The sequence below is a fragment of the Desulfothermus naphthae genome, from assembly GCF_054657475.1.
The window spans coordinates 780514-837327 of the sequence record NZ_BAAHYQ010000003.1 but is presented as its reverse complement, the minus strand read 5'-3'; the positions used below and the strand labels follow the sequence as shown (position 1 = coordinate 837327).

Below are 56814 nucleotides of genomic sequence, written 5' to 3'. Positions count from 1 at the left end.
GTCTGTTAATGGAAGGAGATATGCAGGAGAAAAAGGAGCAGCACTTCTTATAAAGAGACAGATTCAGGGAATAAAGGAATTAGTAAAAAACAAGATACCAGTAAAAGTAAATACGGTTTTTATACCAGGAATAAACTCAGCTCACATAATAGATGTGGCTTCTCTTTGTAAAGATCTTGGGGTGTATATAATGAACATTATGCCCTTAATTCCTGCAGGAAGATTTAAAAAACTAAAAGCTCCTTCTAAGGATGAATTAGATCATATCAGAGATGTCTGTGCCTCTTATATAAGACAATTTAGGCTTTGCAAGCAATGCAGGGCTGATGCCTGTGGAATACCAGGAGGAGAAGATGGAACTTTGGGATCAGCTTGCATTTGAATATGATCCAAAAAGTCCAGTAAGAAGGATATGGACAAAAAATAGGATATGGATAGATGCGATAAAAGATGCCATGCAAGGGTGCAAGAAAGTCTTAGATGTTGGATGTGGCGCAGGATTTCCTTCTGTTTTTCTTGCTAAATGGTTTGATATGTTTTGCTTAGATCGTTCTAAAAATATGATCCTTCTTGCATCAAAAAGGGCAATAGAAGAAGGTGTAAAGATAAAGCTATTTAGAGCAGACTCATGCAGCCTTCCATTTAAAGATGCTATATTTGATGGCGTTTATTGTAAGTTTGCTCTCTGGCCCATTAAAAGACCAGAAGAAGCTATAAAAGAGATGATTAGGGTTTTAAAGCCAAATGGAAAGATCGCAATTGTTGAAGTAGATAGAAAAGGGAAAAAGCAATCTATCTCTTTTAGATCAAAGATATTTTACTATATCTATCTTCGGATAAAGCAAAAGCTCTTTAAATATCCTGATACAAGTCCTATATGGAAAAGGCTTATGAAGGAGACAGAGAAAAATCCTCGTGTTAACTTGGATATGGTATCAAGTGTCTTAAAGAGAAATAATTGTAATATCTTAAAGATAGAGCCTAAACTAAAGGAGATGACCTATACTGCTATTGGAAGACTTATGGGATCTGATCATGAGGATTATTTTTTGTGTGTTGCAAAAAAGGAGTAAAGCATGGAAAAAGAAAAGCTTCTTTCATCTGTATGTACACCACTTAGCATGATTGTTCATGCAATGGCTTCTCAGCCAGCAAAAAACGCAGGAGCCCTTGTTGCAGTAAATGCAATATCTGATGCAATTCCTATTATTCATGGCCCTTTTGGGTGTGCTGCTTTAAGAAAGATAAACTCCTTTTCTGTTTATTCACTTTTTCCAAGAACTCCTTGCACAAACATGAAAGAGATTGATCTTGTATATGGAGCAGAAAAGAAGCTAAAAAGAGCAATCATAGAAGCATACAAAAGATATAAACCATCTCTTATAGTTGTTATCCCTACTTGTCCATCTGATATGATTGCAGATGACATAGCATCTGCTGCCCATGAAGCAAAAAAAGAAGTCAGATGCAAGGTAGTATATTCAACAGGAGAGCTTATTAAAGGAAGACCAATAGGATATCATGATGCTGTATATTCTATCTTAGATCAGCTTCTTCCTGAAGGATTTAAGACAGACAAGAAAAAAGACTCTGTTAATCTCATAACATTTCCTTTTCATTCATCTGAAAACAGGATGGATGAATTTCAAGACCTCCTTGAGGAAATAGGAATAAAGGTAAACAGGATCTTTTTTTACAGGACAAAAGTAGAAGACATATTTGAGCTTCCAAAGGCAGAGCTAAACATAGCTGATTCTTCTTCTCCGTGGCTTAAGCTTATGGAAAAAAGATTTGGCATCCCTTCTTATGTTGTATCCTCAATAGAATCTGAAAATAGCTCTTATGGAATAGAAGAAACAAGCAGAATCCTTTTAGATATAGCTTCTTTTTTTGGAAAAAAAGAAGAAGCAAAAAAGGCAGTACAAAGGAAAAAAGAAGATGCAATCTCCAGGTTGGAAAAGGAAATAAAAGATATAAGAGGAATGAAGATAGCAATTGTTGGAGGGCTTTTTTTTGGAATAGGATCAGTGCTTGTAAAGGAGCTTGGGCTTAAACCAGCCCTTTTGATCTATAGCACATATGGGCTTGAAAGTCATGGCATGTCAAAGGATGCAATAAAAAAGCTCATAGAAAGAGACAGGGAAGTTGCTGAAAGATGTGGAATAATTCCAGAGGTTCTTGTTAACAGCACATACAGGGAAGAGATAAAAAAGATAAAGGAGTTAAATTTAGAGTTTGTTGTAGGAGCTGGACCTGATATTGCATTTTACCACAAAGAAGGGATAAAGGCATTTGATTCACTTAAGCTTCATTCAGAGCTTAAGATAGGATTTGAAACACCTATCTTTCTTGCAAGGCTTATAAAGAGGGAGATGTCAAAAGAGGCGAGAAAAAGCCCTATTTTGGGCATGATAGAGCATGATCCATATAGGGCAGAGCTTCATCCTTCATGGATAAAGGCAGAAAAGGTATGGAGAATGGTTACAGAAGGAGCAGATGGAGGTTGTCTTTATGGATAATAGTATTTTGTTTGAGCCATTTCCTGATTCAGCTCTTGTTGGAGCTGTGTGTGCACTTACAGGAATAAAGGATTCTGTTGTAATTGTTCATGGAAAAAGCTGCTGTCATTCTGACAATCTTCTGTTTAATCTTCTCTTAGGCGCTCATGATGATGTAAGGGTTTTGGGAAGTGGCATAAGGTCTCAAGATGTGCTTACTGGTGGATACAGAAAATTATCCATTGCAATAAGGTCAGCATACAAGGAGTTTCACCCAAACCTTATAGCTGTTCTTGTAACAAGTTTTACAAGCATGATGGCTGATGATGTTGAAGGAATCATAGAGTCAGTAAAAGATGAAATTCCATCTGAAATATGCTTTTTTCAGTGTGCAGGACATATTGGAGACTTTGGTTTTGGATACAGAAATGTGCTGAATAAGATGGTTTCATACATGAAAGAGGGGGATAAAAAAGAAAACACAGTAAACATACTTGGTATAAAACAGTACGATCCTTGCTCTTTCTGGGACATAAAAGAGATAGAAAGAATCCTTTCTCACCATGGAATAAAAGTAAATTCATTTATTACAGGCTCATCTTTTGAAAGAATAAAAAGTGCTTCCTGTGCATCTCTTAATCTTGTCTTGTCAGATGATGCAATCAGATGTGCTGATCTTATGAATGAAAGATTTAGTATTCCATATATAAGGCTATCTTATCCTTTTGGAATAGAAGAAACAGAAGCTTTTTTAAAAAACACATTGAGCTTTTTTGGAAAAAATTTAGATCAGCGGTTTCTAAAAAAAGAAAAGGATATGATCAAAGAAAGGGTTCAGAAGGTATACAAATATCTTCAGGGGATATATGGATTGCCTATTGCGGTTTTTGGAAAAAGGGAAAGGGCTATTTCTTTTTCAAGATTCTTATCCAAAGAGCTTGGCCTTAATATAAAGCTTCTTTTTATAAAAGATAAAAAAGAAAAAGATATAGAAATTGATGCTGAAGAAGTGATCTTTTCAAAAGATCAGAAACTGTTAGAGGATGTTCTAAGAGAAAGGGAAAAAGAAGTTGCTGTTTGCTTTGGTTCTACACTTGAAAAAAGGATATGCAATGAGCTTGGAATCCCTCTTGTAAGATGTTTTTTCCCTGTCTTAGATGAAGTATCTATCCTGAATAAGCCATTTGCAGGATTTAGAGGCGTAATAAGTATTGTTGAAAAGGCAGTAAACTCAATAATAGGAGCATAAAGGTTATGATAAGGATAGCATTTTATGGAAAAGGAGGAATAGGAAAATCCACAATTGCATCAAACATATCAGCAGCTCTTTCTCAGGATGGCTTTAAGGTAATGATGATAGGCTGTGATCCCAAGTCTGACTGCACAAGAAATCTCAGGGGAGATAGAGAAATTCCTTCTGTATCAGCAATTTTAAAGCAAAAATATGAAAGCCAGCTCGATATAGATGAGTTTATATATGGAAAAGAGATAGATTCTGATGAGGTTGTATTTGAGGGATATAATGGGATTCTTTGTGTTGAGGCAGGAGGTCCTGAGCCAGGTGTTGGATGTGCAGGAAGAGGAATTGTTATTGCTATAGAGCTGTTAAAAAGATCTGGCGCATTTGAAAGATACAGACCAGATGTTGTCATATATGATGTGCTTGGAGATATTGTGTGCGGTGGTTTTGGAATGAACCTAAGGCAAGGAATGGCTGACAAAGTCGTTATTGTTACATCAGCAGACTATCTTTCCATATATGCAGCAAATAACATCTGCAGGGGAATTAAAAGATATGCAAAAATAGGAGGAACAAAGCTTTCTGGATTTATCTACAATGTAAGAGGTGGCTTAGATGACATAAGTTTTGTTGAGATGTTTGCAAAAAAGGTTGGCTCAAAGATAATAGGAGCTATTCCCTTGAGCAGCAAAATAGCAGAAAGTGAGGTCTATGGACAGACAGTAATTGAAAGATATCCTGACTCTGATATAGCAGAAAGATTTAGAAGACTTGCAAAAGACATTGTTCAGGATTCAGATCTCACAATTCCAAAGCCCCTTTCTTTAAAGGAGCTTTCTGATTTTGCAAAGGTGATAAGAGAAGAAACAAAAAAAGAACTTACAGGTGGAGGAATGTGATGGGAAAGCAGAGGATAAGTATTGCTATATATGGAAAAGGAGGGATAGGGAAGTCCACAATTGCATCAAATCTTTCAGCTGCATTTTCTTCCTTAGGATACAAGGTTCTTCAGATAGGTTGCGATCCAAAGGCAGATTCTACCAGAAACATAATGGGAAAAAGGATTCCCACTGTTTTGGGAACACTTAGAGAAAAGGGATATTCCAAAAAATACAGAGAAGAGGACTTTTTGTTTTACGGATTTTCAAATATTGCATGTGTTGAGGCAGGAGGTCCTGAGCCAGGTGTTGGATGTGCAGGAAGAGGGATTATAAGCATGGTGGAGGTGCTTAAGGAGCTTAAGATATTTGAAAAAGACTGGGATGTCATAATCTATGATGTGCTTGGAGATATTGTGTGCGGTGGTTTTTCTGTTCCAATAAGAGAAGGATTTGCACAGGCTATATACATTGTTACCTCTGGAGAGTTTATGCCTTTATATGCAGCAAATAATATCATGAAAGGGATAAAGAGATTTAGCCAGAGAGAGGGATCAAAACTTGGTGGAATCATACACAACAGTCGCGGAGGAAATGACAATCTGGATATAGTAAAAGAGTTTGTAAATCTTACAAAAACAAAGCTCATTCAAAGCATTCCAAGAAGTGATGAGATATTAAAAGCAGAGATTGAGATGAAGACAGTGATAGAAAAGTTTCCTGATTCAGAGATAGCAAAGACATTTATAGAGCTTGCAAAAAAGATCCTTGAAAACAAAGACCTTCATGTTCCAAGCCCTTTATCTGACAGGGAGATGGAAGAATTTGGGATAAAAATAACGGATATGATGAGATCAAATTAAGGAGAGTTTAAATGATTGATGATATAAAGTTAAAGGCAGAGCAGATAAGGTTCGGGTGTGCAAATCAGTATGGTATTGATTGCAAGATGTTTGGAGCATATTGCAGCCTATCTGAGATCAAAGGCAGTATTCCTCTATTGCATGGACCTATAGGTTGTGCCTTTTTCCCAAAACTTCTGCCAACAGATGCTATTCGACAAAAGGTGCTTGGAATTAAAACACAACCGCCTTTTCCCTGCACTGACTTAGATGAACATGACTTGATTTACGGTGGTATAGATAAGCTAAAAAAGGCATTGATTGATGTAGATAGATATTACCATCCTGATCTGATAGGCATTGTGCTTTCTTGTGTTGCTGGGATTATTGGAGAAGATTTAAAGGGAGCTGTAGAAGAAGTAAAAAATAAAGTATCAGCCAAAATAGTAATAACGCCTTCCACAGGATTTACAGATAGCGAACGGTCAGAAGATTTAGAATTGTATATTAAGGATACAATTGATCAATGGAAAAAATCTAAAAAGAAAAGGTTTTGGGGATATGAGAAATGTGGTAGATTAGAAACAATCTTTTCTCTGTTTGAGCAATTGGTTGAGCCTCCAAAAAAAGTATTAGATAGATCTGTCAACATAGACCTCTTTGGGAGGATCCATTTTTCAGAAGATTTTAGCCTTGAAATCAATGAGATAACAACTCTTCTCAATAAAATTGGAATAAGAGTGAATACCTTCTTTCCAGGTTGCACTGTTAAGGAATTTCAAAATTTACCACAAGCAAAATTGAATCTAATGAGAAGGAGTGAAAGAAGCGCTAAATTAATGAAAGAGCGCTATGGAACAGACTATATTTTTGACCCTTTTGGACATAAATATACAGGACTTGAGGGTGTTAAGAAGTTTTATTACGACATTGCTGAATATTTCGGCCTACGACAAAAAGCAGTTGAGGTTATTGAAGAAAAAGAAAGAGAATTAATGGAGTCAATTAAACTCATATCATCTGAGCTAAAAGGGAAAAAAGTAGCTATTGGCACTTCCCTTATAATGATTCCAACTACACCTCAATTTATTCAAACTTTGGAGTTGTTTGGGTTAGAAGTTAAAATAATCTTTATCCAAGTAAAGCGATATTCATGGAGTGAAATTCCCCAGGAGATGTTAAGAGAAGTGGTTGAGCAATTGAAACAACAATTAAAAGATATCCAATCAGATCCTGAGTTTTATGTGGATTGTGATATTGATACCCAGATCGAGAAGGTTAAAGAAAAAAGAGTGGATCTATTTCTTCCAAGCATGATCACAGATATGGGAGACTGCCTTGTTTTTGAAAGTCATGGAATCAAAACATTATGCTATGGCTGGTCAGGTTATGCTCCATATAAGATATCTTTTGATCAGATTCGGATCTTGGGCAATGCTATGGTTGAAAAATTAAATAAGCCCATAAAGAAGATGAACCTATTTTATTTAAATTATGACAGAGATAAAGATCGCTTTCCAGCTCTGAGATCTGATATTCCCAAAATAGAACTACATGAAGAAATTTTAAGAACACTATGGAGAGAACAATGAGCTTTATTGATCCAACACAAGGAGATAAGCTTTTAGGAGCATTTAGGGTATTTGCAAGACTCAGGGATGTCCCTATTATTATTCACTCACCCGTGGGTTGCCAGTGGGGTGTAAATTATATAGAGACCCTCTCTTCCATCAGCCCAGATGCTGCTATATCTGTTATAAAAGAACGAGATGTTATCTTTGGAGGAGAAGATAATTTAAGAAAAATATTAGATATTGTGCTTAGAAAAAGAAAAAGCAGCTATATTGTTGTTCTAATTGGAAGTGTGCCATCTTTGATTGGTGATGACTATCAAGGTGTCTTAAATAACTATAAAAACAAATGCAAGATTATCACAATTGAGTGTGCAGGATTTTTGGGAAAAATGGCTTTAGGTTATGAAGAGGCATTGGCATCACTATTGGAGTGGGTTGAGGATTCAAATAAGAAAAAGTTAAATCGATCAATTAATCTTATTGGTCTGGAGCCTGATGTTATTCACTATCAGGCAAATCTTAATGAACTTAAAAGAATTCTTGAGCTTATAGGTGTAAAAATAAACTCCTGTGTGCCTTGCTATAAGTTAACAGAGATAAAAAACATGGCAAATGCTGAGCTAAATGTTGTGCTCGGTTATGGGACTCTCTTGGCAGAAAAGATGAAAGAAAGATTTGATATCCCTTATATTAAAGTAAATTATCCAATTGGAATTATAGGGACACAGGATTTTATCCAACAGATATCTTCACATCTAAGTATAAATCAACACAACATAAAAGAAATTATAGAAAAAGAAATAGAAAACATAAAAAGGATTTGTGAACCCTATGAGTCTTTTTTACCAGCTTTGTATGAGATACCTGTAGCTGTTTCAGCAGATAGTTACAGGGCATATGCATTAAGTAAATTGCTTAGTGAAGAGATGGGAATGGATGTAAAAGTAATAAATATAACTTCTATTTCACGCTTTAATAATAACTTTGAAGCTATAAAGAGATATAGCAAAACAGTTCTTATTGAAGAATCAGGACATAAATTTGAAGAGATATTAAGAGATGAAAAAGTAAAGGTTGTATTTGGTGGAGATATGGAGATAGATATTTGTAAGAAACTAAATATTCCATTAATACATTTTTCTTTTCCTAATACTAAAAAGGCTGTGTTAACTGAAGTTCCTAATCTTGGATTTAAAGGAATGTTGAGTCTTGTTGAAAGTTTGCTTAATAATGTTTTGTTTGATTAAAGTCTTTTTGGTTTGAAGTTGTATTTTGTTTAGTCAGTTTTTGCTTTTCAAATTAAAAATAAATTGTTATATTATTTTCAATAAAAATGGTATAAAATTGATATGATTTTTGAATACGATTTTAATAAAAGCAAAACTAACAAGCAAAAGCACGGAATTGATTTCGAAGAGGCAAAGCAGCTCTGGAATGATCCTTATCTGTTACAGATTCCAGCAAGGACTGTTGGAGAAAAGAGGTTCTTATGTATTGGAAAGATAGGTGAAAAACATTGGTCAGCGATCATTACATATAGGAAAGATAAAATTAGAATTATCTCAGTTAGAAGATCTAGAAAGGAGGAGATAAGACTTTATGAAGAATATAAATACAGAAGAGTTGGATAAACTTTTTGATAATGGGAAAAGCATTATTGACTATCTTGATACCAGCAAGGCTGAACATCCAAATCTCAAATCCAGAAGAGTAAACATTGATTTTCCTTTATGGATGGTTCAGAAAATAGATGAGAAAGCGAGAATACTTGGGCTTTCAAGACAGGCATTAATAAAAATGTGGATTGCTGAGAAACTAAAGTCTGAAACTGCGTAGCTAAATAGAAAAAGAAGGAGTATTATAATGAAAGTATTTACAGCAATAATTGAAAAATGTCGTGATACAGGACTTTATGTTGGATATGTTCCAGGAGTCCCTGGTGCACATTCACAAGGAGAGACTCTGGATGAATTAAAACAAAACTTAAAAGAAGTAATAGAGATGCTATTGGAAGATGGAGAGATTGAATTAGAATCAGACTTTATTGGAATACAAAATATTGTGGTAGCCTAATGGGAAAGTATCCTGTTTTAAAACCTCATGAAGTAGTGTCCATTCTTAAAAGATTAGGATTCAAAGAAGTTAGACAAAGAGGAGCTCATAAACAATTTCGTCATCCAGATGGAAGATGTACTACTGTGCCTGTCCACCAAGGAAGAAATATTTCCCCTATTTTGTCAAAAAAAATAATTAAGGATATTGATTTAACACTGGAGGAGTTTTTGAAATATAAAAAATAACAAAAGGAAAAGAAATGAAAAAAATAAAAAGGCAGATTTGGGGAACAAGGCTTTCTTATGCATGCAGATACAGTATTGATTGTAAGATGTTTGGAGCATATTGCTTTATCTCTGAGATAAAAAATGCTATTCCCCTTCTTCATGGTCCAGTTGGTTGTGCATTTTTTCCAAAGCTTGTCCCACCAGATGCAATAAAAACCCAGCTTCTAAAAGATTTTGATCCATCTCCATTTCCATGCACAGACCTCAATGAAAAAGACATTATATATGGTGCAGAGGAAAAACTATACAACGCAATTATTGATGTGGATAAGTATTATAAGCCAGAGCTTATAGGAGTGATCATATCATGCCCTGCTGCAATAATAGGAGATGATGTTGTAAGTGCTGTAAAAAGGGCAAAGGAGAAGATAAGTGCAGACATAATCTATACTCCATCTTCAGCAGGATTTTCTGATGATGAAAGAACTGATGATTTTAATCGTCATGCAGAAGATCTTATAAGGGTATGGAAAGAAAAGAAAAAGCCTAAGTGGGGGATAGAGAAATGCGGAAGGCTTGATACCATGTTTTCTGTTATAAGCCAGCTTGTTGAAGAACCAAAGGAAAAGATAAAGAGATGTGTAAACATAGATACATACGGAAGATTTCACTGGTTTGAGGATCTTGAAGGAGAGATAAGGGAAATAAAGGCTATTTTGAAAGAGATAGGAATTTCTGTAAATGCAGCATTTCCTGGATGTTCTGTAAAGGAAATAAAAGGGCTTGCAAAGGCAGAGCTTAATTTTATGAGAAGAAGTGAAAGAAGCGCAATCTTTATGAAAGAAAGATTTGGCATTGATTACATATTTGATACATTTGGAAACAGATATGTGGGAATAGATGGAGCAAAAAGCTTTTATATAGACATTGGAGAAAGGTTTGGTCTTAAAGAAAAGGCAAAGAAGGTTGTTGGAGAAGTTGAAAGAAAGCTCTGGAATGATCTTAAAGAGACAAAAAAAGAGCTTAATGGAAAAAAGATAGCCTATGTATGCACCCCACTTTATACAACTCCTATCTTTATAAGGCTTCTTGAGGAGTTAGGCCTCAGAATAGAGCTTCTTCTTATAAATACGTTTTGGTGGAGAAGGTGGGGAATGGCAAAGAAAACAGCAAAAAAAGTTGTAAAAGAGTTTATTGAAAGCTTAAACATAAGCTCAAATCCTTCAATCTACACTGACCTGAACATTGATGAAGAACTTGATGCAATAAAGCGAAAAGAAATAGATCTTGTTATATGCGATGTCTTAATTTCAGACATATCAAGGACAATGCTTTATGAAAACAGTGGCATAAGATCTGTAAGTCCTCATTACATGGGCTATTCTTCATTCAGGATCTCTTTTTCTCAGGTAAAAAAGCTTGCAGAAATAATTCTTTCTGCTCTTAACTCTAAGCCTTATAAGAGGGACCTTATTTATTTTAAATACGATTATCACAAAGAAAGGTTTCCTACCCTTATATCAGATATCCCTGATGAACTCAGGTGGGAAAGGATAATGAAACATGTATGGAGAGGGAAAGAAAGATGAACTTTGTTGATCCAATGCAGGCAGACAAACTTCTTGGAGTATTCAGGGTTGTAAGTGGTCTGAAGGATGCAGTTGTAGTTGTTCATTCACCTGTTGGCTGTCATTGGGGAATAAATTATATCCAGAGGCTTTCATACAGAAAGACAAATTCTACTGTATCAGCACTCAGAGAAAGAAGTGTGATATTTGGAGGACATGAACATCTTAAAAAGAGCATAGAGATTATTTTTAAAAATAAAAAGAAAGACAAATATCTTATAATCCTTTGTGCAAGTGTTCCATCAATCATTGGTGATGACATAGAAGGCATAATTTTGGAGTCTTCTGTTTCAGATGTCTCATATCTTGTATTTGACTGTGGTGGATACAAAGGAAAGATGATGGAAGGATACGAAGAAGCCATTGAAGGGCTTTTTCCATGGATAGAGGAAAAGAAAAAAGAAAATGATTCTTTTTTAGTAAACATAATAGGCATTCAAAGAGACATCCCTATGGGAGAAGCAAATATAAAACAGATAAAGAGGATGCTTTCTCTTTTTGGAATAAAAGTGAATTCTATCTTTCCACCAGAAAGTATAAAAGAAATAAAGAATGCATCTTGTGCTGATCTAAATATAGTGTTTGGTTATGGAAAAGGGCTTGCAGAAAGAATGAAAGAAAGATTTGGTATTCCTTATCTTTTTTTTGAAGAATATCCCTATGGCATAAGCTTATGTGAAAGATTTTTAAAAAAGGTCGCACAGCACTTTGGTATTTCTGAAAAAAGAGCAGAAAAAATACTTCAAAGAGAAAAAAGAAGGATTCTTAATGCACTAAAACCGGCACACATGTATCTTCACACCTTATATGATCTTCCTGTTGCTGTTTCTGGAGACCCTGCTCAGGTCAAAGGAATCTCTAATTTTTTGAGCAAAGAGCTTGGCTTCAGAATAAAGCTTATAAATGTAAGTGCCCGTGCTGAATTTTCTGATCTTTCTGAAAAAGTCTTGTTTCAGGCTTCTATGCATGAGTTTGAAAATAATATGCATGATGTTAATCTTATATTTGGAAGCGACACAGAAAAGACAATATCAAAAAAGATGAATATCCCTTTAATCCAGTTTTCATATCCTATACTTTCTCGAATTTTTCTCAATGATACCCCATACTTGGGCTTTAAAGGCATATCAGTATTGGTTGAAGAAATAATAAACCAGCTGTTAAATATAAGTGAGAGGGAAGAAGTATGAGAAGAGGTTTATGTTGTTTGTATTTCATTTCACTAATTATCTTTTCTGCTTGTGCTCCTTCTGTTGTGTCCAAAGAGTTGAAAAAAAGTATAAATACAAAAATTACAATTTCTGATGTGGTCAAAAATTTTGAGAGATATAAAGAAAAAATGGTGCTTTGGGGAGGAAAGATTTTGAGGGTTGTTAACAAAAAAGAAGGAACTATATTAGAGATTTTACAGCTACCTTTGGATAGAAATAAAAGACCAAAAGATGTGGACATCTCTGGTGGCAGGTTTTTAGTTATACATTCAGGCTTTCTTGATGGTGCTATATATCGACCTGGAAGAGACATCACAGTAGTGGGCAGAATTTGTGATATAAGAAAATTACCCATAGGAGAAATTGAGTATAAATATCCTGTTATAAAACCTAAAAAGATTCATTTGTGGAAGATAAACCCTGAGGAGATAAAGGTTTATCACGAATATCCATCTTATCCTTGCTGGTATCCTTATTGGTGGTGTCCCTATTGTTCCTATTGTTGGTAAAGATCTCTCCAGATATTAAGCTCTACTTTAGAAAAACACCGATTATATACCTCTTTAATAAGCCCTAGGATGGAATACAATGATTTTTCTTTTTTGGATTATTGTTGGGCAGGAGGAAATGAAGCTTGAGCTTATTTTTGATGGAGTATCTCAATCTAGAGGAAGATGAAGAAGATCCCCTGATTTAAAACCATTTGCAGAAAGAAAAGACCATAAAAAAGAGGATTTTGCTCAAAAAGAGAAAAATAAATCAGAACGCAGCAAAGAATCTTCACAGATAGAGGTGAGTTTTCCCTCTAGTTCAAAAGAAGAAATATTTGATGTTGGAGAAGCTTTTAGTGTGGTTATAGATTGTGAGCTAAAAAACAATTTTCTCAAAATGGATCTTGCAAAAGAATTAGCAAAGGAGCTTTCTGGAAAATACTTTTTACTTGAAGACCTAAAAGCAGAAAATTTAGTGAGTTTGATTGATCATATAAAAACAGAGCACTTAAATTTAGTTTGAAATAAAAAGAATTTTCTTGCAAACCAAAGGCTGTAAGGTTAAAAATTAAAATCAAATCCCACACTCTTAGAATAGAAGGATATCACAACACCTGGCGGAAGATTAGAAGTAATTTAAGGAGATATTTTTATGCATGGCTATCTTCCATATGAGATAACAAAGAGTGTAGAGGCAGTTATATCAGACCCTGAACTTGCGAAAAAGGTGATAGAGGCGATAGAAAAAGGCCTTTATTCAATAGAAGAGAAGGCAAAAGAGCAAAAGGTTATTATTAAGACAGAGCTTAAAGATGAATTAACAAAGGAGCTTGTAACTAAAGATGAACTTAAGGCCACTGAAGAAAGACTAAGAGGAGAGATAAAAGCCACAGAAGAGAAGTTAAGGACAGAGATACACAAGTGGCGTGCAGACACCATAAAGTGGATGTTTATATTCTGGCTGGGTCAGATTGCTACTTTTACTGGAATATTGGTTAGTGTGTTAAAATTAATGTTGAAGTGAGATTGAGATATATACCAGGGGATAAAAATTACAAGTAATTTAAGGAGATATTTATATGCATGGCTATCTTCCATATGAGATAACAAAGAGTGTAGAGACGGTGAGAGTGTTCACCTAAAGATAGATAAAAATCTTTGCTGATATTGGGCAAAAATTTCAGGATCAGTTAATGCATGCCATAATTTCATTGATGCATGAACCATTTCTTCCTTTTTAGATACAACTTTCGTCCTACGTGTCATTCGTCCAAGATGATGTCTTGTATTGCTATTATCTCTTTCTATTGTTACTGTTCCTCTTTTTCCTATTATATGGCGCTCTCGCGGCAATACCTTCTTAAAAGCTTCCCAATCATCTGTATAAAAAACACAGTCCTTCAATTGTTCAAGTTTTTTGTATAACCGTCTGAAGGTTGAAGCATCACGATTGCCAATAACCCAGGCAATAGTTCGCCCTCTGCTACGATCCAACGCCTTGATAATCCATATTTTGTTTTTTTTGACTGGATAAAATGCCACATCTCATCAAATTCTATTTCTTTTATCTCATTAGATATAACTGGTTCTGGAAGTGATTCGGCTTCCTCTTTTATCCATCGGTAAGTCAATGAACGAGAAACTCCAAATAATTTAGCTAAAAAGCCAAATGATGCTTTACCAAGAGAATAAAGAATAACTGCAAGGGCTTTTTTTACTTTCAGAGATTCTTTTCTCCTTGCATCTCCTATCACAAAAGTTCGTGAACAGTTCTTGCAGAGATACCGCTGTTTTTTACGAACAAAACCATTTTTGACGACTTGCGTTGAATTACAATGCTTGCATACAACCATTTTCTCCCTCCCATTATTTTGGTTGGGATAACTTATATTATATTTCTATCTAAATGTAAACACTCTCCAGAATTAGAATCTTTTCAACTGGAGATATATAATGCCCTGGAACTTCCTTTAAAGCCTTTATCTAGCATTTTAAAAATTAATTGATAAATTTGTAGTGAAGAAAAAGATGATTGAATTCAATAATTACAATATATTACAAAAAAAAGTGACAAACTGGGGCTAAGATATTTATTGATACTAACATCCTTGTTTATTGTATGGATCAAGCAAATTCTGAAAAGAAAAACAGGTGTAGGAAATTATTAAAGACTTTATCTCCTACTATTGAAAATCCTTTGTTGTAATAGTCTGGCTTAAAGTAGTTTTCAAATGCAAAAGAAAACTATTTATTGTGATCAATTGGACAAAAAATAATGGATGTGTGTCAATATATGTTACAACTCAGCGTATTCTGGAAGAAGAAAGAAAACAAGATGGTTCAGTTGTCCCCAAGAGGATATTTATAGTATCCTGCAGAATTCTATGTAATTGACCCATAATACAAAAACAGAATAAAGAAAAATTAAGAACGAAAAAGAGAGAAGTTTTATAAAAACAATATGTTAAATATTATATAAAATTATACGGATAACTATAAATATTCTTGCTTCCGTAAATATAAATAGTATAAAATGAAATTGTGAATTCAAATAAAAAATATAAAATTTTAAATATCAGGAGAGTAACATTATGACTAATAGGTTAAAAATATTTGAAATTGCTATAGGAGGACTTTTACACGATATTGGAAAATTTATAATACTAATCCTTATGGATATTCATAAAGCGTCCACTCATTAACTCATCAGCCCATCTACTTAAAACAACATCTACCACAAAAATCCCAACATCCACATAGGGATTTTGTTTTTAACAGGCACATCAATATCATCACTTATTACAAAATCAGCATTTTTTCTTTTTTTATTTCTGCCACCCACTTCAATTTTAAAGTTATTTACTCTGAAATCGCATTCACTATCATTTTTACATGTATTTATTGTATATTTTTCTTTAAGGCACATAACAACAAATGCTTCTCTAAGGCTTCCTAAGTTTCCCTTGAAGCAACTATATATAGAAGGATCAGTAAGAAATATTTTAGCACCCTTTGTATATTTAAATTTTCCAGGTTTTCTTATAATATTAATTAACTCAGATCGTTCCATAACTTCAAGCAAATTATATAAACTCTGTTTTCCCAATTTCCATTCATTGCACATGCTGCTTATATTAATTGTTGGAACTGGAGCTGAAATTAAATGTCCAATTATAGCATTCATTACCCTTAAGTGGTTATCCTGGATTGAAGATACATAAAAAGGCACATCATGATAGATGGATTTTTCTAAAAGTCCTTTTAATCTAGAACAATATTGTCCTTCTGTGAAAATGGGTCTTGTGCCTTCATCAATATAATTGGTAAATACTCTTAAGATATTTACTTTCTTCAAAATATCAAAAATTTTACCTTTAACATCGTCTTCAAAAGGATTAAAAGTTTCTATTTCTATATCTTCTGTTAGATATAAATATTCTCGCAGCGACATCAAGGGAATACGAAATTGAACAAATCGTCTTGATAAATCTGCTACAGATTTTTTTAAAATCAAATTACTACTATCGCTTACCCAGATAAAATTGGCTGGATAATCATCATAAAGTGCCTTAATATGAGAACTCCATTTATTGGCATAGTGAATTTCATCAATAACTACTCCATCATATCCTTTTTTAAATATAGCACTTACTAAATCATATAAAGGAATGGATGAAATTACAGGGTTATCAGCACTAAAATATAAAAAGTTCTGCTTAACATTAGAAACCTTGTCTAAGAAAAATGTAGTCTTCCCTACACCCCTGAGTCCATAAACAAGAACTCCCCTTGTATCATCAATGTTCAATTGGTTGTAATAAGGACGTTTGATTTTTGGTAGAAAATTTTTTAGTCTTTCTAACGTTAATTCTATTTGTTCAATAATATCCTTTAACATAGTTTTGTATATAGCACTAAATTTATTATTTTTCAATAAAATAGTTCTAAGACAAAACTTTTTACCTTCAAATCAGTTCTCATGCAGAACTAAGGTGGTTGAAATGGTTCAGATGGTTATAGAGGTTGAGAGTGTTGAGACGGTTGGTATAATTTTCCGCAGACCTCACGACAAAAATTGTCATTTTTTGTATTTAATTGTAATAATTGACTTTTTGGATTTTAAGATCAAAAAAAGTCTGCGTTTTAATTATTTCCATAGGTTATATGAATTGGAAAAGACCTGAATAGAGAAGGGATTTGGCTAATAATCCCGGAGAGCCGTTGTGTGGAATGTCTCTACATTATGTTCGGAATCACCAATTACATTGAAAAAATAATAAAGATGGATTAAGAACTAAATATAACATCATTCGATTAGATTCATCCTAGGGGGACAAGCAACTGATAAGGGAGGTCAAGATTTATGATTTACGAGGAAAATTTAACAGAGGAAGTAAAAAAAATAATTTATGAAGAGATCCCACATATCTTAGAGAAACATCCAGAGGTGAAGTTGATATTGTGGAAAAAGTTAGTGGATAGTTTTGCAGACAAAAAAGAAACAGAATCTAAGTTTGAAATTTTATTGAAAGAATTCCATGAGTTAAAAAAAGAGTCAGAACAAAGATGGAAGGAACTTCGGGAAGAGTCAGAGCGTAAGTGGGAAGAGTCAGAACGCAGGTGGAAAAAAATAGAGCGCAAGTGGGAAGAGTTAGAATGTAAATGGGAAAAATTAGAGCGTAAGTGGGAAGAATCAGAACGTAAATGGCAAGAATTAAAAGAAGAATCAGAATGTAAGTGGCAGGAATTGAAAGAAGAGTCAGAACGTAAATGGCAAGAATTAAAAGAAGAATCAGAACGTAAGTGGCAGGAATTGAAAGAAGAGTCAGAACGTAAATGGCAAGAATTAAAAGAAGAATCAGAACGTAAGTGGCAGGAATTGAAAGAAGAATCTGATCGTAGGTGGGAAGAATCGCAACGCCAGTGGAGGGAATTAAAACAAGAGTCTGACCAAAGGTGGGAGACTTTGCTCAAAGAAATTCATAGAGTAGATAAAAGAATAGACAGAACCATTGGAGCACTTGGTGCCAGATGGGGAGTAAATAGCGAAAAGGCCTTTAGAGAAGCAATTGAAGCAGTTTTAACCGAATTAACCAATTTAAAAGTAGAAAATTATTTAAGCTATGATGAAAAAGGAGAAGTCTTTGGACATCCTGATCAAATAGAGCTAGACGTCGTCATAAAAAATGGCGAAGTTTGGGTAATAGAAATAAAGTCTTCAATGAGTAAAGCAGATATGTATATATTTGATAAAAAAGTGAAATTTTTTGAAAAACAGCAAGGGAAAAAAGTAAATCGTAAATTAGTAATATCCCCAATGATAGAACCAAAGGCGTATGAAGTTGCAAAAAAACTGGGAATTGAAGCATATACGGCTCCAGAGGATGTAATTAGCGAGGAAGAATAATAGTTGATAATTTCAATTACACTCCTGAGCTTAAACATCGGTGTAAAAATTCTGCAAAAGATTTAAAATCTCTGATGGAAAAGATAGATTTAACAGATAATATAAACAGTGTAAGGGGGTATGAAGGTAAAGGATTATCTGGTTATTTTTCCCTGCTGCAAGAAAGACCATCAGTTCCTTTTTGGGATAAGATTGATAGCCTAATAATTCTGAACTACAATTAGACTTAAATTTTTTAGTGGATGTAGCTCAACAAAAAATAGAGGAATGTATGTCTTTTATAGAAGTATCAACCTTTGATTCTACCATTTATATTTCTTTTAAAAAAGTAGATTTCACTCCTCTTGAAAGGGCTCTTTATTCTAATCAAAGGAAAATTCCCACCTAAAAAATGGTTTACAAGATTTTTTAAATATTAAAGAATAATTTTTACGAACTTTCCAAATTTTACCTATCACTCGTTAATTACTGTGGAGAGACATAAAACAAGGAGATGAAATCTTATGAATGAAAAGGAGAAAACATCTCAAGGTGCTATAGAATTATCCGAAAATAAACCTGATATATCTGATTTACAAGAGGAAGGGGAAAACATAGATGAGCCTGAGACAAATGAAATGGCTGAAATGAGCCTTTTAGACCATTTAGAGGAGCTTAGACAACGGCTAGTTAAGGCTGTTATTGCTATTTTTTTGGGAATGCTCGCCTGCGTTCCTCTATCCAAACAAATATTTAATTACTTAATGCTTCCCCTTTTTAGATCCCTTCCTAAAAATTCTACCATGATTTACACATCCCCCCATGAAGCCTTTTTTGTATATTTAAAAATGGCATTTATATCTGGTATTTTTCTAACCCTTCCCTATAGTTTTTATCAAATATGGCTCTTTGTAAAACCAGGTCTATATCCAGAGGAAAGGAAATTCCTTTTACCTATTTCTCTTTGCTCAGCATTTTTGTTTATAATAGGTGCGCTTTTTGGATATTTTGTTATTTTTCCCTATGCCTATAGATTTTTTATGAGCTTTGCAGATATATATATAAGCCCTATGATTAGTATGAAAGAGGGCCTATCTTTTGCGATTAGAATTTTAATTGCCTTTGGCCTTGTTTTTGAACTTCCACTTGTGATATTTTTTCTAGCAAGATTAGGATTAGTTACATCAAAATTTCTTAGAAAATACAGAAAATATGCAATCTTAATAGCATTTATTGTTGCTGCCATATTTACGCCTCCTGATGCAGTTACTCAGGTGCTTATGGCTGGGCCATTGGTGCTGCTCTACGAAATTGGCATCTGGATTGCCCATATTTTTGGTAAAAAAGAAAAAACAAAAGAAAATACTCATGAAAAAGACAGTGAACCTAAAAAAGAGGAGAAGTAAATGAAGAAAATAGAGTATAAGAGACAGACAAAGGAGACTAATATCCAGATAGAGTTTCTTTTAAATGGTAAAGGGAAGTCAGAGATAAACACCTCTTTAGGATATCTTGATCATTTTCTCACTTTGTTTTGTTTTTGGGGAAGTTTTGATTTACAGGTTATAGCCAGTGGTGATATTAATGTGGATGCACATCATCTAGTTGAAGATATAGGGCTTTGTCTTGGAGAGGTGTTTAAGAGGTCCTTAGCTAATAAAAAAGGTATAAATAGGATGGCATGGGTGAGGGTGCCCATGGATGAGGCCCTGGTTGAAGTAGTGGTGGATTTATCAGGAAGACCATATTTTGTATTAAATAATGATGAGATATTGCCCGCAGTAATTTTTGGTCAGGAAAGAGATATCTGGAGGGAATTTTTTAAGTCATTTGCAAACAAGGCCCAGATAAATCTTCATATAAATTTTATTTATGGTAAAAACGGCCATCACTTAATAGAGGCAGCTTTCAAAGGTTTTGGTATTGCCTTAAGAAAAGCAACACAAATTGTATTTGAAGAAAAAACAATGAGCACAAAGGGGTTTTTAGAATGAAAAAAAAGTTATTAGTATTATTAGTGATTTTTTTCGCAAACTGTACAGGGGTAAGTAAAAAGGAAACTAAAATTATTATCAAAGGGAAAGTAGCCATAGCCCCATTTGAGCACCCAACTCTGTCCCATGATGTATTATCTGGTTATATAGTCAAAGACCCTGGTAAGATAGACAGAGAGGTATTGAAAAAATTGACAAATATTCTTTTATCTAAGGTTTTAGCTAGAGAAGGAGTTGAGATAATTGGACCTAATTTTGTTAATCAATGTAAGGAATTAGTTGTTTTAAAAGAAAATAAAGCATATTTAAATCCCATTAAAAAATGGATAGAAATAGGAAAATGTATTCCTTCAGATTATTTAATTGTTCCCCAGCTATTTATCTTTAGGCCCAGGGTAGGAGGCAAATGGGGAGCATATGAGTCAGCCAGAGTGATGTTTTCCCTAAATCTTATAGATATAAAACATGGGAGACTAATAGGTTCTTATTTATATAATGAGAAACAAAAACCCCTTTCTGAAGACATCCTGGAGATAAATAAATTTATAAAAAGGGGCGGCAAGTGGGTTAGTGCCTATGAACTTGCAGAGGAGGGTATAATCCAAGGTATAAAGGAGCTCGGACTATGATATTATTTCCTGCTATTGATATAAAAAATGGAGAATGTGTAAGACTTAGACAGGGTAAATACAATGATGTAACTGTATTTTCAAAAGATCCTGTTGAAATGGCCAAACATTGGGTGGATAAGGGAGCTAAATATTTGCATATTGTGGATTTAGATGGTGCCTTTGAAGGAGTTCCAAAAAATTATAATCTAATTGAAAAAATATGTAATTCTATAGATATCCCTGTGCAACTTGGTGGGGGCATTCGCAACTTTGATGTGGCCAGAAAGTATTTTGATGCAGGTGTCACAAGACTCATAATTGGAACTATGTTTTTTGAAGAGCCATCAATTTTTAAGTCCCTTTGTGATAAATATAAAGGCAAAATAGGTGTATCTCTTGATGCTGAAAAGGGAAAGCTAAAATCAAGGGGATGGGTTGAAGACACAGGGCTTACAATTGAGAGCGTTATTTTGGATGCAGAAAATATGGGTGCTGGTTTTATTGTTTATACAGATATTTCAAAGGATGGTATGCAAACAGGTATTAATCCTGAACCTGTAAAAAGGTTTTTATCTCTTACCAAACTTCCTGTTATCTATGCTGGGGGAGTAAGAGATATAGATGATGTAAAGAGACTTTATCCCCTTAAAGAATATGGCCTTCAAGGTATTATTACAGGAAGGGCAATTTATGAAGGAACCCTAAACTTTGAAGAAGCTATCATGTGGTTAGAAACCCAGAATTTGTAATGCCCTCCAAAAGTCAAGACTAATTTTTAAGAAATTAAGAAAGAGTTAATCATGTTAACTTTATATAGTTTACTTTTTTTCAGTTCGGACCTTGCTAATCTTTTTCTGAGCTAGTGACCAGGTGATCCTGGCCTTGGGGTTACACTGAAGAGAAAAAGTGAGATCTTCGTTTAACTTTCCTAAGGTTTCCCTGAAGAAAAAGTAACTTTATATCTTTATAAGCCGCTTTCTTAATAGTGTAATTTATAATATTCTTGTTCAAATTCCTCAGGGCTTTTATATCTAAGAGCTGAATGTACATATAGTTTATTATAGTTTTTTTTCTATCCATTTTGATATAGTTTCAGATGCTTCAGTTAATGAAGTAAATTCATTTATCCAGATTACTTCCTCTCTAATTGTTTTTATTACTCTTTTAAGTATCTGCATTTCCTTTAGGATTATTATATGTTGTAAAATTTGTTTTATATTCAATTGTTTTGTATATTGCATAAAAGACCTAGAAGTAGGTTGTGAGCCATTGTCACTAAGAAGCAACAGGCCTTTTCCTCTAATTCCATTAGGAAACTCAATTATTTATAGCTTTGTTTAAAGTATTTAACCAATCATTTGTTTTGCTAGTTAAAGAAATACTATAGCCAACCTTTTTGGTGTCCTTTTAGCTTTGTATTGTTTTCGTTTTATAAGTAAGTTATACATTTTCATTAAAGGGTAAACTTTTTTCTATTTACATTTATATTTTCTCTATATTTAAACCAGTATTAATCGTCTATATCCCCAAAAAGGATAATTATTTTTTATTTCTATGATTTTATTTACTAAATATAAATCTTCCTTATTTTTGTTTTTGCACCGTCGTGTTTTTTTGTGTGAATAATAAGTTTTTTTGGAGATACCCAAAAATGTAACACACATCTTTAACAGAAAAATCCATTTTTACCAGTTGTAATACACTTTCTATTTTCCCTTGATAAGTTCTTCGTTTTTTTTAATATTCAGTCTGTTTTCCAATTATTTTTTGTAGTTTTTCAATTACAGCTTTTAGCTGAGCTTCTTTTTTGCAAGGAGCATCAAAAGTTAGGGCGTTTTTGCCACGTTCTAAAAAATTTATCACGTCATTTATAATACTGAGCTTGAGAAATTTGATGCCCCCAACAGATTTTAGCCACAGGCTTCTCACCTTAGCACTCCATTTTCTTCTTTCCTACAAAATCCCTCCCAAAGTTGGTTTCCAAGATTAAATTTTAACCCTTTTTCTCCCTTTGCTCAACTCCTAATTTTATCTTCAAAATGTGTCCAACTTTTTTGGGGTCAATATAAAGATCATTTTTCTTGGATTACCCTTAAATCTTAACCCCCAAACTCACCGGAATCGTTGTAAAGTTAAAAATTTACTTGACACACAAGACAAAAAAAATAAACTAAGTTTTCCAACGCCGAAAGGCCCCCGTAGCTCAGTAGGATAGAGCACAGGATTCCTAATCCTGGCGCCGCAGGTTCGAATCCTGCCGGGGGCATAGACAAAAAGCAAATAATTTAGTCTGTTAGGAGAAAATTTTTAAGAGGCTTTTTTGTGGCAAAATTTTGTGGGTGTCCCTATGGGTGCCCCGCAATACATTTTATCTGCATGAAATCTCAGAACACCTTAAAGCTCAAATTAGGATACTTACTCCTTATGATTAGGCAATAAAAAAGAGAAAAAGGAGGAAACAAAATCTATTTGATATATGAATAGTTGCCATCAAAATTTTTAATAATAGTCAACGTAGAGTCAATTTTTTGACAGCATAAATCAATATATTTTCAAGTTTAATTGACTTTAATAGAAAGTTCAAAATTTTATACAATAAGTTCAAATTTTTATACTGTTACTTTAAAGCAATTAAATCGTATAAATCTCTCTTTCTAAAAGTCTGACAGCCACAAAAATGCCTTATTTTCAGCTTCAAATCAAAATCAGAAGGATTTATATATATAAGAGTTTTAAAGGCTCTTAAAATCCAAATATGAGAGAGTTAGGAAAATTAAAGGCCTATGGTGTGGCTTTTCCATAGGCTTTTTTAAAGGTAGGTCTAAAAGCCAAAAAAGATATTCCGTTCAGTTAATAAAAAAAGGACTAAAAACGTCTATTCTGTTGATATTTATGTAGGCATTTAAAGGTCTAATATTCTTATTTAAAAATGTAAACAAAATTAAACAAATTACATACAAATTTTTATAAAAAGTTTTTTATAAAAAGTAAATGCCCATCACATAAGGCCGTGAACTTCCCCCCTACGCTCAAATCGCCTTATTTCGCCTTAATCTTGCCTTAGTCCATACCATAATGTTTTTATTTAAAGGTGAAAAATAAGGCTAATTTTGTATGTCTGAGGAGGCAATATGGCCATAATCAGGGAACTAAAAAGAAAAAAGGCAGTCCTATGGATAAGCCACAAGACCGCCCTCTGGTTATTCTTCAGAAAAAAACAGAGCTATTTTCTGTAAGGGTGATATGGGTATAATGGGCAATTTTTCATCTGGCATGAATTTACACCATCAGCATACCAGCAAGTGCATTCGTAGCAGTTAGCCAGCATTGCCTCTTTTCTTGTAATTTTTTCGCCTTTTAAAAACTTGATATATTCTTTTTGCCCTTGTGCTTTTTTGCCAAATTTTTTGACTTCTTGAATTTTATTCATTGCTTACTCCTTAGCAATATGTTTTTTTTGTGCTTGATTGGTTTGTTTGGATAGGTAAATCACCTGGCCTTTATGTTTAGCCAACCATTCTCCCACCTGTTCATCAAAAAAGACTGTCTTGCCTCAGACGGAATTGGAATTTTCCTCAAAGTATGTTAGCAAAAATTAAACTTTGAGGAGGAGAGTCATGAGTAAGAAAAGAAGACATTACACCCCACAAGAAAAAGTGATGATTTTGAAGAAAAATCTATTGGAAAATGTGCCCGTATCAGATGTATGTGATGAATATAATATACATCCTACACTTTTTTATAGATGGCAGAAGGAATTTTTTGAAAAAGGAAGCATGGTCTTTGAAAAAGAAAAAAAAGTCATGTTTCTAGATTAGAGAAAAAGATTGCTGCTTTAGAAGAGAAACTTTCTCAGAAGAATGAAGTGTTGGCTGAGGTCATGGAAGAATATGTAAGTTTAAAAAAAAAAATTTGGGGGAATTTAAAGGATATGTGGGTGGCACACGATATTAGAGATAATGTAGTGGATTTTGTTAATTATTGGTCTAAAAAAACCGAAATCAAAATCAGTAACTTTATAAGGTGGATTGGCATAGGTACAAGCAAGTTCTATGATTGGAAGAAAAGATATGGAAAGGTCAACGAGCATAACTCCTGGATACTGCGGGATTTCTGGCTTGAAGAGTGGGAGAAAGAAGCTATTATTAAATATTTTTTAGAACATCCCAATGAAGGCTATAGAAGATTAACCTTCATGATGATAGATGAAGATGTGGTGGCTGTTAGTCCAAGTAGTGTATATAGGGTACTTAGTAAAGAAGGATATTTACGGAGGTGGAATAATAAATCATCGAGAAAAGGAAAGGGTTTTAAGAATGCCAAAGGCCCTCACGAACACTGGCATATAGATATATCCTATTTGAATATCAGAGGGACTTTTTATTATTTGTGTAGTATTTTAGATGGTTATAGTCGATATATCGTACATTGGGAGATAAGGGAGAAAATCAGAGAAGCAGATGTGGAGATAATACTTCAAAGGGCAAAGGAGAAATTTCCAGACAATAGTTCTCGTATAATATCTGATAATGGTCCTCAGTTTATTGTAAAAGATTTTAAGGAATTTATCCGAATAATGGGAATGAATCATGTACGCACTTCTCCTTATTATCCTCAGAGCAATGGAAAAATAGAGAGATGGCATCAAAGTTTAAAGAAAGAGTGTATACGGGTCCACTGCCCTATCTCCCTCAGTGATGCCAGGAGAATAGTAGGTGATTTTGTAGAATACTACAATTCTAAACGTCTTCATAGTGCCATAGGATACATAACGCCAAAAGATAAGCTTGAAGGAAAAGATAAAGAGATATTTGAAGAACGAGATCGTAAACTTTATGAGGCTAGAAAACGTAGAAAAGTAATGCGTCAAAAGAGAAAAAAATTATGCTTAAGGTAGAATACAAAAAAATAATAGTCCCTTCGCCAGAGGTAAAGGAAGAGTCGGCGTCCCCCCGCCGTCGGCACCTTCAGAATCAACACACGAAAAAGGGGTGTCAAGGATGCGCCAAAGGCGCACCTGAAAGGCTTGTCCTTGACAACCCTTTGATGTGTGTTACAGGGACATCTGTCTTTTATAGACCCTTTTGGAAATTAAAACTAGCTTATTTTTATCCGGGAAAATTCCATTTCACGCTGAACCAAGACAATGGTTAAGGATTTACCAAATCTTCTGGGCCTTGATAAAAAATAACATTCTCCCTCTGTAATAAGCTTATATATCCATTTGGTTTTATCCACATATCCAAGGTCTTTTTCTCTGAGTTTTCTAAAGGACGATGTATCAAGACCAAGTCTTTTTTTCATGACTTTGCTCCCTTAATTAAACACACTTCACATCCCCCAAATCCATATCTCTTTACTTCTGTATTTTTCCTTTCTCTCAAATATCTTCTCATCCCATGATTTGCCCTTTGTTTTATCAAATATAACAAGATGCCCCTCTTCTGCTCCACATTTGTCCATATACTCGTAGGTTTGAGATAAACCTTCCTCTATGGTCTTATCCAGACTTTTATAAAGAACCTTGAGCTCTATCACCACCTTTTGCACCTTCTTTGCTTCAAGAAGAGTGGTTGTTCCAATAGGCCATATTAAAAGAAGATCTGTCCTCTTTTTGCCAAGACCATATTCTCTCTCTATCCTTCCACCACTGTTAACAATTCTTTGCAAAAATGCTTGCATAAGTAGCTGTGGACCTGCTTCTTTGTATTGAAATCTCTCAAGCCAGCTCTCACTGTGTTCTCTAAAAAACTCCTGAAATGCCCGCATAAGCTTTACCATATCAAGGCTTCCATCTGGATTTACATACCACAAAGCATCATGGGTTATGGTTACTTGGGTGCTAAAGGTAAGCTCCCTTGGAATTATCTCCTGATATATCTTATTGGAAATCCTCAAATTAGGACGGGTCTTAATTAAGCCTAAATCCTCTACATACAAAATATCATCAATTGGTATGTCCTCTGGATTTTTGTCTCCTTCTAAAATGGCCTCTATTACCCTTTGAACCCTATCTTCCTTAAGCTTGTCTGCAAGCTGATCAATGTGGGTATATCTCTCTAAAATAATCTTTTCCTTTGCCTCTGTGATAAGTTCTTTTGTAATGGGCTTATTTCTATCTCTTCCCTCTTTTAACTCAAAGCATGCAACATATCCCAGTGCATTTACAAGCCATGGCTGTCCTTCTGTTAAGTCCCATACATAATCTATAACACCATCTTCAAACTTTTGTCCTGTTTCCTCTGTGTGTTGGCTGTAAAGTATCTCTATCTCTTTTTTGTTAAAATCCCCAAGATGCAAGGACTTGGCTTTGATGTTAAAGGCACTTCCTCCTGTTATAATTTCTTTTTCTTTGCTTGAGTGTATGCGATAGTCCCTAACATCTCTTACTCCACATAGAATTATACTTTGAGGAAAACCGTCTGGTCTTAAATTATATCCTGCTCTAAGCTGTCTCAAAACACTAATCAAAGTATCTCCAACAAGGCTATCTATCTCATCAATCATCAAAACAACAGGTCTGGTGGACTTTTGGGTAACTTTTCTTAAATAAGTTAAAAGGGCAGAATCTTCTCCATGTTCTCTTAATACTTTATTGTAATCTATGTCTAAATCTTGTTCCCAATACTCTTCTATCATTATGGTCATTGTACTTAAAATTGCCTTAATTCCCCTGTACACATTCTCCCGTGCCCCCTGAGCGCTTTCCACATTTACATATAGTGCCCTGTATTTGCCTTCTTTGTTTAGATACTCCTGAAGTGCTAAAAGGCAGGTTGTTTTACCTGTTTGTCTTGGTGCATGAAGGACAAAATATTTTTTCTGATCAATTAGCATTAGCACTTCTTCTAAGTCTAACCGCTCTAATGGGGGCAAACAATAATGGTCCTCGCACCTTACAGGTCCTGCTGTATTAAAAAATCTCATGAATGCTCCTTAATTTTTTATAGCATATTTTCCTTTCTTGGTGCCAGACACACAATTTATGGAACACTATCTCAACTTCTTCAGGAAGGAGAGAAGCTGCGATAACTGCCCGTGCACCAATAAGAGGCTTTTTTGTCCAGTAAAAAACCATCTCCCAAAAAGGCGGTCTCCCTGGCCCTTTTTCAGAAGAAGACCTACGATTCACCTCACTAATAGGAAATTTAAGTGATTCAACAAATTTTTTTGCATTACCAAGACTCCTATGGTTTTGTCCTCTTGCACACATCTTTAAACTTTTAAGATTTCTGTTTACCTCCTGCTAGACGATGTGGCTTTTAAGGTCTATTGAAACTGGTTTTTCTTTCAATGCACTTTCTTTTAAAATGGTGAAACCAATGATATTTCCTTTTTCATCAACTTTCTCCATTACTGCATCATTTTCCGTTTCTCTGAAGTATCCTTTTTTCCGATCAGACAAGACTTCGAGATAATCTCCCTCTTTATCATACCATATTTTTATTATTTTCTTTTCCATAGTATTTTACCTCTTTTTATTTTATCTGTAAAATAGGCAGTTATAGTGAACTACTCCGCCCTTACGGAGTGAGCTTCTAAGGGAGTTTGATAGGTCATTCCTACCCTTATCCCTCTGGGCAGGTTCACACTACCCTCTACTCCTATCCTTGCAAAAAGCAGAGATTCGGAGATACCTTTACCAAGTTTGTAGATTCTTAGTCTGACTATTCTCTTTAATCCTGTTACAAGCTCAAACCAATTCTTTTTGAATTTCCTAAGTATATTCCTCGCTCCGTTAACATCTGCCTTAATCAGTCCTTTAACAGAAGACAGAAATAGTCCTCTCTTTATTCTCCTTCCTTGTCCTTTACTTTGTTTTGAGATAGCTGTGGTTTCATCACAACTATCCGTCAAGGAGGTATAGCTCTCATCTATTAGCTTAATTTCTTTAGGTTTAACCTTAGAAACCTCCTTTTCATACACTACTACCACTTTAAAGCTTATTTGACCATAAGACTTATATGGAACTATCTGAACATTAAGAACTTTAAAACTCTCTAACTCTTTATATCCTGGTTCTATCCACAGGTAATCAAAAGAAACCCCAAATTTTTCACGTAAGTGCTCTTTTAAGCCTTTTGAAATGGATAGCCTTATCTTACTTCCTTTTATCTTGAATCCTGTTTTATCCCAGGTTACTACTTTGTGAGGTGTTTTGGGATTTGCATATTTCGGTGGTTTAACTACTTCTATCCCTTTGTCCTTGAACTTTTTAGGATTTTCCAAAAATTTGAAAAAGTTACTCCAACCTCTTGTTAGCTCATTAAGCACTATTTGTGCTGAGCGGGATTGCAAGGAACGCAGGTGTAAGGATGTGTCTTTGAGTTTGTTGTATAGGTCTCTATAGTCAGGTTTTGCTAATCTGTTTTTTACAAGATAGTTTGCTTGATTCCAGAGTCTTCCAGCATGGTAGGTAAGGTGTCCAAGTATTATCTGTTCTTTTCCTGTCAAGTTGTTTAATTCAAAGACTATTGCTCTTTTTGTTTTCATCTCTGCGATTGTAATTTACATTCCCAGTTGTTTAGTTTCAAGGTGCTAACGCACCTGCGGGCTTTCATCCCCTCCCTTACGGAAGGGGTCTTCCCGCCTACAAAAGATAAAACTTTTAAACTCTCTTTTAAGTTTGGTTGAAAGAATTTTTCAACAGGCTCTTTTAAACTTGACACTAGAATTAAAATAGAAAATTTTGGCTTTATAAGCAATTGATAATGTTAGATTAGATTGAAAAAATATTTAAAAGATTTGAATAAAATTTTCTATAGAAAACCAATGGTTGGAGGAAATAAATGGAAGTTAGATATGATATTTTACTAGAAAACATTAAAAAATTACCATTACCTGAAAAGGAAGAGCTTAAAAATTTGATAGAAAAATACATTATTGAAGAAAAGCGAGAAGAAATTTATGGAAATTATTTGAGAAGTCTTAATGAATACAAAGAAGATAAATTGCAATTTTCTTCGGATATAAATGAACTTAGAAAAAATATGGAGCTCGACTGATAAATGATAGAAGTAGCCTTTAGCTCATCTTTCAAAAGAGCTTTCAAGAAAAAAATTAAAAGAAATAAAGAAAGAGCCATTTGCTAAGGAACTTAAAACTCACAAATTAACAGGGAGACTACAAGGTTTATGGAGCTTTAGTTGAGGATACGATTTAAGAGTCATTTTCTTTTTTGCTGAAGATAACAAAGTTGTTTTAGTTGATATAGGAAGTCATAATGAATTTACTTCATTAACAGAAGCATCTGAGACTATATCAAAGTGGATAGAAAAAGACTAAAATAAATTATATATACATTCAACTCTTGGATATAAGAGTCCTGAAGAATTTGAAGAAGAATATTATAAATTACATTATAAGAAAGCAGCTTAAAAATATAAAGTTACTTTTTCTTCAGTGTAACCCCAAAGCCAAAATTTCCTTGGTCACCACATCAGAAAAAGATTGTCAAGGCCCGAAGCGAAAAAAAGTAAATTATATAAAGTTAACATGATTAACTCTCTCTTAATTTCTTAAAAATTTGTCTTGACTTTTGGAGGGCATTACACAATATCAGCAAAGATTTTTATCTATCTTTAAGTAAATACTCTCATAATTTTTAGCTACTCTAGGATAACCACTGTAGGGGCAATTCATAAATTGCCCCCCATGTTAACGAACCTTCCCTCCTCACCCTAAAAAAAGTTTTAAAAATTTGCCATCCAAATAATAACTTTTTATAAATTCCCCTTGCCATGCTTATAATTTGTTTCAAGAGATTTTAGAAAATTATTCTTTACATATTTAATTGCGGATTCTACCTTGCCCTTTTCCTCAGGTCTTCTTACTTTGCAAGTAATTGGACCGCTACCATAATAAGAAAGCATGTTAGCATATTCATGCTGGATTTCAGGTTCATAAAAATTGGCCCCTAAAACACCAGATTTAAGATTATCTATCTTTACTATCTCAGGTACTGCTCCAAAGTATTCAAAAGCATTTATATGACACCTGATAAATGTAGGAACATTCTGGCTTGTTACCAATTCATAGTAGTCATATCTACTAAAGCTTACCCTCATACAGAATATCCAGGTCTTGACCTTTTTCCCTCCATAGTTAAAATAACCTGCATAGCCGAAGTCTACCTGGGCTTCTTTGCCCGGTGGGGAAACTATAGGGACATAAGTATCTTTAGGGCCCTTTAGTTTCCTCACATATTTTTTCACCCCGCTATAAGAAATATCTACACCTTTTTCTGTTAGTTTTATATGTTCTGATACCCATTCCATCAGCAACTTATGATTCTTCGGCTTGGCTACTAGAATATTGTCAATTTTACTTGAAAATTTACAAATATAACTCATATTTTTATCTTTAGGTTCCCCAATAAATGGCTGTTTTGAATAAAGATTATCTCCCACTATTATAATCCCTAATTTCGGATGATCTCGTCTATCCTTTTGCCTGCATTTATCTTACTAAGGCGACATCGTTCCTGAGACATTGGGAACCTGAGGAAAATTTTTATCAAGTGATGGACTGTCAATGAATTTATTAATTTTTGTTGACAAATATTGTAACACCAAATAATTATTTCCAATTAACAGGTATTAACTGGAGTAAATATGATAAGAGAAATAGTTGAAAAAATTTGTAGGGGAGAAAGGATATCTGCTAATGAGCTTGCGCCTCTTATTGATAATAATCCATATGATCTCTTTTGGGGAGCAACAAAGATTAGAGAACATTTTAAGGGAAACAGAGTATTTACCTGCTCAATTGTTAATGCCAAGTCAGGCATGTGTTCAGAAGATTGTGCCTTTTGTGCCCAGTCTAAATACCATAAGACCAATATTTCTGTATACCCTCTCTTAACAAAGCAAGAGCTTGTAGAAAAAGGAATGGATATGGCTGAGAGGGGGGCAAATAAATTTTCTTTTGTCACAAGCGGAAAAAAACTTTCAAAAAAAGAAATAAATACTATATGTGAAGCAGCTATGTTGTTAACAGAAAAGACAGACCTGAAGATCTGTGCATCCTTAGGGATTTTGGATGAAGAGAGTGCCCTTTGCCTAAAACAGGCTAAAATTACAAGATATCACCATAACTTAGAGACAGCAAAGTCTTTTTTTAAAAATATCTGCACTACCCATGATTATGAAGAAGATGTTGCAACCCTAAAGGTGGCAAAAAAGGTTGGTCTTGAGGTATGTAGTGGGGGGATTATGGGTCTTGGAGAAAAATTTTCCCACAGGCTGGAGCTTGCAGAATTTTTAAGCCACCTGGATGTAAATTCCATTCCAATAAATTTTTTAAATCCTATAAAAGAGACAAAACTTCAAAACATGCCCCTTCTACCCCCCATGGAAGGACTTATCTCAATAGCTATATTTAGATTTTTAAATCCTGACAAAGACATTACTATCTGTGGAGGAAGGGAAGTCTGCCTTGGAGATTTCCAGTCATGGATTTTTTTGGCAGGTGCAAATGGCATAATGATTGGTAATTATCTAACTACACGAGGCAGAAACATAAAACATGACCTTGAGATGATAAAACAACAAAATCTTGAGGTTGTTAATGGATAATAAAATTTCTGGAAACTTTTATTTTGATCCTGACATGGAAATATTTAAGACCCATTTCCCAGGCCATCCAGTAGTTCCAGGTTCTATGATCGTGGATAAATTTATATCTCATCTAAAAGATAGCAAAACCAATTCATTTAAAAAAATAAAAATTAAAAATTTTAAATTTCTCAAATTTATTTCACCTGGCAAATATTCTTTTATAATTGAACAAGAAAAAGATTTTTATAAATGTATGTTGTTTAAATCTAAATTGTTAGTAGCTACAGGAGAAATTGCAATTGAACTTACCTAATAAGGGAAAAAATTGCCTAATATTAGGTGGTAGTTCTGAAATAGGAATTTTTCTTGCCAAAAGACTTTTAAAGGAAAAATTAAATCCAATAATTACATATTCTTCACAGAGTGGTTTGAAAAAAATAAAAGATAATTTAAATAAAGACATCAATGTTTTTAAATTAGATTTGGCTTCTCTAAATTCCATCTACGATTTCCTATCAAAAATTAATTGTAAAATTTCATATCTTGTTGACTTATCACATACACATGTAGAAAAATTATTTGCATCATTAAAGGATGAGGAAATTGTTTCTTATTATACAACTAATGTAATAAACAGGGCAATTCTTTTAAAAAATATTGTCAGAAATATGTTAATTCAAAAACAGGGAAGACTTGTATATATTTCTTCTACTGCGGCATATTTGCCCAATAAAGGACAGGGAATATACAGCTCATCTAAATTAGCTGTAGAAGCAATATATAAAATTATAGGAATAGAAATGTATAAAAAAGGTATCTCAACAGTCATTTTAAGACCTGGATATATAAGTGCAGGCAGAGCAAAAAATTTTATAGACAAGAAAAAGAGTATATTTCCATATTTATTAGATGTAACAGATGTTGTAGATGCAATCTTATTTTTTTTAAAAGATAATGGGCGTGTGTTTAATGCAAGAGAGATTACCTTAGATAGAGGTTTTTTTGCAAAAAAAGATTTTTAAAGGAGAAGTTCTATGGATGTTGAAAGTGCTTTAAAGGAAATTATTGGAGAAATTATGGATATTGATCCTGCAATTATTCATGCTGATACTTATTTGGTACGTGATCTCAATATGGAATCTATTGATCTTTTAGAATTGGGAGTATCAATAAATTACACATTTAACATAGATGTAGATGATGATATAGCCTTTTTAAAAGATTTAAGATTTAATCTAGAAAAATTAAATAATAATTCTAACTCAAAAAGCAAATCACTTTTAAATTTATATCCCCATCTGGATAGAGATAGGGCCAATGAGATATTAGAAGATTTAGATAATGGTCCAGTGTTAAAGTTTAAAGATGTGGTGGCATATGTAAAATTTATTAAAAATAAAGGTTAATTGAATCTTTTTATGTCTGTTGTAATTACTGGTATTGGACTAATTAGTTCGCTGGGAAGAAGTGAAGAGCAGGTTGTTAAATCTATTTTAAATGATAAAGTTAATTTTTTAAGGTCTGAAATTGATCCTGAATTGGTGGTTTGTCCAGTTCAAGATTTTGATTTTAAAGATTATATTAAATCGTATAAATATTTTAGATACTTACCAAAAGGGTGGCAATTTGGAATCTGTGCTGCAAAAGGGGCAATTGAATCTTCTGGATTAACAGAAGAACACTTAAATAGCTCAGGGCTTTTTGTGGGTGTTGGGCCTAATGTGGAAGCAATAAATGATAAAATTATTATAGATAAGGCCCTTGGACTTGTATCTGTGCTTCCCAATACAATTACCTTTTGTATTTCCCATCTATTTGGAATACACGGTGAAAATCTTACAATACAAAATGCTTGTGCAAGTTCCCTTCAGGCAATAGGAGAGGGTTTTCTTAGAATAAAGCAGGGATTAATTAAAGTTGCCCTATGTGGTGGCTCAGACAGCAGATTGGGGGAAATGGGGCTAAAATTATATAAAAATGCAAGGGTGCTTTTAACTTCAGATAAAAATATTGAGCCACATAAAAGCTATGCACCATTTGATAAGAAAAATCAAGGTTTTGTGCCTGGAGAAGGTGGGGCTTTTTTGGTTTTAGAAGAGATGGAACATGCAAAAAAAAGAGGGGCCAACATCCTAGGAGAGGTGATTGGTTATTCTTCTAGTCTGGATGGATTAAATCCAACAGCCCCAGATAAAAAAGGTGTTTGGGCAAAAAGATGTGTAAAAAGTGCATTGGAATTTTATAATGTACCTGATGGGGATATTGATGTAATATTTTCTCATGGCACAGGAACCCCATTAAATGATCTTATGGAGATAAATTTAATAAAACAAGTTTTTCCAAAAAGTCCTTTTGTTTGTTCCTTAAAATCGTGGATTGGGCACCTTGCAGCAGCATGCGGTGCTGCAGAGGTAGCAATCGGTTTGTTTTGTCTTAAAAACAGAGTCGTGCCAAAGATCAGAAACTTAAAGGATCCACGGGATAAAGGGATCAATTTTGTGTTTAAAAATTTAAATAAAAAATTAGATGTTGCACTTTTTGAATCCTTTGGCTTTGGCGGACAAAATGCAGCCTTAATTGTAAAGATCATGAGATGAAATTTTTAAAGATAATTTTTATTGATAGGGAAAGAATTTCCCTTGAGTGCCAAATCTTGAGCAAAGGCTATTGGCCAGGGATTGAAGCTATGGCACAATCCTGTGGTCTCCATCTTAGGTTTGTCAACCAATTTAATAAGCATGTTTTTCTTGCAAAGTTGGGGAAAGTTGAGTTACCTAATAAACACCTTTTAGGAAAATTTCTAGTTAAGGCAAACTTGCTTTCTATTACTAAATCATCAGCAAAATACCAGGGTTTTTTATGTGATATAAATAATTCTAATAAATACGTCACAGGAGAGTTTTTGCTTACCTCTACCAAGTTTTCAGAAGATTTTAAATATCAATTAATTGTTCCATATTTTAAGGGGCTTTTTGAATGTTTAATGAATACAAAAGATTATTAAAGGTTCAGAAAGAATCTCACCTTTTAAGAAAACCTGAAATAATTTGTAATAGACAGGGAAAATATGTTGATGCTGGGAAGAAACGGCTTATAAATTTTGCATCAAATGATTATTTAGGGCTTTGTTCAGATAAAAAGATAAAACAGATCTTTTCAAAAAATTTTCAAAAATATCCCTGTTCATCATCTTCTTCCAGGGTGGTGTGCGGTAATTATTCTGTGGTATTAGAAGCAGAAAAAAACTTTGCTGATTTTTTTGGATACGAAGATTGTCTTTTTTTTCAATCAGGATTTCAGGCAAACCTTGCGCTTATGTCAACTATTTTCTTAAAAAATCAAAGTGTATTAGCAGATAAACACATTCATGCCAGCAGCATAATGGGACTGAAATTAGGTGGTGTTCCCTTTAAAACATACAACCACAATAAGATAAGCCATTTAAGAAAAAGATTGGATAAACTTAATGGAAAGTCTTGCTGGGTGATTACAGAATCCCTTTTTTCAATGGATGGAGATGTTCTGGATGTGGATAATTTTTTTAAATTAAAAGAAGAGTTTGGTTTTTTTAGTGTAGTTGACGAGGCCCATTCTGTTGGTGCAATGGGAAAAGAGGGTAGGGGGATTACTACAGGGAGAGCTGATATTGTAGTTGGGACATTTACCAAGGCCTTTGGATTTTTCGGGGCCTTTATCCTTTTGCCATCTGTTTTAAAGGAATATATGTTTAATTTTGCTGCTCCACTTATATATTCAACTGCACTTCCTCCAGCCCATGCTGCATGCGCAATAGAGATACTGGATGTTGTAAAAGATTTTGAAGATAGGCGATGGTATTTACAGGAGTTATCTTTATTTGCCAGAGAAAATTTAAAGACCGCAGGCATTCCATTTGTAGGCGAAAGTTATCTCTTGAGTATTAATATTGGGAACGAGTCCTTAGCACAGGAGGTTGCCAGGGAACTTTTTTCTAGAAACTATATGGTATTTTGTTCAAGGCACCCAACAGTGCCCTTAGGAAAGTCAATATTGAGATTAAGTCTTTGTTATTTTCATACAGATAAGGACATAGATAAATTTGTTAAAAATCTCCAGGACGTATTATTTAAATATGGAATCTTAAAATGAATTACATATTTGTTACTGGTACAGATACAGGTGTTGGGAAGACAGTAATTTCTTTGATATTAATGGACTATTTTTTAAAGAAAAATAAAAAGCCAATTTATTTAAAATTGATCCAGACTGGTTGTGATGATTTGTTTCATAAAGACTCAGATGCATATTTTGTTTATAAAAATCTTCTCTTAGATGTTGATAGAAGATTTTTAGCTGACAAGGTTTGTTATTTATTTAAAAATCCTAAAGCCCCATATTTTGCTGCCAGAGATGAAAATAAAGAGATAGATATTGAATATTTGCAGAATTGGGTGATTGAAAGATCCAAAGGGTATGATAAAATAGTCTTAGAGGGCGCAGGTGGATTAATGGTGCCTATATGGAAAAATTTCTTTATAATTGATTTTATAAAACTTATAAAAGCTAAAGTAATATTAGTCGCACGTCCTTCTTTAGGCACTATCAATCATACCCTTCTCTCAATTGAGGCTTTAAAAAATAAAAACATTCCTGTAATGGCTATAATATTATCAATGAAACAACAAGAAGATAAAACATTAATTGAACAGAATATAGAGGCTATTTATAATTATTCAAAGATAAAGGTATTTTTAATTGAAAAGATTGAAGATCCTTTAAGAGATTTAGAAAAATATTTTGATGTAATGGAGCAAATACAAGGGTAAATAGTCCAGGGTGATAAAAAATCTTTAATAAAATATTACCTCGGTGGAAGCCTAACTCCCTAGCAATCTGGAAAATGTTTTTCTGCTGACCAAGTAATATATTTATTGTGTATTGCAATTCTATTTCCAACATAATTTTAGAAAAACAATATCATAGGCACTATATAAAATTATACGTTATTTATAATTGTGTTAAAAATTAGCTTCCTTGACAACCATTAAAAAGTGATAATCTTTAACTCTGAATGAGTAAAAAGCTATTAACAAATTTTCATCAGGGGGGAGTTATGGAGAAAAAATTTACTATCAAAGATAAAGAAATAATAATTATTCAAGGGGATATCACAAAGGCAGATGTTGATGTCATTGTTAATGCCGCCAATTCCCAGCTAGCTGGAGGTGGAGGAGTAGATGGAGCAATTCACAGGGCTGCTGGCCCTAAACTCTTAGAGGAAGGTAGAAAATATGTTAAAGAGCATGGACCACTTAAAACAGGGGAAGCAGTAATTACACCAGGATTTAATTTAAAGGCAAGGTATGTTATCCACACAGTTGGGCCAATATACAAAGACGGTAAACACAATGAACCAGAACTTTTAAAAAATGCCTATAAAAATTCTCTGGAATTAGCAGATTCAAAAAACTTGACAACAATCGCTTTTCCAGCCATCAGTTGTGGCGTATATGGATATCCTAAAAAAGAAGCTGGAAGGATTGCCATTGAAACAGTAAAAGAAGTTCTTCCTAAAACTGGTTTAAAAAAATGCTATCTTTACTTATTTTCTGAGGATATGTTTAAACTCTGGTTGGAAATAGCTGAGGATTTGTTGAAATCTTAAAATCATATAGAGGATAAAATGATAGAAATAAGAGGTACTACAATTTTGGCTGTCAGGGATGAGAAAGGAGTAGCCATTGGTGGAGATGGTCAGGTGACCATGGGACAAGCAATTGCTATTAAACATAAAGCAAAAAAGGTAAGAAGGCTTTATAAAAATAAAATAATAGCAGGATTTGCAGGCGCCACTGCAGACGCATTTACCCTATTTGAAAAATTCGAGGCAAAGTTAGAAGAATATTCAGGAAATTTATTAAGGGCAAGTGTTGAGCTGGCAAAGGAGTGGAGGACAGACAAATATTTGCGACGACTTGAAGCCATGCTTCTTGTTGCCAATTCAGAAAGCTTATTGCTTATTAGTGGTACGGGAGATGTGATAGAGCCAGATGATAATATTATTGGTATTGGGTCAGGGGGTCCTTATGCAATGGCTGCTGCAAAAGCTCTCTGTAAACACACCAAGCTATCTGCAAAAGAAATTGTGGAAGATTCTCTAAAAATAGCAGCTTCTATGTGTGTTTATACTAATTCAGAAATCCTAGTGGAATATCTAGAGAAATAAAAGCAGGAGGTTTTTAATGGAAGAGAGTTTGACTCCAAGACAAATTGTAAAAGAATTAGATAAATATATTGTAGGTCAGGATGAGGCAAAAAAAATGGTGGCAGTGGCGCTTAGAAACAGGTGGAGGCGGAAAAAACTCCCACCAGAGCTCAGAGAAGAGGTGGCCCCTAAAAATATTATAATGATTGGTCCTACAGGCGTTGGAAAGACAGAAATTGCAAGGAGATTGGCAAAGCTCGCAGGCTCTCCCTTTTTCAAGGTAGAGGCGTCAAAGTTTACTGAAGTTGGTTATGTGGGCAGAGATGTGGAATCCATGGTCAGGGACTTAATGGAAATTGGCGTCAACATGGTAAAAAAAGAAGAACAAGAACGTGTTAAAGAAAAGGCAAAAATGCTTGCTGAAGAAGCACTTTTAGATATTTTGCTGCCAGGTTTAAGAAAAACACCAAAGATTGCTTCTCCTCAATATATGGAAACCAGCGGAGCCGCGAGTGCACAATCTCAAGATTCCACTAGAGAAAAGTTTCGCCAGCTCTGGAGAGAGGGTAAGTTGGACGATAGAATGGTTGAGGTGGAAGTTGAAGTTCCTTCTGTGCATGTAGGGGTAATGTCCATGCCAGGTATGGAAGATATGGAGATGCAACTTCAAGAGATGTTTTCAAAGATGTTTCCCAAAAAAAAGAAAGTTAGAAAGATGAAAGTTAAAGATGCCTATGAATACCTCCTGCAAAGGGAATGCGAACGACTGATAGATCAGGACAAAGTTATTGAAATGGCCAAGGAGCGGGTGGAACAAACAGGAATTATTTTTCTGGATGAAATAGATAAAATCTGCAGTAAAGGAGACAATAGACAGGCAGATGTATCAAGGGAAGGAGTACAGAGGGACTTACTTCCAGTAGTTGAAGGATGTGTGGTAAACACCAAATATGGGATGATTAAGACTGACCATATACTTTTTATTGCTGCTGGCGCATTCCATTATGCCAAGCCTTCTGATCTCATTCCTGAGCTCCAGGGAAGATTTCCACTAAGAGTTGAACTTTCACCCTTGACAAAAGATGATTTTTATAAAATCTTAACAGAGCCACGCAATGCATTGACTGTTCAATATAAGGCGCTCCTTGAAACAGAAGGCTTAGAAATAGAATTTACAGACGATGCCCTTTATGAGATTGCAAGCTTTGCTGAAAAAATAAATGAAGAGACTGAAAACATAGGAGCAAGAAGGCTATATACCCTGATGGAAAGGGTACTTCACGATCTTTCTTTTGAAGCACCAGAGAGAAAAGGAGAAAAAGTTGTAATTGATGCAGAATATGTAAAAGATAAATTAAAAGAGTTTCAAGAAGATAGAGATCTAAGCAGATATATCTTATAATTTTGCCATCTCTCCCCCTCCTTTAATATAGATGGCGGGGTGGTTGTTTCCACCTCGCCTCTTTTTTTGCTTGAAATTTGCCTATAAAAATTTCAAATTTAGGCCCATGAAAAAAAATATTCCCAGAATATTACATATTGAAACTGGAATGCACCTTTATGGAGGAGCAAAACAGGTCTATTACCTGTTAAAAGGACTAAAAGACAAATCCTTTGGAGAAAATATATTAGTGTGTCCAAAAAATAGCGATATATTAAAAAAATGCGATGGACTATGTAAAATCTATCCCCTTTATATGTATGGAGATTTAGATACTCTATTTTTATTTAAATTACTTAAAATCATTAAAAAAGAAAAACCAGATATAATTCACGTCCACAGCAGGAGAGGGGCTGATCTTTGGGGGGGACTTGCTGCAAAATTGACTAAAACAAAATCTGTAATTACCAGAAGGGTTGACAATCCTGAAAATAGATATCTTTTACAGATAAAATATTCTTTTTTTGATGAAATTGTGTCAATTTCAAAGGGAATAGAAAAAATTTTAAAAAAACAAGGAATAAAAAAAAGAATAAAAATCATTCCAAGCGCAGTTGACTATAATTTTTACAAGCAAAAGTGTAATAAAAATTTTTTCTTAAAAGAATTTTCTCTTCCTAAAAATGTATTAACTGTTGGTATGATAGCCCAATTTATACCCAGAAAAGGTCATGAATTTCTAATTGAAACTGTTCCTCATATTGTGAAACAAATACCTTTTGTTGTTTTTTTACTTTTTGGCAAAGGACCTCTTTTAAATAAAATCAAGATAAAAATAGAAAAATATCACCTGGAAAATTACATAAAAATTATTGGTTTTAGATGGGATCTGGAAAAAATTATACCCTGTTTAGACCTGATAGTACACCCTGCATTTATGGAAGGACTTGGTGTTTCTCTAATACAGGCAAGCTCTGCATCAGTTCCAATAGTGGCCTCAGCAATAGGTGGGATTCCTGAAATTGTACATCATAATGAAAATGGACTATTATTTAAAAAAGGTGATAAAAAAGACTTTATAAATAAGATTGTTTTTTTACTTAAAAATAAATCCATTAGACAAGAAATGGGACTTAAAGGAAGAGAGATTGTGAAAAAATATTTTTCCATTGAAAACATGGTGCAGAATTATATTTCACTTTATTCAAAAATTCTTTAACTCAGGTTACTTTATAGCTATGGATATTAACATTCTTCTTTCTTTTTCTGGTAATGGTGGTGTTGAAAAAATGGCAATTAATCTCATGCAGGGTTTTTTAGACCTTAACTTACAGGTCAATCTATACAGAATAAAAACAAAGGGAAGATTTGTAAAAAATATCCCAACTGATGTTAAAATTATTCAACTTCCCTTTAAACAGACATTTTTAAATATTCCATATATGATAAAAATCTTTAAAAAAAATAAAATTGATTCCCTTTTGGTAATGAAAGAAAGGGCTGGTATAATGGCAATTATAGCAAAGCTGATATCTGGTACTCATACAAAAATATTTATTAGATTTGGAACCCATATAAGACGCTCTTTATTGGAAAAAAATAAATCAAAGTCATATATTGCATTGAGATTATCTTTGTTAAAAAAATTTCTTCCCTATTCAAAGGGAATAATAGGGGTATCTAAAGGTGTGATAGAAGATATAGTTTCATTTTGCCCAGATATCCAGAATAAATGTTACGTTATAAAAAATCCCACAATAGTTCCTGAAATTTTTGAACTCTCAAAAAAAGAAATAGATCACAAGTGGTTATCTTCTCATGCAAATAGACCAGTGATTATAGGAGTTGGAAGACTCACCTATCAAAAGGATTTTGAAACATTGATAAAGGCCTTTTTTTATGTGAATAAAAAATTGGATTCAAGACTACTGATAATGGGACAAGGGGAACTAAAAAAGCAACTTGAAGAACTCTCAATAAATTTTGGTATAAGAGAAAAAATAGACTTTTTAGGGTTTAAAAAAAATCCATATCCTTATTTAAAAAAAGCAGACCTTTTTGTGCTCTCATCAAGGTGGGAAGGGTCACCCAATGCACTAGTAGAAGCTCTGGCCCTTGGAACACCAGTTGTGTCTACTGATTGTGAAAGCGGACCCAGAGAGATTTTAAAAAATGGAGAATTAGGCCCCCTGGTTCCAATTGGCAATCCTGTAGAGATGTCTAAAAAAATGTTAAAAGTATTACAAAATCCACCAGACAAAGATAAATTAATTGAAGGAGTTAAAGAATTTCATTATTTAACAAGTGCAAAAAACTATTTAAAATTAATGCAAGGTTAAATGGCTGTGTTCAGAAATAGCTAAACAAGATTTTTTAATCAGAATTCATCTTAAAATCTACTTTTACCTTAAGCATCTTTGTTGCAGGAAGGCTCAGGATTTTAATCCCTGTTTGTTTTTCCATCTCTTTTAAATCTCTGTCAATGTCCTCCCATGAGGGGGCAATATAGGTGAACCATACATTAAATTCATGTTTTCTCAAGTAATTGTGAGTAACACCAGGATATTTATTTACAGTTTCTACAAATAAATCCAATTTATCTTCTGGAACTTTGGCACAACAAAGGGTAGATTTCCACCCCAATTTTCTGGACTGAAAATTTGCACCAATGCGTCTGATAATTCCCTTTTGTCCTAATTTTCTCACCCTTGCCAATACTTCAGCCTCTGTAAGTCCAACCAGTTTTCCAATCTCTGCATATGGTCTGGAGCAAATAGGGAATTCTGATTGGATAATATCTAAGATATCCCTGTCTTTTTGGTCCATAATTTATTCAATCCTTTTGGGTATGTAACTACACAAAGGCTCTTCTTCAAGATAATCTCCTAACATGGTATAGGATCTTGCCCTGCAACCTCCACACACCATAAAATATTCACAAACAGAACATTTTCCTTTATAACAAGCTGGATCTCTCAGTTTTTCAAAAACAGGTGATTGCTCCCATATGGTTTTAAAATCTTGTTCCCTGATATTTCCACACTTTACCTTTAAGTATCCACATGGTTGCACTATTCCATTATTGGAGACAAAACAAAAGCCTATTCCTCCAAGACAACCCCTTGATATTGCATCAAGGCCAAAATTTTCAAAATTTACCTTTATACCTTCTTCTCTTGCTCTTTGCCTGAGGATTCTATAATAGTGAGGTGCACAGGTTGCCTTTAAATGAATATTTTGAGCTATTTTCCTGAAATCGTAAAACCAGTTCAAAACCTTTTCATATTCTTGTGCAGAAATTATTTGATCTTGAATTTTACTTGCCCTTCCTGTTGGAACCAACAAAAAAATATGCCAGGCAACAGCACCCAACTCTTTCACAAGATCAAATATTTTTTTAAAGCTTTCCAGATTTGATTTTGTTACAGTGGTATTTATCTGGAACTCTATTTTATTTTCTTTAAGAAAGGAAATTGCCTTAATAATCTTTTCAAAAGCACCATCTACTCCCCTAAATTCATTGTGGGATTTTGCATCAGGTCCATCAATAGAAATAGAAACCCTTGAGAGGCCAACCTCTTTGATTTTTCTGGCAACTTCCCGTGTAATAAGAGTGCCATTTGGTGATAGCACAGGTTTTAATCCGAGGGATTTAGCATATGAGATCAAATCAAAGATATCTTCCCTCATAAGGGGTTCACCACCTGTGAAAATTACTATTGGTTTTCCAACTTCAGCTATAGATTCAAGGAGTTTTTTCCCTTCTAAAGTGGTAAGCTCATCTTTATTTGGTGTTACTTTAGCCTCTGCTCTGCAATGTTTACATGCGAGATTACAGGCAGATGTCACTTCCCAGGCAACAAGCCTTAAATTGGGTTTTAGTTTTTTCATATCTCTTGCCAATTTTTTAAAAATTCTTCAGTAAAATAGGATAAAATAATATCTGCACCAGCCCTTTTTATACTAATTAAACTTTCTAATGTCACCATTTTTTCATCAAGCCATCCCATTTTTGCTGCAGCCTTTATTTGGGCATACTCACCTGATACCTGATATGCAGCAACTGGATAAGAAAATTTTTGTCTGAGAGTTGTTATGATATCTAAATAAGGAAGTGCTGGTTTGACCATGATAATATCAGCCCCTTCTTCTATATCTGCTTTTGCTTCTCTGATTGCTTCCCTCTTATTTGGAGGATCCATTTGGTATGTTTTTCTATTTCCAAATTGAGGAGCGCTTTCAGCAGCTTCCCTAAAGGGTCCATAAAAGCTTGAAGCATATTTTACAGCATATGACATAATAGGGATATTATAAAAACCGTACTGGTCTAAACTTTCCCTTATCATTTTTATCCTTCCATCCATCATATCTGATGGTGCTACCATATCAGCACCAGCCCTTACATGTGAAAGAGCGCATCTAGCCAGGAGATTTAGAGATTGGTCATTTAAGACCTGACCGTCTCTAACCACTCCACAGTGACCGTGAGATGTGTATTCACAAAGACACACATCTGTAATAACAATTAATTCTGGAAATTTGTCTTTTATTTCCTTTACTGCCGTCTGTACAACACCATCTGGATTATAGGCAGAAGAACCAACCTCATCTTTTTTCTTTGGGATACCAAAAAGTATTATTGCCCGTAGTCCTAAAGGATAAATTTCTCCGATTTTTTTTAATAGAGCATTAATACCAAGCTGGTATTGACCCGGCATTGAAGGTATTTCTTTGCAGAAATTTCTATCATCTGTTTCTACAACAAAATAGGGTTGAATTAAATCTTCAGCTCTAATATGGGTTTCTCTTATCATATCTCTGAGATATGTTTTGCTTCTAAGCCGTCTTCCCCTAAAAAACATGTGCTATCCTCCCTATTTTATTCCTATTTCTTCGTCTGTTAAGTAACATGCAGGATCTTCTGCCCAAATATCTCCATACACTGCTTCAGCCCTGGCCCTGAAATTTCCTCCACAAATATCTAAAAATCTGCATTTTGCACATCTACCCTTTACATATCTTTTCTTATCTTTGAGTTTTTTAAGAAGTTTTATATTTGGATCCTCCCAGATTTCAGAAAAAGGTCTTTTAAGGACATTTCCAAAAGAGTGATTTCTCCAGAATTGGTCTGCATAGACCTCTCCATCCCATGAAATACAGCCAATACCCCTTCCTGAATTATTTCCCTCATTGAATTTTAAAAGTTCCATGACCTCCTCAGCCCTTTTGGGATTTTCTTTTAAAAGTTTTAGATAAATATAAGGGCCGTCAGCATGGTTATCAACAGTAAGCACCTCTACCTTATGGCCCTTATCAAACAATTCTTTTGTCTTTTCAAGTATTAGGTCCATGAGTTCTCTGGTCTGTTGGTGGGTTAGGTCTTCATTTATTAGTTTTGAGCCCCTGCCGCTATAGACCAAGTGGTAAAAACATATCCTTGGAATAGACCTCTCTTTTATTAGGTTAAAGATTTTGGGAACTTCTGTATAATTTCTTTTATTGATGGTAAATCTTAGTCCAACTTTAAGTCCTTCTTGCTGACAATTTAAAACCCCTTCCATTGCCTGTTTAAAGGCCCCTTTAACTCCCCTAAAATTGTCATGAATTTCTTCCAGACCGTCTATTGATATGCCTACATAGGATAGTCCAACTTCTTTTAATTCTTTTGCCTTTTGTCTGGTAATCAATGTGCCATTGGTAGATATAACCGTTCTCATACCCAACTCAACTGCATATTTTGCAAGCTCAATGAGATCTTCCCTCATTAAAGGTTCACCACCAGAGAATAGCACCACAGGAACGCCGAATTTACCAAGATCTTTTAATATCTCTTTTGCCTGTTTGGTTGATATTTGATCAATGCAATTTAATTTTGCCTGGGCATAACAGTGAATACATTTAAGATTACATCTTCTGGTTATATTCCAAACTATTACTGGCTTTTTGTCCTTTGAAAATTGCAAGAGGTGTGAAGGAAGTTTTTTTGAATCCCTTCCATATCTTAAGGCATCTGATGGTTCAATATTAGAACAATATAATTTAGAAATTCCAATCACTTGTTTCACTCCTTAATTGTTTTTTTTCTTTTTTTGGAAATATTGGTTCTATATCCTCGGCCCATCTCTTTATAGGCCTATTAATGTCATCTAAGAGTCCACTGAGTAATACAGCCTCTGGAAATAAAGGATAATTGTATTTGGTCTTCCAGAAAATATAATCTTTATCTTCAAACACTTTAATTTCTCCCATATGAGTAATTGACCAGATTAAATCTTGAGACCTGGTGTCATAGATGTCGATTTTTATTGCCATTTTCGTAGGAGATAATCTTCCACCAAAAAAGCAATAAGTAAGGGTAGGGATTATAACAAGCCTGCATTTTTTCTCTCTAGCACTTTTTATTGCATCGTAAATATTGTTGATGTTCTTTTTGGACAATACAAATCTTTTGAAGACCTGATTTTGTAAAAAATTACTGTATAATATCTTTGTAAGCTCTCTTTGTAAGAATATTCTATTTTTTTCTATATTAACTTTAATATTAAAAGGGACTAAAAATGCAGATGGAGGTTTATTGGGAGAATTTAATGGATATATAAGGTAGTTAGGCTTACCTTTTATTATGTGTGAAGGTAGTTTCAATGTAACTGTTGTATAATCTATTTCAAAATCCTTAGTTGCGCATGAAAGAGTAAATAGAAATAAAGTTATTAGGATGCCCTTTTTCACTCTATTGTTTCCTATCTGTTGGACATGGAGCTTCTTCTATACATTTAATGAGTTCTTGTTTTGAAATAATCAAACTTCTTTTTAACTCTCTTTTTTTCTTTTCTGGTAGATGAGAGAAAAATCTATTTTCCACTATTTTCTCCAGTTGGTCCATTTCCTGTTGAATTCTCTTTAATTTTATTTGAAATTCATTATTAGCTATCCATATTTTACCAATCAACTCAGTAAGGCCTCTAATCTCATTTGCCAATTTCTTAAATTGTTCACGGGTAAGTTCTGTTTCCATATCTTTATTTTTAAAAACCTTAAATATTTTTTTTATTTTAAACATAATTACATACCTTTCATTTGCATGGCTATTGGCATGGAAAAAAGAAGAATTATTAAAACAGGAATTAACATGGCTATTGCTACTTTTATTCCAGAGGTTTTATGGACAAATTTGTAGCCCAAAAAATTACATATACTGGACCAGATTATACCTATGATAGGGCCAAGGATTGGAAACACACTCATAATCATGGGTGCAGAGGAGTAGCAAAGGACTTTAAAAGTGCCTTTAAACCCCCTTGTTCCATCTTTTACCAGCAAAAGACATAGGTGATTAATTCCTGCTGCAATAAATAAGAGTATTGTTAATAAAACTGGATAGAGCAAGAGCCAGAGCAAAGATGCTATACCGTGGAGGCCTAGATTTAGGATATCCATTTTCTGGCTATGATTCATTATTCCCACGCCAGCCATTGACCATATCATCCTGAAAGCAGTGTAAAATTCAGAAATCAACAAATAAAAAATAAGGGGTCTTGTATAGCCACCTCTTGTTGACATTGATTTAAAGAATTCCTTTGGACTTAGGCATACCATTTTTATGGTATCAAAAAAACCTGCAAAAAAGCCATTTTGTTCCAGTTCTTCCCAGGGAACAGAAAGAGATACTCGGGGAGATTGGCCTTGTTGTACATCATCGTTGACCTCTGATAAGGAATATTTTTCTTCTTCTGAGTTTATTTTTTCAAGGCTTGACCATATGTCTTCACCTCTTGCTTCTTTTTCTTCTATGTTCTCTTTTGTTTGTTCTTCTATATTTTGTTCAATCTCCCTAAATTTAAATTTATGTTTACACTTAGGACATGTGGCTATTTGAGCATTACTTGGGATTTTATCCTCAGGAATGTCTTTGGAAAATCCACATTGTGGACATGTAATTTCCATTTTTGTTTCCTTTTAATTTTTATAATTGACAAATTTTTATTAACAATAAAAAATAAAATTTAAGGGGTCAAGTTTTGAATAGGAAGAGGAAAATTTTAATAAAAGAATGGATTTACAATTATGGTGCCGCTTATAGACTATTCAAATATAATTAATTTACTCCAAAAAGAGCTGGCCAGAAGGTATGAATTAGACAATACCATATTAAATGTGCCGGGGAAGTCTATTGCTTGTAAGATAGATGAAAATTACTATTTGATCTTATATCCATCCTTTATAGAGTATCTCTGTAAAATTAGTGGAATCTTGCCAAATTCTGTCACAGAGACATTGATAAAAACTGGCAATTTAATCGTAGATCCTGTTACAAGGGATTTTTATAGATTGGTAGAAGTGAGATGGAACTCAGAGATGGTACCAATCACGGTGAAGGCCGGCTTTGTTGTAAATAATTTTATTGATAACAGCCTTAGGTTTTATGGAAGGACTATTAAAAGTAGCCTTCAAATCTGTAATCTTAAGATATCTACTAGGTCTAAATCAAATATTGAATCTTTGTTTGTAAATAAAACCCCTCTTAATTCTCGTGTATTTTTTGATTAAGCTGTTTGTTGTATGCCAGAAGTTTGATGTTGTTTTTTCTAAGCGCTGCAAGATAGGGACGTATTTTTTCTTGAAATCTTGCCATTTCTTGTTTTGGAAGGGGTTTTAGGGGAGTTGATTTAATTTTTAAAGGGTTTATGTATTTTCCATGGTATTTGACGCGAAAATCCAAATGAGGTCCTGTTGCATATCCCGTTGCTCCAACGTAGCCAATTATCTCCCCCTGCAAAACCCTTTTGCCAACTTTAAGTCCCTTGGCAAATCTACACATGTGGTTGTACACAGTGACATATCCATTTGGGTGTCTTATCTTTACATATTTTCCAGCTGCTCTGTCATATGCTTTTTTTATAACAATTCCATCAGCAACGGTTTTTATTGGGGTACCTCTAGGAGCTGCATAGTCTACCCCAAGATGGGGTCTTACTATTTTTAAAATAGGATGAAATCTATGATATGAAAATCTAGATGATATTCTAGTGAACTTTAGTGGAGCCTTAAGAAAAGATTTTCTTAAAGGAACACCCTTTTGATCAAAATAGTCAGTTCTACCTGCTCTGGTTGTGTATAAAAATGCATTAAATATTCTTCCCTGATTAATAAATTCAGCAGCTAAAATATTTCCATATCCTTTAAATTTTCCATCTCTGTATTTCTTTTCTACTATTAATTTAAAAGAATCTCCTTTTCTTATATCTCTGATAAAATCTATGTCCCATGCGAAAATTTCTGATAATTTTAATGCAAGTAAATCTCCTTCATGGGCTTTTTCAATTGCCTCGAATAAACTTGATTTAATTGTACCTTTAATGATGGTCGGTTTAACATCATATTTAATAGAAACTTTTTGTACTTTAAAATCTTCTTTGTCTAAATTAATCTTGATTTTTTCCAGATCATTTATTTCATATTCAAAGGATACTAATTTATTGTCTTTTAAATATAAGGTATATGGCTGTCCTACAACCAGTCTATTTAAGGGATAAATCTTCTTTGTCTTCTTTGTCAGATAAATTATATCTGATATATTGAGGTAATTCCGTAAAATTGTAACCAAATTTTCACCGTATCTAATTCTTTTTTTTATTGATATTATTTTTTTTGCATAAGTCTTACTGGAAATCAATGGGGGAACTGGAGAAATAACATTTATGTTTTTATTTTTTTCTTGAGTATGTTCAGACCTATATTTCTCTTTTAAAAAGATAAAACCACACACAATTAGCAGGATCCCAACTACACTGACAACTTTCAGTATCTTTTTATTTTTATTGTTTTTTGAACTGTAAGTAGAGAAAATATATTTATTCATAAATCTTGCCTTGGAAATTATAGTTATTCACATAAATATCTTGGCTCCCCTAATAGGTCTTAAGTAACCTGTATCTATTTAATGCAGCCATTACTTCATATTTTCTTGGCATTGCCAAAGAACCAGGATGTCTTTGAGGGGATCGTGATATTATCTCAAGACCTTTGCTTTGAATATCTTCAAAAACTTTATTTACAATATTTACAATATAATCTTGCTTTATTAAATATTTTTTATTGATATATTCAATAAAACAATCTATAGCATTGGTCTGGGATGGATCTACCAGTTGTTCTACAAAGCTTAAGTCAATTACCTGTTTCCCAATAAGTATATGTGATTGTCCTTTTGCTTTTATCTTGTCCCTTGCTGTAATCTTTATAGAACCTGGACCAATTTTTCTCCTTTTTATATTTTTAAAGGGTTCAATATTTTCTTGTTGTCTAAAGTTTATTATCTCTTTTGCAATTTCTTTTGCTTTAGTGGTTACATCAAATACTCTATATTCTTTTAACATTATTACATGCTCTGCAATATCCAGATAGTCTCCAGAACCGCCAAGCACAAGTATTGTAGAAACACCAAATTTTTCATACAATTCTTTTGCCCTGTCTATAAATGGAGTTATTGGTTCACAGGATTTTGACACCAATTTCTGCATCCTGCCATCTCTTATCATAAAGTTTGTAGCACAGGTATCTTCATCCATTAACAGAAGAGTTGCTCCTGCCTCAACTGCTTCTATTATATTTGCTGCTTGGGATGTGGAGCCACTTGCATTTTGGGTAGAAAAATTGCGTGTATCTATTCCACCTGGTAGGTTTGAAATAAAAGGGGAAATATCAGTACCTTGAATAAATCTTCCGTCTTCTGCCCTGATTTTAACTGCATCTGGTACAGTTATTACAAATTCTCTGCCATCAGAAGGTATATGGTTGTATACTCCCTTTTCTATTGCCTTTAAAAGGGTAGATTTTCCATGATATCCACCACCAACAATCAATGTAATCCCTTTTGGGATTCCCATACCCTTGATAGTGCCTGAGTAGGGCAGGTCTATTTGAACTTCCAGGGATGGTGGGGAAGAAAATGGAACAGGGGAACCATCTCGCATGGGTTTGTCACTAATCCCGCTTTCTCTAGGAAGGATGCTTCCATTTCCAACAAAACAAACAAGTCCAAGCTCTTTTAACTTGTTTCTTAAAAAATCTTGGTCCTCATTTAAGTAAACAAAATGTTCTAATTCTGCTTTTGGAAGGTTTTTGTAAATTAGACTCTTTTCTACTATTTTGGGAAGTATTTGGAAAAAAATATTTTCTGCCTCCCGGGAGATGATTTTTCTTCCAGCAGCAGGAAGTCCTATGTATATTCGTGCCTCCACTTTTTCCTTTGTTACTTTAATAGATGTTCTCTCAATAATTTCCTGTGCTCCTGCATCAATTGTAATTAATCCACTTGAGCCAGTTCCCTTTTTATTCATAAATAGCTGGCTGTAATTTTTAAATTTTCTTGCAATAAAATCTTCCACTCCAACTTTTCTAGATGAGTTTGAAAACAATTCTAAGGGGAATTTAGCAATGCTTTGGTCAACTGCTATCCTTATTTTTGATGGTGGAGCAAAAGGGTCGCTCTGCACATGGTCAATATACAAAATAAAACTTCCCATATCATATTGACCAGCTATTTCTTTATATGCCTTATATCCTCTGGAGTTTATTTTTGATAAAATTGACCTTAACTCAATAGCTTTTTGCATGAAATTTTTCCTTTTTTGCAAATATATGTAGTATTTTTCAGGCAAGGCTATCTAGCCCTGCCTTATGTTTATCTCATGTCTTCAAAAGTAATCCTTTTGTATGCTAGGTTTGAAAGAAGAGAGAATACATCCAGAGGATGACCTGCACGGTTGAAAAGCGCATATAAATCATATGTGTCACTCATTCCTGGAGGAACTTCAAAGTCGTACATCGTGTAACACTCACTATATTGCCTTAAATTCTGACGATAGGCCACATCTGAATTTATTTCTCCTCCATCCCAAATAATAACTGGAGCCCAGGGATTCCATGTCATAAGGAAAAGGGAATTGGTTTGTAAAGGAATAATACCTACATAGAGGTCTACTAATTCAAACCTATTGGACTGTTCAGCATTGATACATAGATTCAATTTAAAATGATCTCCAACACGGAAAAACTCTTCTTCTTCACAAGAATCTTCTCCAGAATTGCATTTAAGTGCCTCAAAGCAGAGACAGGATTGTCCTTCTGGACAATTTTCATCTAGACAATTTCCTCCTCCCTCACTTACGTTGATTTCAACACTTTGAGATGTGACTGTAGCTCCATCATTATCAACAACCGTGCATTTAGGATGATAAACTCCAGCCTCATTATAGGTATGAGTTGTTGAGCCAGTATTAGTTATTTGGTCATAGTTTTCAGCTCCATTAAAGTCCCATTTAAAAGAAGCAATATTTCCATCAGGGTCGTGTGCCTCACAGGTGAGGGTAACTGTAAGTGGAGCATCACCCTCTAATGGGTCAACAGTAAATGAGTCAATCACAGGAGATTGATTTGAACAGGAAGAAATTTGACATTGTCCATTGCACCAATTACCAGATATTCTGATACATTTTATTTCAGTATCACACAGCTCTGGCTCAAAAATGCTACAATTATGTTCTATTTTTTCTATGTATTCATTTTCATTGTAGTTATTTAATGCATTAGGATATTTATTTCTATCCCAAAAATGATTTTGAGATATTTCTTCATCAGAGAGATTAAAGTAGTCATAGCTAACATAATCAGGAGGATCTCCTAGGGAGTCATCCCATGTCACGTCCAGATGATACCAGTCATTAAATAATTTTATAATGTTCCATGCATGAAATCCCTCTCCATTTTGATTCACAGCACTCCCTGAGATAACAATATTTTCAATGCCTGCCATGTATAACATCCTGTTAGTTAGGATTGAATATCCATCACATACTGCCAAACCCTCTTCAAAAGCACCATAATCTGTATATTCCAAAGGATTATTTCCATCTGATGCACTTCTGGAGAAATATTAATACCATATGTATCATTTATTATTTCTGCTGCTTCGGCAAAGGGAACAGAAGATGCAATTTTAGCGATATTTTTTTGTAAATCATATTGATATTTTCCTGGTCTTAAATTTAAAACTTTAGCATAAGGTTCAAAGCAAGTTTTATATTTTGGACTAGAATAATATGGAGATTGCAGAATAATTGTACCAAAAGTTGTTTTTAGTTCTCTTGATATAACTTTATTATGATGCATATTTGATTGACATTTTGGACATTGAACATTTTTGAAGTAAGATTGAAGTTTATGCTCAATGATTATTGAGAGTAGTTTTGGATCACAAGAAGATATGCCATTATTTTTCAATGTTTCAATAATTTGAAATAAAGACATCTGTGGAATTTCAATAAGAGAAGTTATTTTTTCTATCAAATTGTTCTAGACTCTTCATATACTTCCCAAGAATAAAGTTAGTTTCTGGAATAGAAGGTTTAACATCGATTAAAGATTGTGCTGTAATTGTAAACATAGTATTATCTCCTTTTTTACAGATAATACAATATAGTTATCCTTCTAATTTTATATAATGTCTATAATATTGTTTTTCTTGAAAAAAATCTTTTATCTATTTTTTATGAAACTTCCCTCTTTCTCGCTCTTAATCTTACTTTTATCTGTTTTTGAATTCCAGGGCATAATGTCTCAATTATATCGAATTTTGCGGGATACTATAAATTTAAAAAATTAGCAATATTTTTAATTCATTATGACAAAATATACCCAAAAATTTCTCCCGCTACTAGCGGATGCACCCCTTGGCCTTCACAAGCTTTCCTATCCCTCTGTATTTATTGCAAAACTCTATTAACTCCCTCAAAGCATCTTCCTTTTCCCCATTCCTGAACCTGTTCCAGAGGGTCTAGACCAGATATCCTGCTGCCCTGTCCGTCTCAAGAGACATGTTATTTTTCCTGGCAAACTCTAAGGCCTGTTCATATTTTCCCTTTTTAAACAAAATATCCAGTTGCAAGGCCAGAAGGTCCTTATCTTTTTTAATACTACCAGCCTTTTTGGCCCAGTTCTGCGCATCATCCAGTCTGCCCATCTCCAGGGCAACCCAGGCCAGATTAGATAACAATTTAAAATCCCTTTTGTTTTTCTTTGCCAGCTTTAACCACACACCATAAGCCAGATCAGGGCGTTTGTATTGATAATACGCAGCACCCAGGTTATAAGCTATTTTTTTATCCCCTGGGCAGAGCTTGTGCGCCCGAATAAGGCCAGAAAGCCCCTTTTTCTTATCTTTTTTAAATAAATTCAGGCTTGTCTTTGCCAGCTCTCTGGCAACAGGACACATCTCAGTGGCAAAAGACATGGAAGGAGTGCAAAGTAAAAGGGTTAAAAGAAAAGCAAGTACGCGCATAAAATACCTCCTATCGCCTGGCAATTCCGTAGGGGCAATTCATGAATTGCCCCTACAAATCAAAAAATCAGCCATAAATTAAGGAAATTTTTATTCCAGATGTCTAAACAATGCAATATAATTTTTATTTTTTTTAATTCTTTTTTCTTTCCAATAAGTTTATTGCCTCTTTATTGTCAACCTCTTGTTTGTTTAAATGCATAAGTAGCCTATGCTTTAAAAAATTTTTCCAGATTCCTTTTAAATAATTAGTGTTTATCAATATAAAAACATAAGTCTCAAACATATCCTGCACATGCAAAAAACAGCATTGCACAGGTGAGATAAATATGTTTAAAATAAGAAAAAACCTAAAGGAGCCTTTTTATGACTCAAACACCTAAAAAAATTCCCTATGGTATAGCTGATGCCGCTGAGGTCTTATCTAATAAATACTATTATGTAGATAAAACCCATTTTATTCCTGTACTTGAAAACGCTGGAAGACACATTGTTGTTTTAAGACCAAGACGCTTTGGAAAATCCCTTTTAATATCCACCTTAGAACTCTATTATGACATAAACAGAAAACACAGGTTTCAGGAGTTTTTTAAAAATACATGGATCGGCAAAAATCCAACTGAGCTCCAGGGAAGTTTTCTGGTTATAAGATTTAACTTCTCTGCTGTAAGGGCAGACCCATTAAAGGTTGAACATGACTTTAACCTATATGTCCACGATATATTGGTAAGATTTGTTGACCGGTATAAAAAATTGATCCCTGATGATCTTAAAAAAAGCATTCTTGCCCTGGAAAATGGAGTTGAGATGCTAAGAAGGGTCTTATCTGAAGAATTTTATGAAAAGACCAAACACAAAATTTACATCTTAATTGATGAGTATGACAATTTTGCAAATGCCATTCTCTCTGCATATTCTCATGAAGAATATATGCAACTCACCCATGGTGGGGGATTTTTTAAAGATTTTTTTAAAAAATTAAAGGCTGCAACTGAAGAGTCTGAATCTTCCCTTGCCAAACTCTTTATAACAGGCGTCTCTCCTATTACACTTGATGATGTAACCTCGGGTTTTAATATTGGAGAAAATTTATCACTAGACCCAAGGCTGAGCACCTTCTTTGGTTTTACTGAAAAAGAGATTGCAACAATCTATGAATATTACACATCTTTAAATCTTTTAAATATAGATAAAGATGAGTTTTTTAAAATTATATCTGCATGGTATAATGGATATTCCTTTAATGAGGACACCACAGACCGTGTATATAATCCAGATATGATATTTTATTTTTTAAAGCACATAATGGTGCTAAAAAAACTTCCCAGAGACTTAATTGATGAAAACGTGCGCATAGATTATGCAAAGATGAGACACCTTATTACAGTTGACAGGAAAGTTAAGACCTTTAATGGAAATTTTTCCATTTTAAAACAAATAATTGAAAATGGCATAGCAGGTGGTAGAGTAGTTAAAACCTTTCCCTTAGAGAGGCTCACCCATCCTCAAAATTTTACATCTCATCTCTTTTACCTGGGTCTTTTGTCCTTTAATGGAGATGATGAATTAATCATTCCAAATGAAACAGTAAATCAACTTTTATATGAGCACTTAAGAGATGCTTATGAAGACACAGGGATATTTCGCTCAAATCTCTATTTTCTTGCAGAAAAAATAAAAAACATGGCATATTCAGGTGAATGGAAAGGGGTGTTTGAACAACTATCCAATGAAATAAATACTCAGACTTCCATAAGGGACTATCTTCAGGGAGAACAAACAATAAAAGCATTTTTAGCAGCATATATCTCAATTACTGATTATTTTATAGTGCATTTAGAAAGGGAGCTAAACAAGGGATTTGCAGATCTCTATCTAAAACCTTTTTATGAGAAAAATCAAAAGGTGAGATTTGGATATCTTATTGAAATAAAATATATTCCCCGTGGAGAAAAACTCACAGAGAACATTTTAAACAAAAAAAGGGCCGAGGCAAAAGCTCAGCTTTTAAAATATGCAGAAGATGATATTATCTCCAGAAAATCACCTAAAGAACTAAAACTTATTTATCAGATATGGCATGGGTGGGAGCTTGTAGAGATGGAAGAGATATAGTAAAAGATATTATTTATAGCGCCAAAAAATTTTTAGGTTTACAAACTTAAATAGAATATGTAATCTATTTAAAAATTAAGAGCAGAGGATTTTTAATTATGGGTTTATTAGACTTTTTTAAGTCTTTGAAAAAACACAAAGAACAAGACATAGAACTAGTTGGCCACAGCCTTGAAAATCTAAATATCGGCAGCGTGATTGAATTAGATGGTGAATCATGGGAAGTAAAATCCAAGGGATATTATGATTATGGAGATGAAAAGGAATGGGATTATAAAATCCAGTCCCCTACAAGGGAAGGATTTTTAAACAAAGACGATGAAGGGATATATTTTTTTGTAAGAGGGGATTTAAATAAGTTATCTATTAATTTATTTGATTTTCTTAATACCCATGACGACCTGCCATCTCAGATTTCTTTTGATGGAAAACCCTATACATTAAAGTTTTCTGGAGCAGCTTATTATTGTGTTGAAAACAAGAGAACTCCAGTTGTGATCTGGGATTTTGAAGATAATGAAGGAAATATCTTAGAGATTCTCCAATGGTCAGACCAAGACTTTGAAATATTTTTAGGCAGACCACTACAAGAATGGGAAATTG

Annotated in this window: 67 protein-coding genes and 1 tRNA gene (2 of these 68 cut by a window edge); 44 read left to right on the top strand and 24 right to left on the bottom strand. The window is 33.9% G+C overall.

The features are described from left to right. The 17 genes from ACYQ1E_RS15850 to ACYQ1E_RS15770 form a co-directional block, all read left to right on the top strand. Positions 1–382: the 3' portion of a radical SAM protein gene (locus tag ACYQ1E_RS15850; RefSeq protein ID WP_459881578.1), read on the top strand. The gene continues 386 nt to the left of window position 1, outside the view; the window shows 382 of its 768 coding nt (coding positions 387–768); the start codon falls outside the window, past its left edge; it ends in the stop codon at positions 380–382. After that, complete coding sequence (locus ACYQ1E_RS15845) at positions 354–1073, top strand: class I SAM-dependent methyltransferase (protein WP_459881575.1); 720 nt, start codon at positions 354–356, stop codon at positions 1071–1073. Before ACYQ1E_RS15850 ends, ACYQ1E_RS15845 begins: the two co-directional genes overlap by 29 nt. Before the next feature lie 3 nt (positions 1074–1076). Next, positions 1077–2519, top strand: coding sequence for a nitrogenase component 1 (locus ACYQ1E_RS15840; RefSeq protein ID WP_459881572.1), 1443 nt, complete (start codon positions 1077–1079; stop codon positions 2517–2519). After that, positions 2512–3747 (top strand): nitrogenase component 1, encoded by a 1236-nt coding sequence (locus ACYQ1E_RS15835; RefSeq protein WP_459881570.1) that lies wholly within the window; start codon positions 2512–2514, stop codon positions 3745–3747. Before ACYQ1E_RS15840 ends, ACYQ1E_RS15835 begins: the two co-directional genes overlap by 8 nt. A gap of 5 nt (positions 3748–3752) precedes the next feature. Beyond that, positions 3753–4637, top strand: a complete 885-nt coding sequence (locus ACYQ1E_RS15830; RefSeq protein ID WP_459881567.1) for a nucleotide-binding protein — start codon at positions 3753–3755, stop codon at positions 4635–4637. Continuing rightward, positions 4637–5479 carry a nucleotide-binding protein gene (locus tag ACYQ1E_RS15825; protein ID WP_459881565.1) on the top strand — a complete coding sequence of 281 codons (843 nt, stop codon included), beginning with the start codon at positions 4637–4639 and terminating at the stop codon, positions 5477–5479. The genes ACYQ1E_RS15830 and ACYQ1E_RS15825 overlap by 1 nt, the downstream gene beginning before the upstream one ends. A gap of 11 nt (positions 5480–5490) precedes the next feature. After that, entirely contained in the window at positions 5491–7050 is a 1560-nt protein-coding gene (locus ACYQ1E_RS15820; RefSeq protein WP_459881562.1) for a nitrogenase component 1, read from the top strand. Beyond that, positions 7047–8279: a nitrogenase component 1 gene (locus ACYQ1E_RS15815; protein WP_459881559.1), complete on the top strand. Its 1233-nt coding sequence runs from the start codon at positions 7047–7049 to the stop codon at positions 8277–8279. The genes ACYQ1E_RS15820 and ACYQ1E_RS15815 overlap by 4 nt, the downstream gene beginning before the upstream one ends. 102 nt (positions 8280–8381) lie before the next feature. Next, on the top strand, positions 8382–8663 hold the full coding sequence (locus ACYQ1E_RS15810) for a BrnT family toxin (RefSeq protein WP_459881556.1): 282 nt from the start codon (positions 8382–8384) through the stop codon (positions 8661–8663). Beyond that, entirely contained in the window at positions 8632–8868 is a 237-nt protein-coding gene (gene brnA / locus ACYQ1E_RS15805; protein WP_459881553.1) for a type II toxin-antitoxin system BrnA family antitoxin, read from the top strand. The genes ACYQ1E_RS15810 and brnA overlap by 32 nt, the downstream gene beginning before the upstream one ends. A gap of 27 nt (positions 8869–8895) precedes the next feature. Next, positions 8896–9105 (top strand): type II toxin-antitoxin system HicB family antitoxin, encoded by a 210-nt coding sequence (locus tag ACYQ1E_RS15800; RefSeq protein ID WP_459881550.1) that lies wholly within the window; start codon positions 8896–8898, stop codon positions 9103–9105. Beyond that, positions 9105–9332 carry a type II toxin-antitoxin system HicA family toxin gene (locus ACYQ1E_RS15795; RefSeq protein WP_459881547.1) on the top strand — a complete coding sequence of 76 codons (228 nt, stop codon included), beginning with the start codon at positions 9105–9107 and terminating at the stop codon, positions 9330–9332. Before ACYQ1E_RS15800 ends, ACYQ1E_RS15795 begins: the two co-directional genes overlap by 1 nt. A gap of 14 nt (positions 9333–9346) precedes the next feature. Then, positions 9347–10903, top strand: a complete 1557-nt coding sequence (locus ACYQ1E_RS15790) for a nitrogenase component 1 (protein WP_459881544.1) — start codon at positions 9347–9349, stop codon at positions 10901–10903. Further along, complete coding sequence (locus ACYQ1E_RS15785; RefSeq protein WP_459881541.1) at positions 10900–12132, top strand: nitrogenase component 1; 1233 nt, start codon at positions 10900–10902, stop codon at positions 12130–12132. Before ACYQ1E_RS15790 ends, ACYQ1E_RS15785 begins: the two co-directional genes overlap by 4 nt. Beyond that, positions 12129–12662 carry a Slp family lipoprotein gene (locus tag ACYQ1E_RS15780; protein ID WP_459881538.1) on the top strand — a complete coding sequence of 178 codons (534 nt, stop codon included), beginning with the start codon at positions 12129–12131 and terminating at the stop codon, positions 12660–12662. Before ACYQ1E_RS15785 ends, ACYQ1E_RS15780 begins: the two co-directional genes overlap by 4 nt. Positions 12663–13002: 340 nt before the next feature. After that, complete coding sequence (locus ACYQ1E_RS15775) at positions 13003–13167, top strand: vWA domain-containing protein (protein ID WP_459881535.1); 165 nt, start codon at positions 13003–13005, stop codon at positions 13165–13167. 129 nt (positions 13168–13296) lie between these two features. After that, on the top strand, positions 13297–13668 hold the full coding sequence (locus ACYQ1E_RS15770; protein ID WP_459881532.1) for a hypothetical protein: 372 nt from the start codon (positions 13297–13299) through the stop codon (positions 13666–13668). A 110-nt stretch (positions 13669–13778) separates the two neighbouring features. On the opposite strand, the gene ACYQ1E_RS15765 is transcribed toward ACYQ1E_RS15770, so the two are convergent. Both ACYQ1E_RS15765 and ACYQ1E_RS15760 read right to left on the bottom strand, forming a co-directional pair. Then, positions 13779–14138, bottom strand: coding sequence for an IS1 family transposase (locus tag ACYQ1E_RS15765; RefSeq protein WP_459874973.1), 360 nt, complete (start codon positions 14136–14138; stop codon positions 13779–13781). Continuing rightward, entirely contained in the window at positions 14045–14497 is a 453-nt protein-coding gene (locus ACYQ1E_RS15760) for an IS1/IS1595 family N-terminal zinc-binding domain-containing protein (protein ID WP_459874971.1), read from the bottom strand. The genes ACYQ1E_RS15765 and ACYQ1E_RS15760 overlap by 94 nt, the downstream gene beginning before the upstream one ends. A 400-nt stretch (positions 14498–14897) precedes the next feature. Here ACYQ1E_RS15760 and ACYQ1E_RS16305 point away from each other — a divergent pair, with 400 nt between their 5' ends. After that, positions 14898–15038 (top strand): hypothetical protein, encoded by a 141-nt coding sequence (locus ACYQ1E_RS16305; protein WP_488193125.1) that lies wholly within the window; start codon positions 14898–14900, stop codon positions 15036–15038. A gap of 337 nt (positions 15039–15375) precedes the next feature. Here ACYQ1E_RS16305 and ACYQ1E_RS15755 read toward each other — a convergent pair whose 3' ends face one another. Continuing rightward, positions 15376–16578 (bottom strand): ATP-binding protein, encoded by a 1203-nt coding sequence (locus ACYQ1E_RS15755; RefSeq protein WP_459881529.1) that lies wholly within the window; start codon positions 16576–16578, stop codon positions 15376–15378. A gap of 67 nt (positions 16579–16645) precedes the next feature. Between ACYQ1E_RS15755 and ACYQ1E_RS15750 the strand changes: the two genes are divergently transcribed. The 6 genes from ACYQ1E_RS15750 (at position 16646) to hisA (ending at position 21384) form a co-directional block, all read left to right on the top strand. Next, on the top strand, positions 16646–16828 hold the full coding sequence (locus ACYQ1E_RS15750) for a hypothetical protein (protein WP_459881526.1): 183 nt from the start codon (positions 16646–16648) through the stop codon (positions 16826–16828). A gap of 179 nt (positions 16829–17007) precedes the next feature. Then, positions 17008–18051: a PD-(D/E)XK nuclease family protein gene (locus tag ACYQ1E_RS15745; protein WP_459881523.1), complete on the top strand. Its 1044-nt coding sequence runs from the start codon at positions 17008–17010 to the stop codon at positions 18049–18051. 626 nt (positions 18052–18677) lie between these two features. Further along, on the top strand, positions 18678–19436 hold the full coding sequence (gene tatC / locus ACYQ1E_RS15740; protein ID WP_459881821.1) for a twin-arginine translocase subunit TatC: 759 nt from the start codon (positions 18678–18680) through the stop codon (positions 19434–19436). Further along, positions 19437–20024: an imidazoleglycerol-phosphate dehydratase HisB gene (hisB, locus tag ACYQ1E_RS15735; RefSeq protein ID WP_459881520.1), complete on the top strand. Its 588-nt coding sequence runs from the start codon at positions 19437–19439 to the stop codon at positions 20022–20024. Then, on the top strand, positions 20021–20653 hold the full coding sequence (locus tag ACYQ1E_RS15730; protein WP_459881517.1) for a hypothetical protein: 633 nt from the start codon (positions 20021–20023) through the stop codon (positions 20651–20653). The genes hisB and ACYQ1E_RS15730 overlap by 4 nt, the downstream gene beginning before the upstream one ends. After that, positions 20650–21384 (top strand): 1-(5-phosphoribosyl)-5-[(5-phosphoribosylamino)methylideneamino]imidazole-4-carboxamide isomerase, encoded by a 735-nt coding sequence (hisA, locus tag ACYQ1E_RS15725; protein ID WP_459881514.1) that lies wholly within the window; start codon positions 20650–20652, stop codon positions 21382–21384. The genes ACYQ1E_RS15730 and hisA overlap by 4 nt, the downstream gene beginning before the upstream one ends. A 309-nt stretch (positions 21385–21693) precedes the next feature. Here hisA and ACYQ1E_RS15720 read toward each other — a convergent pair whose 3' ends face one another. Beyond that, positions 21694–21921 carry a hypothetical protein gene (locus ACYQ1E_RS15720; protein ID WP_459881511.1) on the bottom strand — a complete coding sequence of 76 codons (228 nt, stop codon included), beginning with the start codon at positions 21919–21921 and terminating at the stop codon, positions 21694–21696. Positions 21922–22372: 451 nt separating this feature from the next. After that, positions 22373–22564 carry a hypothetical protein gene (locus ACYQ1E_RS15715; RefSeq protein ID WP_459881508.1) on the bottom strand — a complete coding sequence of 64 codons (192 nt, stop codon included), beginning with the start codon at positions 22562–22564 and terminating at the stop codon, positions 22373–22375. A gap of 263 nt (positions 22565–22827) precedes the next feature. On the opposite strand from ACYQ1E_RS15715, the gene ACYQ1E_RS15710 reads away from it, so the two are divergent. Beyond that, positions 22828–22901 (top strand) — tRNA-Arg (locus tag ACYQ1E_RS15710). 957 nt (positions 22902–23858) lie between these two features. On the opposite strand, the gene ACYQ1E_RS15705 is transcribed toward ACYQ1E_RS15710, so the two are convergent. Next, positions 23859–24065, bottom strand: a complete 207-nt coding sequence (locus tag ACYQ1E_RS15705; RefSeq protein ID WP_459881505.1) for a hypothetical protein — start codon at positions 24063–24065, stop codon at positions 23859–23861. 187 nt (positions 24066–24252) lie between these two features. Here ACYQ1E_RS15705 and ACYQ1E_RS15700 point away from each other — a divergent pair, with 187 nt between their 5' ends. After that, on the top strand, positions 24253–24453 hold the full coding sequence (locus ACYQ1E_RS15700; protein WP_459881502.1) for a transposase: 201 nt from the start codon (positions 24253–24255) through the stop codon (positions 24451–24453). A gap of 8 nt (positions 24454–24461) precedes the next feature. Next, positions 24462–25532 (top strand): IS3 family transposase, encoded by a 1071-nt coding sequence (locus tag ACYQ1E_RS15695; protein WP_459881818.1) that lies wholly within the window; start codon positions 24462–24464, stop codon positions 25530–25532. Positions 25533–25732: 200 nt separating this feature from the next. On the opposite strand, the gene ACYQ1E_RS15690 is transcribed toward ACYQ1E_RS15695, so the two are convergent. Genes ACYQ1E_RS15690 through ACYQ1E_RS15670 form a run of 5 tightly spaced genes read right to left on the bottom strand, consistent with a single transcriptional unit; the run spans position 25733 to position 29128 of the window. Next, positions 25733–25939: an AAA family ATPase gene (locus ACYQ1E_RS15690; protein WP_459881499.1), complete on the bottom strand. Its 207-nt coding sequence runs from the start codon at positions 25937–25939 to the stop codon at positions 25733–25735. A gap of 27 nt (positions 25940–25966) precedes the next feature. After that, a complete protein-coding gene (locus ACYQ1E_RS15685; protein WP_459881496.1) occupies positions 25967–27562 on the bottom strand; it encodes an ATP-binding protein in 1596 nt (531 codons plus the stop codon). Then, positions 27549–27848, bottom strand: coding sequence for a DUF1156 domain-containing protein (locus tag ACYQ1E_RS15680; protein ID WP_459881494.1), 300 nt, complete (start codon positions 27846–27848; stop codon positions 27549–27551). Before ACYQ1E_RS15680 ends, ACYQ1E_RS15685 begins: the two co-directional genes overlap by 14 nt. A gap of 33 nt (positions 27849–27881) precedes the next feature. Beyond that, complete coding sequence (locus tag ACYQ1E_RS15675; protein ID WP_459881491.1) at positions 27882–28097, bottom strand: DUF2283 domain-containing protein; 216 nt, start codon at positions 28095–28097, stop codon at positions 27882–27884. Positions 28098–28147: 50 nt separating this feature from the next. After that, a complete protein-coding gene (locus ACYQ1E_RS15670) occupies positions 28148–29128 on the bottom strand; it encodes a hypothetical protein (RefSeq protein WP_459881488.1) in 981 nt (326 codons plus the stop codon). Between the two features lie 296 nt (positions 29129–29424). Here ACYQ1E_RS15670 and ACYQ1E_RS15665 point away from each other — a divergent pair, with 296 nt between their 5' ends. Continuing rightward, the gene (locus tag ACYQ1E_RS15665) at positions 29425–29640 is read left to right on the top strand and encodes a hypothetical protein (protein WP_459881486.1); all 216 of its coding nucleotides are present in this window, start codon (positions 29425–29427) and stop codon (positions 29638–29640) included. 717 nt (positions 29641–30357) lie between these two features. Here the strand turns inward: ACYQ1E_RS15665 and istA are convergent. After that, complete coding sequence (istA, locus tag ACYQ1E_RS15660) at positions 30358–31044, bottom strand: IS21 family transposase (RefSeq protein WP_459881483.1); 687 nt, start codon at positions 31042–31044, stop codon at positions 30358–30360. Positions 31045–31248: 204 nt separating this feature from the next. On the opposite strand from istA, the gene bioB reads away from it, so the two are divergent. From bioB to ACYQ1E_RS15595, 13 genes are all read left to right on the top strand, one after another. After that, positions 31249–32211 (top strand): biotin synthase BioB, encoded by a 963-nt coding sequence (gene bioB / locus ACYQ1E_RS15655; RefSeq protein WP_459881480.1) that lies wholly within the window; start codon positions 31249–31251, stop codon positions 32209–32211. Further along, a complete protein-coding gene (locus ACYQ1E_RS15650; protein WP_459881477.1) occupies positions 32204–32506 on the top strand; it encodes an ApeI family dehydratase in 303 nt (100 codons plus the stop codon). Before bioB ends, ACYQ1E_RS15650 begins: the two co-directional genes overlap by 8 nt. Continuing rightward, complete coding sequence (locus ACYQ1E_RS15645) at positions 32493–33215, top strand: SDR family oxidoreductase (protein ID WP_459881474.1); 723 nt, start codon at positions 32493–32495, stop codon at positions 33213–33215. The genes ACYQ1E_RS15650 and ACYQ1E_RS15645 overlap by 14 nt, the downstream gene beginning before the upstream one ends. 12 nt (positions 33216–33227) lie before the next feature. Next, positions 33228–33599: an acyl carrier protein gene (locus ACYQ1E_RS15640; RefSeq protein ID WP_459881471.1), complete on the top strand. Its 372-nt coding sequence runs from the start codon at positions 33228–33230 to the stop codon at positions 33597–33599. A gap of 12 nt (positions 33600–33611) precedes the next feature. Then, entirely contained in the window at positions 33612–34790 is a 1179-nt protein-coding gene (locus ACYQ1E_RS15635; protein WP_459881468.1) for a beta-ketoacyl-[acyl-carrier-protein] synthase family protein, read from the top strand. After that, complete coding sequence (locus tag ACYQ1E_RS15630) at positions 34787–35197, top strand: hypothetical protein (protein ID WP_459881465.1); 411 nt, start codon at positions 34787–34789, stop codon at positions 35195–35197. Before ACYQ1E_RS15635 ends, ACYQ1E_RS15630 begins: the two co-directional genes overlap by 4 nt. Next, entirely contained in the window at positions 35170–36321 is a 1152-nt protein-coding gene (locus tag ACYQ1E_RS15625; protein ID WP_459881462.1) for an aminotransferase class I/II-fold pyridoxal phosphate-dependent enzyme, read from the top strand. The genes ACYQ1E_RS15630 and ACYQ1E_RS15625 overlap by 28 nt, the downstream gene beginning before the upstream one ends. Beyond that, positions 36318–36998, top strand: coding sequence for a dethiobiotin synthase (gene bioD, locus ACYQ1E_RS15620; RefSeq protein WP_459881459.1), 681 nt, complete (start codon positions 36318–36320; stop codon positions 36996–36998). Before ACYQ1E_RS15625 ends, bioD begins: the two co-directional genes overlap by 4 nt. A 287-nt stretch (positions 36999–37285) precedes the next feature. After that, positions 37286–37837 (top strand): O-acetyl-ADP-ribose deacetylase, encoded by a 552-nt coding sequence (locus tag ACYQ1E_RS15615; protein ID WP_459881456.1) that lies wholly within the window; start codon positions 37286–37288, stop codon positions 37835–37837. A gap of 21 nt (positions 37838–37858) precedes the next feature. Further along, on the top strand, positions 37859–38398 hold the full coding sequence (gene hslV, locus ACYQ1E_RS15610; RefSeq protein WP_459881815.1) for an ATP-dependent protease subunit HslV: 540 nt from the start codon (positions 37859–37861) through the stop codon (positions 38396–38398). Between the two features lie 16 nt (positions 38399–38414). Continuing rightward, entirely contained in the window at positions 38415–39779 is a 1365-nt protein-coding gene (gene hslU, locus ACYQ1E_RS15605; RefSeq protein WP_459881453.1) for an ATP-dependent protease ATPase subunit HslU, read from the top strand. A 106-nt stretch (positions 39780–39885) separates the two neighbouring features. After that, positions 39886–40977, top strand: coding sequence for a glycosyltransferase family 4 protein (locus ACYQ1E_RS15600; RefSeq protein WP_459881450.1), 1092 nt, complete (start codon positions 39886–39888; stop codon positions 40975–40977). A 19-nt stretch (positions 40978–40996) separates the two neighbouring features. Then, positions 40997–42097, top strand: coding sequence for a glycosyltransferase (locus ACYQ1E_RS15595; protein WP_459881447.1), 1101 nt, complete (start codon positions 40997–40999; stop codon positions 42095–42097). A gap of 34 nt (positions 42098–42131) precedes the next feature. Here the strand turns inward: ACYQ1E_RS15595 and ahbA are convergent, their stop codons facing one another. The 7 genes from ahbA to ACYQ1E_RS15560 are packed head-to-tail and all read right to left on the bottom strand — an operon-like array spanning position 42132 to position 47702. Beyond that, positions 42132–42584: a siroheme decarboxylase subunit alpha gene (ahbA, locus tag ACYQ1E_RS15590; protein WP_459881444.1), complete on the bottom strand. Its 453-nt coding sequence runs from the start codon at positions 42582–42584 to the stop codon at positions 42132–42134. A 3-nt stretch (positions 42585–42587) separates the two neighbouring features. Further along, positions 42588–43649 carry a heme b synthase gene (ahbD, locus tag ACYQ1E_RS15585; protein ID WP_459881441.1) on the bottom strand — a complete coding sequence of 354 codons (1062 nt, stop codon included), beginning with the start codon at positions 43647–43649 and terminating at the stop codon, positions 42588–42590. Further along, positions 43646–44620: a porphobilinogen synthase gene (hemB, locus tag ACYQ1E_RS15580; protein WP_459881438.1), complete on the bottom strand. Its 975-nt coding sequence runs from the start codon at positions 44618–44620 to the stop codon at positions 43646–43648. The genes ahbD and hemB overlap by 4 nt, the downstream gene beginning before the upstream one ends. A 12-nt stretch (positions 44621–44632) precedes the next feature. Continuing rightward, a complete protein-coding gene (gene ahbC / locus ACYQ1E_RS15575) occupies positions 44633–45814 on the bottom strand; it encodes a 12,18-didecarboxysiroheme deacetylase (protein ID WP_459881435.1) in 1182 nt (393 codons plus the stop codon). Further along, entirely contained in the window at positions 45798–46487 is a 690-nt protein-coding gene (locus tag ACYQ1E_RS15570; RefSeq protein ID WP_459881432.1) for a hypothetical protein, read from the bottom strand. The genes ahbC and ACYQ1E_RS15570 overlap by 17 nt, the downstream gene beginning before the upstream one ends. A 1-nt stretch (position 46488) precedes the next feature. Then, positions 46489–46818, bottom strand: a complete 330-nt coding sequence (locus ACYQ1E_RS15565; protein ID WP_459881429.1) for a hypothetical protein — start codon at positions 46816–46818, stop codon at positions 46489–46491. 2 nt (positions 46819–46820) lie between these two features. Next, positions 46821–47702, bottom strand: a complete 882-nt coding sequence (locus ACYQ1E_RS15560) for a YIP1 family protein (RefSeq protein ID WP_459881426.1) — start codon at positions 47700–47702, stop codon at positions 46821–46823. 120 nt (positions 47703–47822) lie between these two features. Here ACYQ1E_RS15560 and ACYQ1E_RS15555 point away from each other — a divergent pair, with 120 nt between their 5' ends. Further along, positions 47823–48305 carry a hypothetical protein gene (locus ACYQ1E_RS15555; protein ID WP_459881423.1) on the top strand — a complete coding sequence of 161 codons (483 nt, stop codon included), beginning with the start codon at positions 47823–47825 and terminating at the stop codon, positions 48303–48305. Here the strand turns inward: ACYQ1E_RS15555 and ACYQ1E_RS15550 are convergent. From ACYQ1E_RS15550 to ACYQ1E_RS15530, 5 genes are all read right to left on the bottom strand, one after another. Continuing rightward, on the bottom strand, positions 48280–49617 hold the full coding sequence (locus tag ACYQ1E_RS15550) for a M23 family metallopeptidase (RefSeq protein ID WP_459881420.1): 1338 nt from the start codon (positions 49615–49617) through the stop codon (positions 48280–48282). The two genes, ACYQ1E_RS15555 and ACYQ1E_RS15550, sit on opposite strands and share 26 nt — an antisense overlap. Before the next feature lie 49 nt (positions 49618–49666). After that, a complete protein-coding gene (locus ACYQ1E_RS15545; RefSeq protein WP_459881417.1) occupies positions 49667–51373 on the bottom strand; it encodes an ABC-ATPase domain-containing protein in 1707 nt (568 codons plus the stop codon). Between the two features lie 68 nt (positions 51374–51441). Continuing rightward, positions 51442–52656 carry a PKD domain-containing protein gene (locus ACYQ1E_RS15540; RefSeq protein ID WP_459881414.1) on the bottom strand — a complete coding sequence of 405 codons (1215 nt, stop codon included), beginning with the start codon at positions 52654–52656 and terminating at the stop codon, positions 51442–51444. After that, positions 52590–53105 (bottom strand): hypothetical protein, encoded by a 516-nt coding sequence (locus ACYQ1E_RS15535; protein ID WP_459881412.1) that lies wholly within the window; start codon positions 53103–53105, stop codon positions 52590–52592. The genes ACYQ1E_RS15540 and ACYQ1E_RS15535 overlap by 67 nt, the downstream gene beginning before the upstream one ends. A gap of 487 nt (positions 53106–53592) precedes the next feature. Beyond that, the gene (locus tag ACYQ1E_RS15530) at positions 53593–54096 is read right to left on the bottom strand and encodes a tetratricopeptide repeat protein (protein ID WP_459881409.1); all 504 of its coding nucleotides are present in this window, start codon (positions 54094–54096) and stop codon (positions 53593–53595) included. Between the two features lie 366 nt (positions 54097–54462). On the opposite strand from ACYQ1E_RS15530, the gene ACYQ1E_RS15525 reads away from it, so the two are divergent. After that, positions 54463–56211 (top strand): AAA family ATPase, encoded by a 1749-nt coding sequence (locus ACYQ1E_RS15525; protein ID WP_459881406.1) that lies wholly within the window; start codon positions 54463–54465, stop codon positions 56209–56211. 98 nt (positions 56212–56309) lie between these two features. Next, positions 56310–56814: the 5' portion of a DUF4178 domain-containing protein gene (locus ACYQ1E_RS15520; RefSeq protein ID WP_459881403.1), read on the top strand. It continues 23 nt past the right edge of the window; the window shows 505 of its 528 coding nt (coding positions 1–505); the start codon lies at positions 56310–56312; the stop codon falls past the right edge of the window.

Coding starts and splice junctions, on each gene's coding strand:
- ACYQ1E_RS15530 (WP_459881409.1), bottom strand. CDS start 54,096: ATGCGCGTACTTGCTTTTCTTTTAACCCTTTTACTTTGCACTCCTTCC.
- ahbA (WP_459881444.1), bottom strand. CDS start 42,584: ATGGACCAAAAAGACAGGGATATCTTAGATATTATCCAATCAGAATTC.
- ACYQ1E_RS15815 (WP_459881559.1), top strand. CDS start 7,047: ATGAGCTTTATTGATCCAACACAAGGAGATAAGCTTTTAGGAGCATTT.
- ACYQ1E_RS15595 (WP_459881447.1), top strand. CDS start 40,997: ATGGATATTAACATTCTTCTTTCTTTTTCTGGTAATGGTGGTGTTGAA.
- ACYQ1E_RS15615 (WP_459881456.1), top strand. CDS start 37,286: ATGGAGAAAAAATTTACTATCAAAGATAAAGAAATAATAATTATTCAA.
- ACYQ1E_RS15630 (WP_459881465.1), top strand. CDS start 34,787: ATGAAATTTTTAAAGATAATTTTTATTGATAGGGAAAGAATTTCCCTT.
- ACYQ1E_RS15730 (WP_459881517.1), top strand. CDS start 20,021: ATGAAAAAAAAGTTATTAGTATTATTAGTGATTTTTTTCGCAAACTGT.
- ACYQ1E_RS15830 (WP_459881567.1), top strand. CDS start 3,753: ATGATAAGGATAGCATTTTATGGAAAAGGAGGAATAGGAAAATCCACA.
- ACYQ1E_RS15670 (WP_459881488.1), bottom strand. CDS start 29,128: ATGAAAACAAAAAGAGCAATAGTCTTTGAATTAAACAACTTGACAGGA.
- ACYQ1E_RS15760 (WP_459874971.1), bottom strand. CDS start 14,497: ATGGTTGTATGCAAGCATTGTAATTCAACGCAAGTCGTCAAAAATGGT.
- ACYQ1E_RS15705 (WP_459881505.1), bottom strand. CDS start 24,065: ATGAATAAAATTCAAGAAGTCAAAAAATTTGGCAAAAAAGCACAAGGG.
- ACYQ1E_RS15835 (WP_459881570.1), top strand. CDS start 2,512: ATGGATAATAGTATTTTGTTTGAGCCATTTCCTGATTCAGCTCTTGTT.
- ACYQ1E_RS15745 (WP_459881523.1), top strand. CDS start 17,008: ATGATTTACGAGGAAAATTTAACAGAGGAAGTAAAAAAAATAATTTAT.
- ACYQ1E_RS15635 (WP_459881468.1), top strand. CDS start 33,612: ATGTCTGTTGTAATTACTGGTATTGGACTAATTAGTTCGCTGGGAAGA.
- ACYQ1E_RS15625 (WP_459881462.1), top strand. CDS start 35,170: ATGTTTAATGAATACAAAAGATTATTAAAGGTTCAGAAAGAATCTCAC.
- ACYQ1E_RS15800 (WP_459881550.1), top strand. CDS start 8,896: ATGAAAGTATTTACAGCAATAATTGAAAAATGTCGTGATACAGGACTT.
- ACYQ1E_RS15700 (WP_459881502.1), top strand. CDS start 24,253: ATGAGTAAGAAAAGAAGACATTACACCCCACAAGAAAAAGTGATGATT.
- ACYQ1E_RS15810 (WP_459881556.1), top strand. CDS start 8,382: ATGATTTTTGAATACGATTTTAATAAAAGCAAAACTAACAAGCAAAAG.
- hslU (WP_459881453.1), top strand. CDS start 38,415: ATGGAAGAGAGTTTGACTCCAAGACAAATTGTAAAAGAATTAGATAAA.
- hisB (WP_459881520.1), top strand. CDS start 19,437: ATGAAGAAAATAGAGTATAAGAGACAGACAAAGGAGACTAATATCCAG.
- ACYQ1E_RS15840 (WP_459881572.1), top strand. CDS start 1,077: ATGGAAAAAGAAAAGCTTCTTTCATCTGTATGTACACCACTTAGCATG.
- ACYQ1E_RS15550 (WP_459881420.1), bottom strand. CDS start 49,617: ATGAATAAATATATTTTCTCTACTTACAGTTCAAAAAACAATAAAAAT.
- ACYQ1E_RS15525 (WP_459881406.1), top strand. CDS start 54,463: ATGACTCAAACACCTAAAAAAATTCCCTATGGTATAGCTGATGCCGCT.
- ACYQ1E_RS15555 (WP_459881423.1), top strand. CDS start 47,823: ATGGTGCCGCTTATAGACTATTCAAATATAATTAATTTACTCCAAAAA.
- ACYQ1E_RS15680 (WP_459881494.1), bottom strand. CDS start 27,848: ATGTGTGCAAGAGGACAAAACCATAGGAGTCTTGGTAATGCAAAAAAA.
- brnA (WP_459881553.1), top strand. CDS start 8,632: ATGAAGAATATAAATACAGAAGAGTTGGATAAACTTTTTGATAATGGG.
- ACYQ1E_RS15545 (WP_459881417.1), bottom strand. CDS start 51,373: ATGCAAAAAGCTATTGAGTTAAGGTCAATTTTATCAAAAATAAACTCC.
- hemB (WP_459881438.1), bottom strand. CDS start 44,620: ATGTTTTTTAGGGGAAGACGGCTTAGAAGCAAAACATATCTCAGAGAT.
- ahbD (WP_459881441.1), bottom strand. CDS start 43,649: ATGAAAAAACTAAAACCCAATTTAAGGCTTGTTGCCTGGGAAGTGACA.
- ACYQ1E_RS15790 (WP_459881544.1), top strand. CDS start 9,347: ATGAAAAAAATAAAAAGGCAGATTTGGGGAACAAGGCTTTCTTATGCA.
- bioB (WP_459881480.1), top strand. CDS start 31,249: ATGATAAGAGAAATAGTTGAAAAAATTTGTAGGGGAGAAAGGATATCT.
- ACYQ1E_RS15825 (WP_459881565.1), top strand. CDS start 4,637: ATGGGAAAGCAGAGGATAAGTATTGCTATATATGGAAAAGGAGGGATA.
- ACYQ1E_RS15820 (WP_459881562.1), top strand. CDS start 5,491: ATGATTGATGATATAAAGTTAAAGGCAGAGCAGATAAGGTTCGGGTGT.
- ACYQ1E_RS15795 (WP_459881547.1), top strand. CDS start 9,105: ATGGGAAAGTATCCTGTTTTAAAACCTCATGAAGTAGTGTCCATTCTT.
- ACYQ1E_RS15845 (WP_459881575.1), top strand. CDS start 354: ATGGAACTTTGGGATCAGCTTGCATTTGAATATGATCCAAAAAGTCCA.
- ACYQ1E_RS15665 (WP_459881486.1), top strand. CDS start 29,425: ATGGAAGTTAGATATGATATTTTACTAGAAAACATTAAAAAATTACCA.
- ACYQ1E_RS15785 (WP_459881541.1), top strand. CDS start 10,900: ATGAACTTTGTTGATCCAATGCAGGCAGACAAACTTCTTGGAGTATTC.
- ACYQ1E_RS15770 (WP_459881532.1), top strand. CDS start 13,297: ATGCATGGCTATCTTCCATATGAGATAACAAAGAGTGTAGAGGCAGTT.
- ACYQ1E_RS15565 (WP_459881429.1), bottom strand. CDS start 46,818: ATGTTTAAAATAAAAAAAATATTTAAGGTTTTTAAAAATAAAGATATG.
- ACYQ1E_RS15675 (WP_459881491.1), bottom strand. CDS start 28,097: ATGGAAAAGAAAATAATAAAAATATGGTATGATAAAGAGGGAGATTAT.
- ACYQ1E_RS15750 (WP_459881526.1), top strand. CDS start 16,646: ATGGTTCAGATGGTTATAGAGGTTGAGAGTGTTGAGACGGTTGGTATA.
- ACYQ1E_RS15640 (WP_459881471.1), top strand. CDS start 33,228: ATGGATGTTGAAAGTGCTTTAAAGGAAATTATTGGAGAAATTATGGAT.
- ACYQ1E_RS15560 (WP_459881426.1), bottom strand. CDS start 47,702: ATGGAAATTACATGTCCACAATGTGGATTTTCCAAAGACATTCCTGAG.
- ACYQ1E_RS15685 (WP_459881496.1), bottom strand. CDS start 27,562: ATGAGATTTTTTAATACAGCAGGACCTGTAAGGTGCGAGGACCATTAT.
- ACYQ1E_RS15780 (WP_459881538.1), top strand. CDS start 12,129: ATGAGAAGAGGTTTATGTTGTTTGTATTTCATTTCACTAATTATCTTT.
- ACYQ1E_RS15690 (WP_459881499.1), bottom strand. CDS start 25,939: ATGAAAAAAAGACTTGGTCTTGATACATCGTCCTTTAGAAAACTCAGA.
- bioD (WP_459881459.1), top strand. CDS start 36,318: ATGAATTACATATTTGTTACTGGTACAGATACAGGTGTTGGGAAGACA.
- ACYQ1E_RS15600 (WP_459881450.1), top strand. CDS start 39,886: ATGAAAAAAAATATTCCCAGAATATTACATATTGAAACTGGAATGCAC.
- ACYQ1E_RS15650 (WP_459881477.1), top strand. CDS start 32,204: ATGGATAATAAAATTTCTGGAAACTTTTATTTTGATCCTGACATGGAA.
- hisA (WP_459881514.1), top strand. CDS start 20,650: ATGATATTATTTCCTGCTATTGATATAAAAAATGGAGAATGTGTAAGA.
- tatC (WP_459881821.1), top strand. CDS start 18,678: ATGAGCCTTTTAGACCATTTAGAGGAGCTTAGACAACGGCTAGTTAAG.